The sequence below is a fragment of the Paenibacillus sp. JCM 18996 genome (assembly GCF_055392555.1).
This window is the reverse complement of record NZ_AP043884.1, coordinates 2,558,329-2,615,999: the sequence shown is the minus strand read 5'-3', so window position 1 is coordinate 2,615,999 and position 57,671 is coordinate 2,558,329. Positions and strand designations below refer to the sequence as shown.

53 protein-coding genes and 1 pseudogene (2 of these 54 only partly in view) are annotated in these 57,671 nt (G+C 45.5%); 43 read left to right on the top strand and 11 right to left on the bottom strand.

Annotated elements, in window-relative coordinates:
• Both ACZ5N7_RS12810 and ACZ5N7_RS12805 read right to left on the bottom strand, forming a co-directional pair.
• Nucleotides 1–544 carry the 5' portion of a polysaccharide deacetylase gene (locus tag ACZ5N7_RS12810; RefSeq protein ID WP_464654658.1) on the bottom strand. Its footprint begins 638 nt before the window's first position, so 544 of the gene's 1,182 nt are visible here — the first part of the coding sequence; the start codon lies at nucleotides 542–544; the stop codon falls past the left edge of the window.
• 336 nt (nucleotides 545–880) lie between these two features.
• Nucleotides 881–1,522: a thiamine diphosphokinase gene (locus ACZ5N7_RS12805; RefSeq protein WP_464654656.1), complete on the bottom strand. Its 642-nt coding sequence runs from the start codon at nucleotides 1,520–1,522 to the stop codon at nucleotides 881–883.
• Between the two features lie 181 nt (nucleotides 1,523–1,703).
• Between ACZ5N7_RS12805 and ACZ5N7_RS12800 the strand changes: the two genes are divergently transcribed.
• On the top strand, nucleotides 1,704–2,414 hold the full coding sequence (locus ACZ5N7_RS12800) for a DUF554 domain-containing protein (RefSeq protein WP_464654654.1): 711 nt from the start codon (nucleotides 1,704–1,706) through the stop codon (nucleotides 2,412–2,414).
• 6 nt (nucleotides 2,415–2,420) lie between these two features.
• Here ACZ5N7_RS12800 and ACZ5N7_RS12795 read toward each other — a convergent pair whose 3' ends face one another.
• Nucleotides 2,421–3,965 carry an ATP-binding protein gene (locus ACZ5N7_RS12795; RefSeq protein ID WP_464654652.1) on the bottom strand — a complete coding sequence of 515 codons (1,545 nt, stop codon included), beginning with the start codon at nucleotides 3,963–3,965 and terminating at the stop codon, nucleotides 2,421–2,423.
• Nucleotides 3,966–4,159: 194 nt separating this feature from the next.
• On the opposite strand from ACZ5N7_RS12795, the gene ACZ5N7_RS12790 reads away from it, so the two are divergent.
• Nucleotides 4,160–5,053, top strand: coding sequence for a glycosyltransferase family 2 protein (locus ACZ5N7_RS12790; protein WP_464654651.1), 894 nt, complete (start codon nucleotides 4,160–4,162; stop codon nucleotides 5,051–5,053).
• Here ACZ5N7_RS12790 and ACZ5N7_RS12785 read toward each other — a convergent pair.
• Together ACZ5N7_RS12785 and ACZ5N7_RS12780 are read right to left on the bottom strand one after the other, a co-directional pair.
• Nucleotides 4,962–5,210: pseudogene (locus ACZ5N7_RS12785) on the bottom strand (hypothetical protein); the annotation flags it as partial. The gene ACZ5N7_RS12790 and the pseudogene ACZ5N7_RS12785 sit on opposite strands and share 92 nt — an antisense overlap.
• A gap of 108 nt (nucleotides 5,211–5,318) precedes the next feature.
• Entirely contained in the window at nucleotides 5,319–5,897 is a 579-nt protein-coding gene (locus ACZ5N7_RS12780) for a thymidine kinase (protein WP_464654650.1), read from the bottom strand.
• Nucleotides 5,898–6,158: 261 nt separating this feature from the next.
• Here ACZ5N7_RS12780 and ACZ5N7_RS12775 point away from each other — a divergent pair, with 261 nt between their 5' ends.
• The 3 genes from ACZ5N7_RS12775 to ACZ5N7_RS12765 all read left to right on the top strand — a co-directional run bounded on the left by ACZ5N7_RS12775 (nucleotide 6,159) and on the right by ACZ5N7_RS12765 (nucleotide 12,916).
• Nucleotides 6,159–6,320, top strand: coding sequence for a GapA-binding peptide SR1P (locus ACZ5N7_RS12775; protein WP_464654649.1), 162 nt, complete (start codon nucleotides 6,159–6,161; stop codon nucleotides 6,318–6,320).
• Between the two features lie 480 nt (nucleotides 6,321–6,800).
• On the top strand, nucleotides 6,801–11,396 hold the full coding sequence (gene gltB / locus ACZ5N7_RS12770) for a glutamate synthase large subunit (RefSeq protein WP_464654648.1): 4,596 nt from the start codon (nucleotides 6,801–6,803) through the stop codon (nucleotides 11,394–11,396).
• 35 nt (nucleotides 11,397–11,431) lie between these two features.
• Nucleotides 11,432–12,916, top strand: coding sequence for a glutamate synthase subunit beta (locus ACZ5N7_RS12765; RefSeq protein WP_464654646.1), 1,485 nt, complete (start codon nucleotides 11,432–11,434; stop codon nucleotides 12,914–12,916).
• 485 nt (nucleotides 12,917–13,401) lie between these two features.
• On the opposite strand, the gene ACZ5N7_RS12760 is transcribed toward ACZ5N7_RS12765, so the two are convergent.
• On the bottom strand, nucleotides 13,402–14,154 hold the full coding sequence (locus ACZ5N7_RS12760; RefSeq protein WP_464654645.1) for an HAD family hydrolase: 753 nt from the start codon (nucleotides 14,152–14,154) through the stop codon (nucleotides 13,402–13,404).
• A gap of 205 nt (nucleotides 14,155–14,359) precedes the next feature.
• Between ACZ5N7_RS12760 and ACZ5N7_RS12755 the strand changes: the two genes are divergently transcribed.
• On the top strand, nucleotides 14,360–15,481 hold the full coding sequence (locus ACZ5N7_RS12755; protein WP_464654644.1) for a lysostaphin resistance A-like protein: 1,122 nt from the start codon (nucleotides 14,360–14,362) through the stop codon (nucleotides 15,479–15,481).
• 74 nt (nucleotides 15,482–15,555) lie between these two features.
• Nucleotides 15,556–16,986, top strand: a complete 1,431-nt coding sequence (cls, locus tag ACZ5N7_RS12750) for a cardiolipin synthase (protein ID WP_464654643.1) — start codon at nucleotides 15,556–15,558, stop codon at nucleotides 16,984–16,986.
• Between the two features lie 6 nt (nucleotides 16,987–16,992).
• Here cls and ligD read toward each other — a convergent pair whose 3' ends face one another.
• Both ligD and ku read right to left on the bottom strand, forming a co-directional pair.
• Nucleotides 16,993–17,874, bottom strand: a complete 882-nt coding sequence (gene ligD, locus ACZ5N7_RS12745) for a non-homologous end-joining DNA ligase (RefSeq protein WP_464654642.1) — start codon at nucleotides 17,872–17,874, stop codon at nucleotides 16,993–16,995.
• A 42-nt stretch (nucleotides 17,875–17,916) separates the two neighbouring features.
• Nucleotides 17,917–18,756 carry a non-homologous end joining protein Ku gene (gene ku, locus ACZ5N7_RS12740; protein WP_464654640.1) on the bottom strand — a complete coding sequence of 280 codons (840 nt, stop codon included), beginning with the start codon at nucleotides 18,754–18,756 and terminating at the stop codon, nucleotides 17,917–17,919.
• Between the two features lie 151 nt (nucleotides 18,757–18,907).
• Here ku and ACZ5N7_RS12735 point away from each other — a divergent pair, with 151 nt between their 5' ends.
• From ACZ5N7_RS12735 to ACZ5N7_RS12700, 8 genes are all read left to right on the top strand, one after another.
• The gene (locus tag ACZ5N7_RS12735; RefSeq protein ID WP_464654639.1) at nucleotides 18,908–19,096 is read left to right on the top strand and encodes a hypothetical protein; all 189 of its coding nucleotides are present in this window, start codon (nucleotides 18,908–18,910) and stop codon (nucleotides 19,094–19,096) included.
• A complete protein-coding gene (locus ACZ5N7_RS12730; protein WP_464654637.1) occupies nucleotides 19,093–19,275 on the top strand; it encodes an H-type small acid-soluble spore protein in 183 nt (60 codons plus the stop codon). Before ACZ5N7_RS12735 ends, ACZ5N7_RS12730 begins: the two co-directional genes overlap by 4 nt.
• Before the next feature lie 150 nt (nucleotides 19,276–19,425).
• Nucleotides 19,426–19,587, top strand: coding sequence for an aspartyl-phosphate phosphatase Spo0E family protein (locus ACZ5N7_RS12725; RefSeq protein WP_464654635.1), 162 nt, complete (start codon nucleotides 19,426–19,428; stop codon nucleotides 19,585–19,587).
• A 218-nt stretch (nucleotides 19,588–19,805) separates the two neighbouring features.
• Entirely contained in the window at nucleotides 19,806–20,288 is a 483-nt protein-coding gene (tsaE, locus tag ACZ5N7_RS12720) for a tRNA (adenosine(37)-N6)-threonylcarbamoyltransferase complex ATPase subunit type 1 TsaE (protein WP_464654634.1), read from the top strand.
• The gene (tsaB, locus tag ACZ5N7_RS12715) at nucleotides 20,278–21,156 is read left to right on the top strand and encodes a tRNA (adenosine(37)-N6)-threonylcarbamoyltransferase complex dimerization subunit type 1 TsaB (protein WP_464654632.1); all 879 of its coding nucleotides are present in this window, start codon (nucleotides 20,278–20,280) and stop codon (nucleotides 21,154–21,156) included. Before tsaE ends, tsaB begins: the two co-directional genes overlap by 11 nt.
• A 2-nt stretch (nucleotides 21,157–21,158) precedes the next feature.
• Nucleotides 21,159–21,674, top strand: a complete 516-nt coding sequence (gene rimI / locus ACZ5N7_RS12710; RefSeq protein WP_464654631.1) for a ribosomal protein S18-alanine N-acetyltransferase — start codon at nucleotides 21,159–21,161, stop codon at nucleotides 21,672–21,674.
• A 2-nt stretch (nucleotides 21,675–21,676) separates the two neighbouring features.
• Complete coding sequence (gene tsaD / locus ACZ5N7_RS12705) at nucleotides 21,677–22,717, top strand: tRNA (adenosine(37)-N6)-threonylcarbamoyltransferase complex transferase subunit TsaD (RefSeq protein ID WP_464654629.1); 1,041 nt, start codon at nucleotides 21,677–21,679, stop codon at nucleotides 22,715–22,717.
• Between the two features lie 602 nt (nucleotides 22,718–23,319).
• On the top strand, nucleotides 23,320–23,568 hold the full coding sequence (locus ACZ5N7_RS12700) for a hypothetical protein (RefSeq protein WP_464654628.1): 249 nt from the start codon (nucleotides 23,320–23,322) through the stop codon (nucleotides 23,566–23,568).
• 92 nt (nucleotides 23,569–23,660) lie between these two features.
• Here ACZ5N7_RS12700 and ACZ5N7_RS12695 read toward each other — a convergent pair whose 3' ends face one another.
• Nucleotides 23,661–25,598, bottom strand: a complete 1,938-nt coding sequence (locus ACZ5N7_RS12695; RefSeq protein ID WP_464654626.1) for an ABC-F family ATP-binding cassette domain-containing protein — start codon at nucleotides 25,596–25,598, stop codon at nucleotides 23,661–23,663.
• A 158-nt stretch (nucleotides 25,599–25,756) separates the two neighbouring features.
• On the opposite strand from ACZ5N7_RS12695, the gene ACZ5N7_RS12690 reads away from it, so the two are divergent.
• From ACZ5N7_RS12690 to ACZ5N7_RS12650, 9 genes are all read left to right on the top strand, one after another.
• Entirely contained in the window at nucleotides 25,757–26,377 is a 621-nt protein-coding gene (locus ACZ5N7_RS12690) for a 5-formyltetrahydrofolate cyclo-ligase (protein WP_464654625.1), read from the top strand.
• Complete coding sequence (gene moaC / locus ACZ5N7_RS12685; RefSeq protein WP_464654623.1) at nucleotides 26,374–26,859, top strand: cyclic pyranopterin monophosphate synthase MoaC; 486 nt, start codon at nucleotides 26,374–26,376, stop codon at nucleotides 26,857–26,859. Before ACZ5N7_RS12690 ends, moaC begins: the two co-directional genes overlap by 4 nt.
• Before the next feature lie 39 nt (nucleotides 26,860–26,898).
• Nucleotides 26,899–27,393, top strand: a complete 495-nt coding sequence (mog, locus tag ACZ5N7_RS12680; RefSeq protein ID WP_464654622.1) for a molybdopterin adenylyltransferase — start codon at nucleotides 26,899–26,901, stop codon at nucleotides 27,391–27,393.
• Nucleotides 27,390–28,430, top strand: coding sequence for a molybdopterin-binding protein (locus tag ACZ5N7_RS12675; RefSeq protein WP_464654620.1), 1,041 nt, complete (start codon nucleotides 27,390–27,392; stop codon nucleotides 28,428–28,430). Before mog ends, ACZ5N7_RS12675 begins: the two co-directional genes overlap by 4 nt.
• 44 nt (nucleotides 28,431–28,474) lie before the next feature.
• On the top strand, nucleotides 28,475–28,732 hold the full coding sequence (locus tag ACZ5N7_RS12670; protein WP_464654618.1) for a twin-arginine translocase TatA/TatE family subunit: 258 nt from the start codon (nucleotides 28,475–28,477) through the stop codon (nucleotides 28,730–28,732).
• Between the two features lie 102 nt (nucleotides 28,733–28,834).
• Nucleotides 28,835–29,593 carry a twin-arginine translocase subunit TatC gene (tatC, locus tag ACZ5N7_RS12665; protein WP_464659265.1) on the top strand — a complete coding sequence of 253 codons (759 nt, stop codon included), beginning with the start codon at nucleotides 28,835–28,837 and terminating at the stop codon, nucleotides 29,591–29,593.
• A 307-nt stretch (nucleotides 29,594–29,900) separates the two neighbouring features.
• On the top strand, nucleotides 29,901–30,182 hold the full coding sequence (gene groES / locus ACZ5N7_RS12660) for a co-chaperone GroES (RefSeq protein ID WP_464654617.1): 282 nt from the start codon (nucleotides 29,901–29,903) through the stop codon (nucleotides 30,180–30,182).
• Nucleotides 30,183–30,263: 81 nt separating this feature from the next.
• A complete protein-coding gene (gene groL, locus ACZ5N7_RS12655) occupies nucleotides 30,264–31,901 on the top strand; it encodes a chaperonin GroEL (protein WP_464654616.1) in 1,638 nt (545 codons plus the stop codon).
• Nucleotides 31,902–32,491: 590 nt separating this feature from the next.
• Nucleotides 32,492–32,920: a DUF4395 domain-containing protein gene (locus ACZ5N7_RS12650; RefSeq protein WP_464654614.1), complete on the top strand. Its 429-nt coding sequence runs from the start codon at nucleotides 32,492–32,494 to the stop codon at nucleotides 32,918–32,920.
• Between the two features lie 699 nt (nucleotides 32,921–33,619).
• On the opposite strand, the gene ACZ5N7_RS12645 is transcribed toward ACZ5N7_RS12650, so the two are convergent.
• A complete protein-coding gene (locus tag ACZ5N7_RS12645) occupies nucleotides 33,620–35,287 on the bottom strand; it encodes an S-layer homology domain-containing protein (protein WP_464654612.1) in 1,668 nt (555 codons plus the stop codon).
• A gap of 126 nt (nucleotides 35,288–35,413) precedes the next feature.
• Nucleotides 35,414–37,852 carry an O-antigen ligase family protein gene (locus ACZ5N7_RS12640; protein WP_464654610.1) on the bottom strand — a complete coding sequence of 813 codons (2,439 nt, stop codon included), beginning with the start codon at nucleotides 37,850–37,852 and terminating at the stop codon, nucleotides 35,414–35,416.
• Between the two features lie 231 nt (nucleotides 37,853–38,083).
• Here ACZ5N7_RS12640 and ACZ5N7_RS12635 point away from each other — a divergent pair, with 231 nt between their 5' ends.
• From ACZ5N7_RS12635 to rfbB, 19 genes are all read left to right on the top strand, one after another.
• Complete coding sequence (locus tag ACZ5N7_RS12635; protein ID WP_464654608.1) at nucleotides 38,084–38,893, top strand: ABC transporter permease; 810 nt, start codon at nucleotides 38,084–38,086, stop codon at nucleotides 38,891–38,893.
• Between the two features lie 10 nt (nucleotides 38,894–38,903).
• Entirely contained in the window at nucleotides 38,904–40,190 is a 1,287-nt protein-coding gene (locus tag ACZ5N7_RS12630) for an ABC transporter ATP-binding protein (protein WP_464654606.1), read from the top strand.
• 18 nt (nucleotides 40,191–40,208) lie between these two features.
• The gene (locus ACZ5N7_RS12625) at nucleotides 40,209–43,595 is read left to right on the top strand and encodes a glycosyltransferase (protein ID WP_464654605.1); all 3,387 of its coding nucleotides are present in this window, start codon (nucleotides 40,209–40,211) and stop codon (nucleotides 43,593–43,595) included.
• A 13-nt stretch (nucleotides 43,596–43,608) separates the two neighbouring features.
• Nucleotides 43,609–44,634 (top strand): GHMP family kinase ATP-binding protein, encoded by a 1,026-nt coding sequence (locus ACZ5N7_RS12620; protein WP_464654603.1) that lies wholly within the window; start codon nucleotides 43,609–43,611, stop codon nucleotides 44,632–44,634.
• The gene (gene gmhA2 / locus ACZ5N7_RS12615) at nucleotides 44,634–45,221 is read left to right on the top strand and encodes a D-sedoheptulose 7-phosphate isomerase (RefSeq protein ID WP_464654601.1); all 588 of its coding nucleotides are present in this window, start codon (nucleotides 44,634–44,636) and stop codon (nucleotides 45,219–45,221) included. The genes ACZ5N7_RS12620 and gmhA2 overlap by 1 nt, the downstream gene beginning before the upstream one ends.
• Before the next feature lies 1 nt (nucleotide 45,222).
• The gene (locus tag ACZ5N7_RS12610; protein WP_464654599.1) at nucleotides 45,223–45,933 is read left to right on the top strand and encodes a nucleotidyltransferase family protein; all 711 of its coding nucleotides are present in this window, start codon (nucleotides 45,223–45,225) and stop codon (nucleotides 45,931–45,933) included.
• Complete coding sequence (locus ACZ5N7_RS12605) at nucleotides 45,911–46,456, top strand: D-glycero-alpha-D-manno-heptose-1,7-bisphosphate 7-phosphatase (protein ID WP_464654597.1); 546 nt, start codon at nucleotides 45,911–45,913, stop codon at nucleotides 46,454–46,456. Before ACZ5N7_RS12610 ends, ACZ5N7_RS12605 begins: the two co-directional genes overlap by 23 nt.
• A 17-nt stretch (nucleotides 46,457–46,473) precedes the next feature.
• The gene (locus ACZ5N7_RS12600; RefSeq protein ID WP_464654595.1) at nucleotides 46,474–48,246 is read left to right on the top strand and encodes a hypothetical protein; all 1,773 of its coding nucleotides are present in this window, start codon (nucleotides 46,474–46,476) and stop codon (nucleotides 48,244–48,246) included.
• A 284-nt stretch (nucleotides 48,247–48,530) separates the two neighbouring features.
• Nucleotides 48,531–50,093: a lipopolysaccharide biosynthesis protein RfbH gene (rfbH, locus tag ACZ5N7_RS12595; protein WP_464654593.1), complete on the top strand. Its 1,563-nt coding sequence runs from the start codon at nucleotides 48,531–48,533 to the stop codon at nucleotides 50,091–50,093.
• The gene (gene rfbF / locus ACZ5N7_RS12590) at nucleotides 50,090–50,887 is read left to right on the top strand and encodes a glucose-1-phosphate cytidylyltransferase (RefSeq protein WP_464654592.1); all 798 of its coding nucleotides are present in this window, start codon (nucleotides 50,090–50,092) and stop codon (nucleotides 50,885–50,887) included. Before rfbH ends, rfbF begins: the two co-directional genes overlap by 4 nt.
• Entirely contained in the window at nucleotides 50,884–51,951 is a 1,068-nt protein-coding gene (gene rfbG / locus ACZ5N7_RS12585; protein WP_464654590.1) for a CDP-glucose 4,6-dehydratase, read from the top strand. The genes rfbF and rfbG overlap by 4 nt, the downstream gene beginning before the upstream one ends.
• Before the next feature lie 9 nt (nucleotides 51,952–51,960).
• The gene (locus ACZ5N7_RS12580) at nucleotides 51,961–52,839 is read left to right on the top strand and encodes an NAD-dependent epimerase/dehydratase family protein (RefSeq protein WP_464654589.1); all 879 of its coding nucleotides are present in this window, start codon (nucleotides 51,961–51,963) and stop codon (nucleotides 52,837–52,839) included.
• 4 nt (nucleotides 52,840–52,843) lie between these two features.
• Nucleotides 52,844–53,632, top strand: coding sequence for a transketolase (locus ACZ5N7_RS12575; RefSeq protein WP_464654588.1), 789 nt, complete (start codon nucleotides 52,844–52,846; stop codon nucleotides 53,630–53,632).
• On the top strand, nucleotides 53,629–54,522 hold the full coding sequence (locus tag ACZ5N7_RS12570; RefSeq protein ID WP_464654586.1) for a transketolase family protein: 894 nt from the start codon (nucleotides 53,629–53,631) through the stop codon (nucleotides 54,520–54,522). Before ACZ5N7_RS12575 ends, ACZ5N7_RS12570 begins: the two co-directional genes overlap by 4 nt.
• 28 nt (nucleotides 54,523–54,550) lie before the next feature.
• Nucleotides 54,551–55,531, top strand: a complete 981-nt coding sequence (locus ACZ5N7_RS12565; RefSeq protein ID WP_464654585.1) for a glycosyltransferase family 2 protein — start codon at nucleotides 54,551–54,553, stop codon at nucleotides 55,529–55,531.
• 5 nt (nucleotides 55,532–55,536) lie between these two features.
• Entirely contained in the window at nucleotides 55,537–55,914 is a 378-nt protein-coding gene (locus tag ACZ5N7_RS12560) for a GtrA family protein (RefSeq protein WP_464654584.1), read from the top strand.
• A gap of 26 nt (nucleotides 55,915–55,940) precedes the next feature.
• The gene (locus tag ACZ5N7_RS12555; protein WP_464654582.1) at nucleotides 55,941–56,684 is read left to right on the top strand and encodes a sugar phosphate nucleotidyltransferase; all 744 of its coding nucleotides are present in this window, start codon (nucleotides 55,941–55,943) and stop codon (nucleotides 56,682–56,684) included.
• A 15-nt stretch (nucleotides 56,685–56,699) separates the two neighbouring features.
• Entirely contained in the window at nucleotides 56,700–57,251 is a 552-nt protein-coding gene (rfbC, locus tag ACZ5N7_RS12550; protein ID WP_464654581.1) for a dTDP-4-dehydrorhamnose 3,5-epimerase, read from the top strand.
• Between the two features lie 6 nt (nucleotides 57,252–57,257).
• Nucleotides 57,258–57,671: the 5' end (the start) of a dTDP-glucose 4,6-dehydratase gene (rfbB, locus tag ACZ5N7_RS12545; RefSeq protein WP_464654580.1), read on the top strand. It continues 594 nt past the right edge of the window; the window shows 414 of its 1,008 coding nt (coding positions 1–414); the start codon lies at nucleotides 57,258–57,260; the stop codon falls past the right edge of the window.

Sequence of the window (57,671 nt, the reverse complement as noted above, 5' to 3'; positions counted from 1 at the left end):
CTTTGGAATCGCCGCTGTCGATATGCCAATCGTACACGATATAGCCGGCTTCCTTCATGTATCGGTAGTAATGCTGGTCGAAATGGCTGTAAGTGCCTCCCGGAGCTCTCACGAGCTGCGGCCGGATGCCGCTGATGCCGTACACAATCTGTTCCGTCCGCTGGACTTCGTTCCAGAACGTTTGAAAGCTGCTGTACAGACGGGTGTAAGCATGGTCGTAGCAGTGATTGCCGATGGCGTGGCCTTCCCGGAGCGCTCTGCGGATAAGGCCGGGTTCCTGTCCGGCTCTTTCCCCTTGGACGAAAAACGTCGCCTTCACACGTTCTCTATGCAGAATATCCAAAACTTCGGAAGTCAAAGGCGTAGGTCCGTCGTCAAACGTCAGATAAACAGTGGGGGGAGAGGGCTTGATATTTTGAGATGATAGCGCAGGATCTGCAGCTATGGTGTAGTGGGGAGACGACGCAAAAAACACTCCGCATACAATTAATGCGATCAACCAAAATTTCCTGATGAAGAGATAGTCCGATTTTCGCTGCGGCATCCGTTTTGATGTCTCCTTCCTCCATAATGGATGACCTGAATATTTTAGTTTGAACCGGAAACGTCAAAAGAACCCGAGGAAGGAATTACCTCCCGCAGGTTTTTGACGATGGTGAGCACAACCATCAGATTGAAAAGGTATAAAAGCGGTAAATCATATTGCTGGTAACTGTCGGCTTTTTCTTAGATTCGGGACTTTTGGGAAAACCATGTCGTACCGCGTCGTTTTAACCAGCATAATTGCTCAACTCCGCTCAAAACGCATTTGTCTTATTATAAAGTATTTTCATCTTCAACATAATTGCTCTATTTTTTGTGTGCCAATTCCGAAACTCTCTCAATCCACGCTTTGAATCACAAGAAGTTCGCCGCTCTTCAGCCGGATCGTCCCCTCCTCAGCCAATAGAACGTTGCTGATTCCCAGAGACTGTCCGATCGTTAAGGCAGCGTGGTGGAGGGGGTACTGAAACCCTTCCAGATCAATCCCCGTCACTTCCAAACTGAGCGGTAGCAGGGAGACATGGGTAAATCTCCCTTTTCTTACCGTCAAGCCGCGGTTGATAAGAGTCACTTGATTATGAGCGTCGATGATCGTGCAGCTAACCCCCTGCTTGAGGCCGATGCGAAGCAGATGGATGTTGGCCAAGGAATGATCTAGCCGCGTCCCCAGCGCCCCAAGCAAAACGATTTCCGAAGGCCCCTGCTCCAGCGCCCAACGAAACGCAAGCTCCGTGTCCGTCCAATCCTTGTCGACCGGGTCGTAGCTGATGAACGCTTTACTGGCGCTTCGGATCTCCTCCAATTCCTCTCCGGATACGGAATCAAAATCCCCCAAAGCGATATCCGGAGCCATGCCGTGCCGAACAAGGAATAAAGCGCCCCGATCGGCGCCCGCCAGCACATCGGCGGATCGGAGAGGCTCCAAAGCCCACGTGCCCAGCGACCCACCGGTACATATAACAATCCGTTTTTCTTTCATATTCCATTCTCCTGCCTCATTGATTCCTATTTTCCCATAATAAGACTCTGCCGGTGTTATGGCAAATCGTCGTAATAATCTGTTTATTTTATAAGTCCTGGTGGAGGTGGTATGTTTATTAGAGGGGTGGCCGGCACTCCGGTTTTTCTTTTTATACGGAAAGGTAGAGGTGTAGAATCGTATGGTATTGTGGGGCACAATTGTCAATATGGCCGCAATTATTGCAGGAAGCTTGATAGGTCTGATTCTGCCTAAGCTGAGCCAAGGCGTACGGACGACGGTGATGCAGGGAATGGGGATGGCGGTGGCTGTGCTGGGCGTGACGATGACTTTGAAGACGAATAATTTTCTGATTACCGTGGCAAGTCTTGTAGCGGGTGGAATACTGGGTGAGTGGTGGGGTGTTGATAAACGGCTGGAGCGTCTGGGCGCTTTACTCGAAAGGCTGTCATCAGGCAAAGGAAAAGGGAAGGGCAGGATTGCGGAGGGCTTTGTTACGTCTACTTTGATTTACTGTGTCGGAGCGATGGCCATTCTGGGTGCAATGGACGGCGGGATTCGGAACAATCATGATGTTTTATATACAAAAGCGATGCTGGACGGGTTTTCGTCGATCATTTTCGCTTCTGCCTTAGGCGTGGGTGTGATGTTCTCTTCCGTACCCGTCCTTGTTTATCAGGGAGCGATTGCCCTTGCGTCCACTTGGATCAGCTCACTGCTGGACCAAGCCATGCTTGATGCCATTATCGCCCAGATCACCGCGGTAGGCGGGGTGCTTATCCTGGGAATCGGCTTGAATATTCTCGAAATTAAAAAGGTAAATGCAGCCAATCTGCTTCCTTCCGTTCTCGTAGCAGCGCTTTTGGTACCGATGTTGGCCTGGTTCTCGTAATAGGGATTAGCCGGACAAAGCGGCCAAGTGATTGTGCTCCTGCGGCTTTTGCGCAAATTCCATGTCCAGCGAAGCGTCGGCCGGCAGCCGTATTACTACGGTCGTTCCCTGATTGATTTCGCTGCGGACTTCTATGCTTCCGTTGTGGTCCTCGATTATCTTCTTGGAGATCATGAAGCCGAGGCCGGTCCCGTTTTCCTTGGTCGTGAAGAACGGCTCTCCCAGCTTAGCCAGCTTGCTCTTCGGGATTCCGACTCCTTCATCGGTGAAACAAAGCGAAATGGAATGGCTGTCCGTGCGGGTGAGGTGAATAAAGACCTTGCCTCCGTCCGGCATAGCCTCAAGCGCATTTTTAAGGATATTAATAAATACCTGCTTCAGCTTGTTTTCCGCACAAAAGACAGGAACGGGATAAGGGGGAAAGCAGGCGACAAGCTCGGTGTTATTCATTCGGGCATGGGTTTCAAGCAGGCAGATGATACTTGAGAGCGTTTGCGTCACATCGAGGAGCTGGAATTCCATACGGCGGGGGTTGGCGAGCAGCAGCATTTCGTTAGTGATCGCAGAGATCCGGTCAAGCTCCGAGTCCATAATCTTAAAATATTCCCGGTGCCGCTCGTTATGCGCTTCGAGCAGCTTTACAAAGCCTTTTAGAGCGGTCACCGGATTGCGGATTTCGTGAGCCACTCCGGCGGCGAGCTGGCCGACAACCGACAGCTTGTCCGCTTGGCGCATTAAATCCTCGACTTTTTTGTCCTCCGACTTGTCCTTGATTATGGCGGCGTATCCCACTCTTTCGCAGCGTTCGTAAATAGGGCAGGCTGTAAAATGGACGGGGAAGACCGTACCGTCCTTCTTCTGGCGGAAGGTGTCGAAGCCCGCTATGCTGTGGCCGGAACCGATCTGCTTCCACAGCATTTCTCTTTCCCTGTGCAGTTTGGCCGGGATATTATCGTGCCGCTTGCCGCGCAGCTCCTCGAGCCGCCAACCGAACATCCTCTCATAAGCCTCATTGACATGAAAAATGTCCCCTTGTGCATCAATAATACAAAGCGCGTGGCTTGTGTCTTTCATGAGAAAATCCAGCAAATGGCTTTTGGCTGGCAGTTTGCTGTGTCCTTGTTCTTGCGGCTCAAAAGGTTCCTCGCTGTATACGATGTCGCATGACTTGAGGACCATATGTTTGAATTGCCCGCTGCCGTCATACACGGGCGTTCCTTCCGACCGGATCCTGATCGAGCGTCCGTCCGTAAGCTGCTGAACTTCTTCTATGTAAAAAGGGGAACCGGAGCAGACAGATTTCCTGAACCGCTTGACGAGACCCAAATCTTTCCGGCCGCAGCTGTGAAGCTCGATGAAATTCAACCCGATGCAGGAAGAGGCTTCCACGCCGATAATGTGACTATGGGAAGGGGAGGCGTAAAGTATACTTCCTTCGGAGTCCAGCACTTTGATCAATTCTTTCGATAACTCGACGATAGATTGATAGATGTATTCCTGCCCGCTGTGCGGCATGTCGATCGCAAGAAGCAGCCTGTTGCTCAAAGACATCCGTGACTCTCCCCCTCATAAGGAAAAATATTGCTGGATATAAGCCGATTTCATTGATATAGTTAATTATAATATAACTGAAAGGGCTTTCAAGAGCAAGTTTTTTTGGTAAACTTTTAGATAACCCGCCCTTTGTCAATAAGAGCGGGTGAACAAGTGGTATTAAGAATGATGTGCGTGAGGTGGAAGGAATTATGGTCAGTCCCATTCTGTCCGTCATTATCCCTACTTATCAAAGGTTCGGAATCCTCTGTGAGCTGATGGAATCGCTCCTGCTTCAGAACAAAAGCCGTGAGGAAATGGAAATTATTGTTGTTAACGATTGCGGGGAGAAGGTGGACGACGTAATCGGGCTTTATCCCGAATTGAATATTACTGTGCTGGACTTGGATACCAACCTGGGGCATGTCCATGCCAGAAATGCGGCGCTTGCCCGGGCCCGGGGTGAATATATTTTGCTATGTGACGATGACGATCTGCTTCTGCCGGGGCATGTGGACCGGATGTTGAAGCAAATTGCCGGCTTCGACCTCGTATATTCCGATGTGGAAATCGTCGATTACGCGATAACGGACGGAGCGCGGCAGCCCAAGGGCCGGATGCTGTTCGCGTATGAGCATGACCTTCAGGCGATGCGGAAATTTTCCACCTTCGTCCCTTCGGGCTGCCTCTACAGAAGGGAAATCCATGAACAGCTGGGCATCTTTGACGCGGAAATGTATCATTATTGGGATTGGGACTTTTTTCTCAGAGTGAGTGCCGGACACCGTGTAAACAGGGTACCCGTGGCCAGCGTTCTGTATTCTTTCAGCGGACAGAATCTTTCCGGCAATTTGGCGGATATGCGGCCTTATCTCTCCAGGCTGTGCGCAAAGCACGGTTTGGGGGAGCTGCCGGCCAAAAACTTCTTTCTGCTGCTGGAAGAGCCTGAGGTGAGGGAAAGGAAAGCGTCATCCGAGGTAGTCTGGGACGGAGCGCCGATCATCTCGCGCCTTGCTAAGCCGGCAGCGATGGGAGGGACACCACCGGCCGCATCGTCATTCCTTCCTCGCTCCTCAATCCTTGCCGCGGAGGCGGACAAGGATTGAGGAGCCGGCCAAAGGACATCACGACAATGGAGCCTGTCCAGGCCCAGGCCAGCGCCATATGGCCCGCATCCACCGCGGTGTAGATCGCGGTCGTTAGCGTTCGGGTGCGGCCGGGAATATTGCCGGCCACCATCAAGGTGGCCCCGAATTCCCCCACGTATTTTAGCGGACATTAAAAAGACTCATTTCGCCGGCGGGATTTCATACCCCATACTAGGATAAGGAGACCTTAGAGACCACACGCGGACCTGCCCCGACCGGACATTCACAGATGTTGGACTTGCTTCTTTTTTAACGAATAGCACTTGCGGCAGACAGGCATATAGCTTTCATTCCCGCCGATCTGGATTTGTTCCCCTTCGAACACAGGCTCACCGTCCTTGCAGCGCATATTCATGACCGCTTTCTTTTCGCAGATCCAGCATACGGACTTAATCTCCTCGATTTTATCCGCCGCCGCCATCAAATGCGCGCTGCCTTCAAAAAGATTCCCCATAAAATCCGTCCTCAGACCGTAAGCGATAACCGGTATGTTCAGAAAGTCCACGATTTCCGCAAGCTGCTCCACCTGTTTTTTGTGCAAAAACTGCACTTCGTCCACCAGCACACAGTTGGGATTCTGCTCCAGAACCATGGCGTACAGATCTGTCGAATCATTGATCATGACAGCGTCCTTCTGGATGCCGATGCGCGACGCGACTACGCCGATACCGTACCGGTCATCCAGCGAAGAGGTGAACAGCAGAACCTTTTTGCCCTGCTCCTCGTAATTGTGCGCGGTTTTCAGCACCTCTATGGACTTGCCGCTATTCATCGTTCCGTACCGAAAATATAGTTTTGCCAAAGAAAGACAGTCCCCTCTTAAAAAGTAAACCGGAATCCGGATTATTCGCACATAAGACCTTGCTTCAACTTGTCTATCATAACACGTTTCGACAGGAATTGACGAATGGATCTGATTACATTTTGTGTCATAAATCATGAATTCCGGCTGTATCATATGAGTAGAGAAAAGATTCAGATGGCGGGAGCGGATCAGGCAGCGGAGAGGGCGCGGCACCGGAAGGGCCGTATTATCCATCCCAAAGGAGTTGGTTAGGTAAAGATGGACAACAAGACTACCACAGCTTTGAATCTGGGGACGATCCTGTGCCGCTATTGCAAAAAGGTGATCGGCGAGCTCGACACGGAACGCGTGATGGTTATCTATACGGCTTGCAAGGATGAAACGTGCCGCCAGAACGGGCAGATGCACGAAGACGATTAGAAACCGTTAAACATTACTCCCAAGCGGGGTAATGTTTATTTTCTTCTATTAAATAAGGGCCTTGTGCCAGAATATAGATTTTATTGCTCTGAATTAAAAATTTTATCACAATTAGGGATAGTGAAATCGGCTCGCGTTTTATATAATAATAGGAATATAAAATTTCGGCTCCGGGCAAGCCGGGGGCTTTTGGCCTGTTCTTGTTACGGTTTATCGGGTGCGGCGACAACGCTGTGAAACCGCCATCTTGGGCGGCGTGCGGGGAATCTTTCTTTTTGATATGAAAATATTTGAAATTGATATAAACCCTAACCAATGATAAAATAACAAAAACTCCTGTTAAAAGACGGTCAAAAGACGTGAAAATTGCTGGAAATTGTTGAAAAAGGCGATGATTTTGCCGTCGGAATTTATTCATGCGAACCAATAAAGCTTCACGGCGAATTTGGAAATAGAGCAAAGAAAGAAAGGTTGCGCGAGATGAAAATTACTAACGGATTACCAAGCAAACAAGGTCTTTACGACCCGCAATTCGAGCATGACGCCTGCGGTATCGGGTTTGTTGCGCATATGAAAGGCAAGCCGTCCCATGAGATCGTTACCCAAGCGCTGACTGTGCTCTATAATCTGGATCACCGCGGAGGCCAAGGCAGCGAAGCCAACACAGGGGACGGGGCGGGAATTCTGCTGCAGATACCGCACAGTTTTTTTGCCGCCGAGGCGGATAAGCTCGGTCTGGAGCTTCCGGAAGCGGGACGCTACGGAGTAGGCATGGTGTTTCTCCCTACGGATGCGTCGCTTAGAGAGAAGTGTGAGAAGGCGCTCGAGTCGATCGTCCGGGAAGAAGGCCAGACGTTGCTCGGTTGGAGAACCGTGCCGACAAACAACTCTACGCTGGGCGATTCGGCGAGATCCGCGGAACCTTTCGTACGGCAGATTTTTATCGGGCAGAGCTCGGATATCCGCGATCAACTGGCTTTCGAACGCAAGCTGTATGTGATCCGCAAGCTGGCCGAGAAAGCGGTGCTTGAGCTGGAGGGGGCGGGGCAGTTTTACTTCGCCAGCTTATCTAGCCGCACGATCGTATACAAAGGGATGCTTACGCCCGAACAAGTGGACGGTTACTATGTGGAGCTCAAGGATCCGAGGCTTGAAACAGCGATCGCCCTGGTGCATTCGCGTTTTAGCACGAATACGTTCCCGAGCTGGGAGCGTGCCCACCCGTACCGCTATATGATCCACAACGGGGAGATCAATACGCTGCGCGGCAACGTGAACTGGATGCATGCGCGCCAGGCCATGTGCCAATCCGAACTGTTCGGCGAAGATATCGCCAAGATCATGCCGATTATGGACGCCGACGGCTCCGACTCGCAGATTTTCGACAATACGCTGGAATTCCTCATGCTGTCCGGACGCTCTCTGCCGCATGCGGTGATGATGATGATTCCGGAGCCTTGGGCCAAGCATGAAACGATGAGCGACGAGAAGAAAGCCTTCTATGAATACCACAGCTGCCTGATGGAGCCTTGGGACGGCCCTGCGGCGATTTCCTTCACGGACGGCCGCATGATCGGAGCCGTGCTCGACCGGAACGGACTTCGACCTGGACGCTATTACGTGACAAGCGACGACCTGATCGTGCTCGCTTCGGAAGCAGGCGTGCTCGATATCGCACCGGAACGCATTATCCGCAAGGAGCGTCTGCAGCCTGGGCGCATGCTTCTGGTCGACACGGAAGCCGGAAGAATTATTCCCGATGAGGAGATCAAGGGCCGGATCGTGAACGAGAAGCCATACCGCCAGTGGTTGAACCGGCATTTGGTTTCCCTGGAGGACCTCCCGGCTGCAATATCCGTTCCCGCATCGGAAGCGGAAACGCTAAACCGGCGCCAGCATGCTTTTGGCTATACGTTCGAGCATCTGCGCAAAATTATCGAGCCGATGTCCAAGACCGGCGTGGATCCGGTCGGATCCATGGGCTATGACGCGCCGCTTGCGGTATTGTCGGATAGGCCGCAGCTGCTGTACAGCTACTTCAAGCAGCTGTTCGCGCAGGTCACGAACCCGCCGATCGACTCCAACTTCGAGGAGATCATCACCGCACAAGGCACGACGATCGGAGCCGAGGGCAACCTGATTGACCCTCAGCCCGAGAGCTGCCGTCAAATTCGCATTCCGATGCCGGTGCTGACCAATGCCGAGCTTGCGAAGCTTCGCCACCTGAACCGCGAAGGGTTTAAGACCGTGACGCTGGAAATGCTATTTCCGGCGGCGGAAGGCGCCCAGGGACTGGAGAAGACGATGGAGGAGCTGTGCCGTCAAGCGGATGCCGCGATTGCGGACGGTGCGACCTTGATCATCCTTTCCGACCGCGGAGTGAACGAGAATTTGGCGCCGGTTCCCGCGCTGCTGGCCGTATCCGGCGTGCATCATCACCTGATCCGCAAGGGCACGCGCACAAAGGCCAGCCTGCTTGTGGAATCCGGGGAGCCGCGCGAGGTGCATCATTTTGCCCTGCTGCTCGGCTACGGAGCGGCTGCGATCAATCCGTATCTCGTGTTTGAAACCATCGAAGATATGGTGAAGATGAACATTCTGGCGAATACCACACCTGAGAAAGCCGCCTACAATTATGTGAAGGCCGCCACCAAGGGCGTCGTGAAGGTGCTGGCGAAGATGGGGATATCCACGATTCAAAGCTACCGTGGAGCCCAGATTTTTGAGGCGGTCGGCTTGAACCAGGCTTTTATAGATAAATATTTCAGCTGGACTTATACTCCGATCAGCGGGATCGGGCTGGAAGAAGTGGCTCATGAGTCGCTGAACCGCCACCAGCGCGCGTATACGATGCACGTGGAATTGGATCCGGTGCTGGATACCGGCGGCGAACTGCAATGGCGGCACGACGGGGAGGAACATCTTTACAACCCCGAGACGATTCACGCGCTGCAGACGGCGGTCAGGACCAACGATTACGGCAAGTACAAACGGTTTGTGAAGCTGCTCGCCAAGGATTCCCGCAAGCACGCTTCGCTGCGCGGGCTGCTGAACCTTCGTGCGGGCCGAAAGCAGGTTCCTTTGGCAGAGGTAGAGCCAGTGGAATCTATCCTCAAACGGTTCAAAACCGGTGCGATGTCGTTCGGTTCGATCTCGAAGGAAGCGCACGAAGCTTTGGCTATCGCGATGAACCGGATTGGCGGCAAAAGTAACACCGGCGAAGGCGGAGAGCATCCTGAGCGCTTCAAGCGCGACGAGAACGGCGATCTGCGCCGCAGCGCGATCAAACAGGTCGCTTCCGGGCGCTTTGGCGTGACGAGCAATTATTTGGTGAATGCCGAGGAGATCCAGATCAAGATGGCCCAGGGCGCTAAGCCGGGCGAAGGCGGACAGCTGCCGGGAACCAAGGTCTACCCTTGGGTTGCCGAAGTGCGCGGGGTTACCCCGGGCGTAGGCTTGATCTCGCCTCCTCCGCACCACGATATTTATTCGATCGAGGATTTGGCCGAGCTAATTCACGATCTGAAGAACGCCAATCCTCAGGCGAGAATTTCCGTGAAGCTGGTTTCCGAAGTGGGAGTCGGCACCATTGCCGCCGGGGTGGCGAAAGGAAAAGCGGACGTCATCCTGATCAGCGGATACGACGGGGGGACCGGCGCTTCGCCGCAAACCTCGATCCGACATGCGGGGCTTCCGTGGGAGCTTGGTTTGGCTGAGGCGCACCAGACGCTCATGCTGAACAACCTGCGCAGCCGCGTTGTCCTTGAGACGGACGGCAAGATGATGACCGGACGGGACGTCATCATTGCGGCGCTGCTTGGAGCGGAGGAGTACGGCTTCTCCACCACGCCTTTGATCACTTTGGGCTGTGTCATGATGCGCGTCTGCCATCTCGACACCTGCCCGGTCGGTGTAGCGACACAGAATCCGGAGCTTAGAAAGAACTTTACGGGTGACCCTGACCATGTGGTCAATTTCATGCGGTTTGTCGCGCAGGATGTGCGCGAACAGATGGCCGAGCTGGGCTTCCGCACGCTCGAAGAGATGATCGGCCGCACCGAGGTGCTCGAGGCCGATGAGGCTGCCGGACACTGGAAAGCGAAGGAATTGGACCTTAGTCCAATTCTGTACCAGCCGGAAGTGTCCGATGAAGTGGGCCGATACTGCACTATGAGCCAGGATCACGGGTTGGAACGCTCGCTGGACGTAAGGCGCATTCTTCCAGCCAGCCAGGCTGCCCTGGAATTCGGGGAGCACGTCCATATTACTTTGCCGATCCGCAACACGGACCGGGTTGCCGGAACGATTCTCGGCAGCGAAGTTACCCGCCGCTACGGAGCGGAAGGGCTGCCGGCCGATACGATTCGCCTGCACTTCAGGGGCTCGGCGGGCCAAAGCTTCGGCGCTTTCGTGCCGAAGGGCGTGACGCTTTCCCTCGAAGGAGACGGCAACGACTATTTGGGCAAAGGATTATCCGGCGGCAAGCTGATCGTGTTCCCTTCGGAGCAGTCGACTTTTGTGCCGGAGGAGAACATTATCATCGGTAACGTGGCCTTGTACGGCGCGACCGGCGGTGAGGCTTATATTCGCGGGATTGCGGGAGAGCGGTTCGCCGTCAGAAACTCCGGCGTGAAGGCTGTAGTAGAGGGCGTGGGCGATCACGGTTGCGAGTATATGACCGGAGGCCGGGTCGTGGTCCTGGGCAAGACGGGACGCAACTTTGCGGCCGGTATGTCCGGCGGTACCGCATATGTGCTCGACGAAGACGGCACCTTTGCGGACAACTGCAACAAGGACATGGTCCATCTGGAGCATGTGGAGGAAATCTTCGACATCAACGAGCTGAAGCTGATGATTCAGCATCACGCAACGTTCACGGACAGTACGGTAGCTCACCGGATTCTAAGCCGTTGGGATGAATATATCTGGAAGTTTGTCAAAGTAATTCCCAAGGATTTCAAGCGTATGTTCGAGTCTATCGAGCGCATGAAAAGAACGGGACTCAGTCAACAGGATGCCGTCATGGTCGCTTTTGAAGAGAATCGCAAAGACGTTGCCCGAGCCAGCGGAAACTAAACGATTCTAGCATATGAAGAATGGAGGGGAGCGCCTTGGGTAAACCAACGGGTTTTATAGAGCTTGAACGACAGGACTCCACAGAGCGCCAGCCTCTGCAGCGGATTCGGGATTGGAAAGAATTCTACAACACGCTTCCTGAGGAGAAGCTGCGCATGCAGGGAGCACGCTGCATGGACTGTGGAATACCATACTGCCATACGGGCAAACAAATCAACGGCAACGTGTCCGGGTGTCCGGTTAACAACCTGATTCCGGAATGGAACGACCTGGTTTATCGGGGGCGTTGGAGAGAGGCTTTGGACCGTCTGCACAAAACCAATAACTTTCCCGAGTTCACGGGCCGAGTATGCCCGGCTCCTTGCGAAGGCTCCTGTACGGTTGGCCTGATCGGTTCTCCGGTCACGATTAAACACATTGAACAGGCGATCGTGGATAAAGGGTTCGAGGAAGGTTGGATCGTCCCTGAGCCGCCTGCTTTGAGAACCGGCCGCAAGGTGGCCGTTGTAGGCTCCGGCCCCGCCGGCCTGGCCTGCGCCGCTCAGCTGAACAAAGCGGGACATACGGTGACCGTTTTTGAACGGGCCGACCGTGTCGGCGGCCTTCTCATGTACGGTATTCCGAATATGAAGCTGGAGAAATCCGTGGTGGAACGCCGCGTAGCGATCATGGAAGCCGAAGGCATCCGCTTCGTGACGAATACCGAAGTGGGCAAGGATGTCACCACCGACGTGCTGATGAAGGAATTCGACGCTGTCGTGCTTTGCGGCGGAGCCACCCGCCCGCGCGAGCTCAATATCGATGGGCGCGGCCTGAAGGGAGTCTATCCTGCGATGGAATTCTTGACGCAGAACACAAAGAGTCTGCTGGATTCCAATCTGGAAGACGGCCAATTTATCAGCGCCGAAGGCCTGGATGTGGTCGTCATCGGCGGCGGAGACACGGGGACGGACTGCGTCGCAACTGCCATCCGTCATAAGAGCAACAGCGTAACGCAGTTCCAGCACAGAGCGATGCCTCCGGAGCACCGCGCTGTGGATAATCCTTGGCCGGAATGGCCGAAGGTCTATAAGCTGGAATACGGGCATGAGGAAGCTGCGGCGGTTCAAGGCAGCGATCCGAGAGAGTATCTCATCTCTACTAAGAAGCTGGTCGGGGATGAGAACGGCCGTGTAAAAGAGCTCCATACCGTCCGGATCGAATGGCAGGAGGATGAAGAAGGCGGATTGGTGCCGGTCGAAATCCCGGGCAGCGAGAAAGTCTATCCGGCACAGCTGGTACTGCTTGCTATGGGCTTTGCCGGACCGGAAGGCGACCTGCTGGATCAGCTTGGAGTGGAGAAGGACATCCGTTCCAACGCCAAAGCCGCTTACGGCAAGTACAAAACCAACGTGGACAAAGTGTTCGCCGCCGGCGATATGCGGCGCGGCCAAAGCTTGGTTGTATGGGCCATTAACGAAGGACGCGAAGCGGCCCGTGAAGTGGACCGTTTCTTGACAGGCAGCTCTAACCTGCCGTAATACAAAACAGCGAATAACGGACAGCAGTAAGCTGCCATTCCGTTATTCGCCGTTTTTTGTTGCCGAGCACAAGCACTGAATAATAGCTGGAAACCTGATTTCGGAGTTAGCCCCATGGTAGTTTATGTTATCCATAGCGGATGTATAAGTCGAACTAAAGGAGGAAAAAACGGGGCTCGGCAAGTCGCGGTCATGTTGCAGGGAATATAGCTAAACAGGAAAAGCTACATCTAATCCTGCCTTCTTAGATGTACGAATCGGATTTGCTGGAATTTCTCCTTGTAATTCAGCACATTGAGCATGCGAGAGACAGTTACCACAGCATTAACGGGAGTTTTTCCAGCAAAAGAATGCTAAAGAGCGCATCCGGACAAGATTAGCAGGAGCTTTTCCAGTTTGTCTTGTCGGGTACCTTGCGCTGAAGTGCATGACTGCCATGCTGCATAGATGGTTGACAGCAATCGAATAACAAACAGGGCCTCCGCCTATCTTACGTAACCCGACACATTGGCGGTATGTGCGCGGATCGTTTCCGGCACATCTTTTAAAGCTTTTACCGTGTACAGAGTGCCTGTTCCGCCTTTATAAAGATCGACCACATTAAACGCCCATTCGTTGGACACCGGAATGAAGATTGCGTTTATTCCCGCTTCCAGCGCAGGATTAATGTCGGTACGGATGGAATTGCCGACCATCCAGGTTGATCTGCGGTCGAACCCGTTCGCTGTCAGCACATTTTCCATTGCAGCCGTAGTCTTGTGCATTACGATGAATATGCGGTCTTCGAAAATCTTTTCCAATCCTGCAGTTTTCACTTTGTTCATCTGAATGCCTTCGTCGCCGCCGGTATACAGAATTAGCTGATGACCTTCATTTTTAAGCGAATATAGCGATTCGAACAGATCCGGGTAAGGCTCGATTGTCATCGCGTAAACCGTGTGCCCGAGCTCCAGAAGCTGCCGAATTTCCTCCGAGGATACGTTCCTTCCTGTCAAGTCGCAATAATACTCATAAGTCTCCACAAAAGATTGGGGAAACCGGTCTGCGGCAAAACCGTGGATCTTCACTCCGGCCAAGTCGAGTTCAAGCTGCTTTGCCTTGAATTCATCCTTCTTGACGCGGTAGCTGTGGAACCATTCCTCCATCAAATCGGCAAATTGGTCAATGACCAGGTCAAAATATTTATTGCAATGAATTAAGGTATCGTCGAGGTCGAATAGAATCGTTTGTCTGTTCATAGGCGTAGACTCTCTCTCTTTTACAATGGTTTTTCAGAAGTTTATACCAAAAGCAGGAGCCTTTTGTCAATGGCCCCACTAGTCTTTTTAACCATTTCAGGCGGCTTTTGAAACATTTTCTTTTCCTGCGCGCCTGAATAAAGGATTTTGGCCAAAGGAGAACGAAACAAGTAGGAAACTGCCGGAGTGGAAGGGAGAGCCAGCCATGAGGACTGCCATCGTGTTCACCGGTAAGCTGATCCTTTCCTTCCTGATCGGCTTATTGTTTATGTTTATTATTATGATCCCGATATCCCTATCGGCTGCCGCACTTTTCGGCATTAAGGGAGGACTGGATGAATTATCCAGAACTTCGCTGTTCACTTTCTACATAGGCGGCATTTCACAGACACTGGCTTTTATCGCTTCGCCGCTGCTGATGTATGTACTTTTTGAACGCAAAAAACGTTGGCCCCTCGGTTGGAGTGCTCCCTGCAAAAACGCAACGGCAGCCCCCGCGCCTTCCAGCGATCCGATCGGCTTCGGCGAGCCAAGGCGCTCTCACTCACCAGCCATCACACCGTCCAGCGGACCCAACGGTTTCAACGAGGCACGCGCCGTGCGCACCTCAGCCGCTGAGCCGTCCAGCGGCAGCTACAATTCCGCCACGTCCCGGCTCACCGCTTCACGCGCCACTTCACTCAGCTTCCCCAAGTCCCGGTTTCTTCTCTGTGCTCTCGGAATTTTCACCGGTGCTGCAGCCATCTCGTTGTCATTTATGCTGATCCGGCTGGCCGGCGGGATCGCCTCGACATCTTTTCACTGGGACACCCAAGTCATGCAGTCGCAGCTGCTGTTCCTCGCCGTGTTCACGCTGGTCGCCATAAGCGAAGAAATCTTCAGCCGAGGCTATATCCAGGGATTGGCAAAATATCATTGGGGCAGCCGCGCGTCGATTCTTATATCTTCCGTCCTTTTCGCAGCGTTCCATGTGACGAATGCGGGAGCTTTGGACGCGGGGCTGCCCCTCATCAATGTCTTTCTCGCCGGGCTTGATCTCGCGGCCGGCCGGGAGAGGACAGGCTCCTTGTGGTTCGGGATCGGCTTCCATCTAACATGGAACTACGTCCAGGGCTGCGTGTTCGGTTTTCCCGTCTCCGGCCATCCCGTCCCATCGCTGCTGGCAGCGCAAACTTCAGGCCCGGCCTGGCTCCACGGAGGCGTCTTCGGCGCAGAGGGAAGCCTCGGGACCACATTGGTGCTCGTTGCATTGGCCGTCTGTTTGTTAAAATACCCCGCAGTCGAAAGCAATACTCTGTTAAATGACCCTCGCGTTGGGTTAAAATAATTACAGCGAATATTGAGGCTTTGCAGGATCCATCATAAAAGGATAAGGTCTCCAGGTCCGAAGGGGGGTACAGCATGTATTTGTTGGTCATCGGACTGCTCCTGTTTATTTTCCAAATCGCCACTATCCTGGTGATTGAATTCCGCAATCCCAACAAAACGGTAGCATGGCTAATGATTCTTTTCGTTGTTCCGTTGATCGGCTTTGTGATGTACTATTTTATGGCCAAGGAGTACACGCACAGAAGAAAAGTCAGGCGAAGGACCCGCAAAATTTACGGCGATCTGCAGGACGAAGTCATCAAAAACTCCAGCATCGTCCGCGACATTATCGAAATGGGCCACTGCGAAATCTATACCCATCCCAGGCTTTACGGCCTGTTAAGCCATATTCCCAAGGCCCCGATCACGAACAACAACGACGTGCAGGTGCTTACCAACGCGGAAAGTACATACGAAGCGATTCTCGAGGCGATGGACAGCGCCAAAAAATTTATCCATATCGAATATTATACGATTCGGGATGACGAGATTGGAAACAGATTTCTTCAAATGATGGTAAAAAAAGCGAGGCAGGGTGTCAAAATCCGGCTCATTTACGACGGCATCGGTAGCTACCAGCTGACCAGGTCGTACGTGAAAAAGCTGACGGAAGCCGGGATAGAGCATCATGTGTTTCTTGCGCCGATCATCGCTTTTTTCGACAAACGGATGAATTACCGCAATCACCGGAAAATCGTCGTCGTAGACGGGTTTTTGGGCTTTCTGGGCGGGATTAACATCGGGGACGAGTACCTGGGAAGAAGCGGCCCGTTCTCTTTCTGGAGAGACACTCATATCGCGCTGCAGGGGGATGCGGTTTATTTTCTGCAGAATTCGTTCCTCACCGACTGGTACTTTGTAAGCGGGCAAAAGCTCACCGACAGCTATTACTTCCCTCCGCATATGTGCCTGGACAAGGAGCATGTGCAGATTATCGCGAGCGGGCCGGACGACTACTGGGACGTAATCCTGGAAATGTACTTCTCGGCAATCGCCTCCGCAACGAAAAGAATTTATATAACGTCACCGTATTTCATACCGGACGAGAGCATCCTGATGGGACTGAAAACCGCGGCGATTTCGGGGGTGGACGTACGGATCATCTTTCCAAGTGTGGGGGATTCGCACCTCGTGCAGTGGGCTTCTTTGTCTTATGTAAAAGAGCTCCTGGAAGCCGGTGTCCGTTTCTTTCTGTATGAAAAAGGGTTTATCCACGCGAAGGTCATTATCATCGATAATGTGCTTGCTTCGGTGGGCACGGCAAATATGGATATGCGAAGCTTTTTCAGCAATTTCGAAATGAACGCGGTGATGTTCGACAAAGCGTCCATTGAAAGGCTTGAGGCGGATTTTATGCACGATTTGACCCACTGCTCGGAAATCAAGCTCAGGGAATTCGAGAAGCGGCCGCGGCTGCAGCGCGGTTTGGAAGTGGTGGCACGCTTGTTTTCTCCCTTATTCTGATCCTCGTCAAAGATGGCTTAGAATAGGGTCCAGATTTTGCGGTGGCACCTTATCGATCAGGTCTCCCACGCGCTGCAGCCGGTCGTGAATATTGAGCAAGGTAAATTCCCTCGGGTCGACCCTTCGCTGAACCTCTTCCCACAACAGCGGCGTGGATACCGTTGCCTGCTCCCTGGCGCGCGGAGTGTAGGGGGCGGACAGCGTTTTGCCGTACCAATGCTGTAGATAATCCACATAGATCAGAGAGCCGCGGTTTTTTTTCAGCCTCTCGATCGTGAACAGCTTCGGATGCTTCTCCACCACATATTTGCCGATAAAATGTCCGATTTTACGCAGCTGCTCGAATGTATACCCTCGCTGTATCGGGATATAGATCTGCACTCCCGTAGCTCCCGAGGTTTTAGGCACGGAAGAGATACGCAGCTTATCCAGAGCATCGCCGATAATGTCGACTGCCTGCATAATCCGCGGCTCCACCTGCACGCTGGGATCTATATCGATCAGCCACTCCGCCGGGAGCATGTCGCCCACATGGTTAAAGGATGGGTGAAACTCCAGGCAGCCCAAATTCCCGAGCCAGATCAGAGTCGGAAGGCTGTCCAGCACCACATATTCCACGGATTCCAGCTCTGAAGTCTTCACAAAAGCGGGTGTCGGATCGGGGGCATTTTTCTGGTAAAAGGATTTGCCGCTCCAGCCGTCGGGAAAACGGATAGTGGTCAGATAGCGGTTGCGGCAGTATTTAAGCAGGTATGGGGCGAGCTTGGCCAAATGCTGGAGATACATGATTTTCGTGATGCCCTGCTCGGGCCACAGCTCCTTCTCCGGATTGGTCACTGTAAGTTCATGCCCCTCGATACGGACGGTGCCTTTTGCCTCTGCAGCCATTGCCCATGAGCCTCCTCTACGATGGAATCACCAGCTTAGCTATCAGGAACCCGTCACTTTGGTTCTGGCTTTCCCTCTGCCTTTGCCGCGTTCTCCGGCGGGAGCGGCAGGCGGCGGAGTCACTGCATCCAGGCTGGCCTGCAGCGCGGACATCAGATCAATGACATTCGCCCTCTGCGGCTCCGGTGCGGTCCTGATTTCCTGCCCGGCAATTTTCTGCTGTATCGCGTCCATCAGCGCATGGCGGTAATCGTCTGAATATTTTTCCGGCTCAAAAGGGGTGGACAGATGTTCAATCAACATTTTCGCCATCGCGAGCTCCTTGTCGTTCACTTCCGCCGCCTGCGGCAGATTGGGCACCTGCTCCACCGAGCGGATTTCATCGGGATAAAAGATCGTCTCCATCGCAATACAGTTGCCGATCAGCCGGATCGCGGCCAGCGAGCTTTTGGAACGGATGGATACTTTGGCTATGCCGATTTTCCCCGTCTGCCTCATCGATTCCATCAGCAGGGAGTAAGCGCCTGCCCCGGTGTCGCCAGGAGCGAGATAATACGTTTTCTGAAAATAAACGGGATCGATGTCCGTCAAGTTGACAAAATCCAGAATTTTAATCTCTTTATTCACGCCTTCGGTCAGCTGCTCAAGCTCATCCTTTTCAAAAATGACAAATCTTCCGGATTCATACTCGTATCCTTTGGAAATCTCCTCCCAAGGCACTTCCGTATTACATGTGCGGCATTGCCGGACATAAGAGAGCGGAGTGGAACAGCGGCTGTGGATCATCCTCAAGGATATATCCTTGTCTTCCGTGGCGGAGAACATTTTGACGGGAACATGGACAAGCCCAAAGGATATGGCGCCTTTCCATACGGTATGCATAGATTCGATCCCCTTTCGAAGCCGGCAGTCGGGCTTATTATTTTCATTGTTATTCAGTATATCCAAAAAAGTGCGAATGTATGAATGACCTTGGCGGCAAAGGGGAAATGCTAATAGCGATCGCAGCAAGTGAGAATCAGGAGGATGAGGGATGGAATCTCTGAACAGCGGCGAAAGTCAGGGAGTAGAAGGACAGAACATGAGCTCCATGGATATCGACCGTATGGTCAACGAAGGTTTGGGCGGCGGACTGGTGACGATGGACAACGGGTTAATCGAGGAAACGACAATGTCTGCAACCGGAACAGAGGAAAAAAAGATAAAGGAGAAAGGCCGATGAACATCGACAGAGCGCAGGAGATTTTACAATCGGAAAGAACCATCCCGGTGGAACACCAGGGCACATCGATTTGGATCGACAGCGTGGACGCAGGTAGCAACAAGGTCAAAGTCCACTCCCTGGATAACACCGGCGACAGCCGTCTGGTGAAAGCGGAAGAATTGACAGAGGTTCGATAGGGGAAGGGCGAATACAGATCTTGCGGCCTGTTGGGGGATCCCAATAGGTTTTTTTGTTTTTGTTAAGAATTTGAAACATTGGTTTCTATTTTGAAATTAATAGTATAGAATAATATGTTATAAGATTACATGTAAAGCGAGTTGAACGCGATGCGGAGCGACCAGCAGCTAAACAGAAAACGGGAGCAATTGTTGAATAAGCTTTATTCGCTGCTTGATGAAAACAAGCAATTCAGTGACCCGATAGTGGTGGCCGTTAGTCAAGAATTGGACAAAATCATTGTTAAACTGCAAAAAGAGTACATTCACTGACGCGTATATCGGTTACTCATCCCATTTCTCTGCTGGCTTCAAATGGTGGGGGTTTTTTGTTTTTTCCGGGGCGGGATCGAAGAGTTGTGTTGATACGGAGGTTGGAGACGGCTATAATTAACAACATCTTTGGGTTGCATAGGAGTGGACAGGCCAAAGATTGGAAAAACTGTATTTAAAAAAGCAGCGATATAATTATTTTTAGCCAGGAGTACAAGATGACGGATACGGTTTATTTTCATACCCGGCAGGAGGAAGATACGGAACGTCTGGGCAGGCGGTTGTCCGCGATGTTTGCGCCAGGCACCGTAATTACTCTGGATGGGGATTTGGGTGCGGGGAAGACCCGCTTTTCCCAGGCGCTGGCCAGAGGAATGGGCGTGCAGGAAATCGTCAATTCCCCCACCTTTACCATCATTAAAGAGTATGAGGGAGCCCGGCTGCCTCTTTACCATATGGATGTATACCGGATTTCCTTGGAGGAAGCGGAAGAGCTGGGGTTGGATGAGTATTTTTACGGTCAAGGCGTTACTCTTATCGAATGGTCTTCCATTATCGAAGAGATGCTCCCCCCCGAGCGACTGGCCGTCCGGATCGAAAATCTGGGAGGTTCCGAACGCAAATTCACGCTGTCGGCGTACGGGGAACCTTACATCCGTTGGTGCAGGAAGCTGAAGGAGACGGAAGACAATGGAAGATAAACATAATTTGCACCGGGGCAAGCTCCTCGCTATCGATACGTCGACAAGCTCGATGACGGTCGCTCTGCTGGAGGGAAGCCGGGTGCTGGAAAGCGTCCGTTTGTTTGCGGAACGGGATCACTCCCGGCATTTGGTGCCTGCCATCCGCAATCTGTTCGAGGCTTACGGCTGGAAGGCGGGCGATGTGGAAGCGGTAGCGGTCGGCAGAGGGCCCGGGTCCTACACCGGAGTCAGAATCGGGGTCACCGTCGCGAAGACGCTGGCCTGGACTAACGGCAGCCGGCTGCTGGGCGTCTCCAGCCTGGAGGCCGCGGCGCTCGGCGGATGCCGGGCTCTCGCGGCGCAGAACGGCGGATCGGTCGGACGGCTGTGGGTCGTGCCTCTTGTGAATGCGCGCAGAGGGCAGGCGTTTACGGGGCTTTTTGAACGGGTAAACCAGATTAAGCCGTCTTTAAGCGTGCAGGAAAGGCCGGTTGGTTTGCCGGAAGGGGAAGAATCCTTGGCTGCAGATGATCTGGGGGAAGTTTTTACCGGATGGCGCACATTGGTTTCGGACGGTATCCGCCTCGTCGACCGTTGGGTCGAGGAGCTGTTGGATAGAGCGCAGGAAGGAGTGCGTCCGCCGGAGATGATTGCTTTTGTAGGGGAAACGGAAGGCTTTCAGGAGATAATAGAGCAGGCTGCGGAGCGCTGGGACGGCCATGTGCGGATTTTTCATCATGAGACGGATGCCCGCGATGTCGGACTGCTGGGTGTAAGGGACTGGATGCATGGGAAATTCGAGGATGTGCATGCTTTCGTGCCGAATTACGCGCAGCTTCCCGAAGCGGAAGCCAATCTGCTGGGGAAAGCTGGAGGAGGCAAATAACGATGGAAGAACGGCTTAGACAGAGCGTTAATTCCTTGGAATTCAGGTCAATGCGCCTGGAGGATATACCGCAAATTTGTGAAATTGAAAAGCAAGCCTTTACGACTCCCTGGACGGCCCAGGCATTTGAGAATGAATTGACGAACAATCATTTTGCCCGTTATATGGTTATGGAAACGGACGGAGTGATTGCCGGTTACGGCGGCATGTGGCTGGTAATGGAGGAGGCCCATGTGACCAATATCGCCCTGCGTCCCGAATACCGGGGCAGGAAGCTCGGGCAGCGGCTGCTGCAGGAACTGCAGAATACCGCCAGCTATCTCGGAGCCGCGAGGATGACGCTTGAGGTGAGGGAGTCCAACCGGATCGCTCAGAACCTGTACGAAAAAATGGGTTTTTACTCTGTAGGTGTCCGCAAGCGGTATTATACCGACAACAATGAGAATGCGCTCATTATGTGGGCCGATTTGCATAAAAAATCGGGAAGACGAGAAGACGGCATCAGGTTGGGAGATTGAACATGGAAGTGAAGAGAAGCGCGGCACCGGGAGGGCCGACGTATATTCTGGCGATAGAAACGAGCTGTGACGAAACTTCCGTTGCTATTGTGGCTGACGGCAAAATAGTCCTCTCCAACAAAGTGTCGAGTCAGATCGAGACCCACCAGAAGTTTGGCGGTGTCGTGCCTGAAGTGGCCTCCCGCAAACACGTTGAAAGCATCACCTGGATGATCGAGGAAGCGTTCGAGGAAGCCGGGGTGAAGCACACGGATCTGTCGGCGATAGCGGTAACCGTAGGCCCGGGGCTGGTTGGATCGCTGCTGGTCGGGGTTTCCGCGGCCAAGGCGCTGGCGCTGGCATGGGATTTGCCGCTGATCGGAGTCCATCATATTGCGGGGCATATTTACGCGAACCAGCTGGTCAATGAGCTGGAATATCCGCTAATCTCGCTGGTCGTTTCCGGCGGACATACGGAATTGGTCCTGCTGCCCGAGCCGGGTGTATTCCGGATTATAGGCCAGACCCGTGACGATGCCGCAGGGGAGGCGTACGACAAAGTCGGACGCGCGATGAAGCTACCCTATCCCGGAGGGCCGCAGATCGACCGGCTGGCCCATGAGGCGGAGGAAGCGACCGTGCTGCCAAGGGCATGGCTTGAGCCGGATTCTTACGATTTCAGCTTCAGCGGCTTGAAATCCGCCGTCCTTGCTGCGCTGAATCAAGCGAAGATGAAGGGCGAGGACTTGGACCCCGCGCATGTGGCGCGCGGGTTCCAGGAGTCTGTGCTCGACGTGCTCGTCGAGAAAGCGGCCCGCTCGGTCCGGGAATTCGGAGCGAAGCAGCTGCTGTTGGCGGGGGGCGTGGCCGCCAATCGGGGGCTTCGCTCCCGGCTGGCCGACCGCTGCCGGGAACTGGACGTGCCCCTGCTGGCGCCGCCGCTCAGCCTGTGCACGGACAATGCGGCGATGATAGCGGCAGCCGCCTTTTTGAAGTGGGACAAGCGCGAGTTTACGACGCTGGATGTCACGGCTCACGCTGTATATAAGCTCGAAGCTTGGTGAGAGGAAGCATATACGCAGAGATGAAGCAAGAAGGCACAGAGTGAAGAGATAGGCACAGGGTGAAGTGAATAGTTCCAAGTGAAGCGAGAAGAATGGTGTACTGCCATTCTTCTTTTTTGGTATACGATCTGTTACCTCCGCATAAACCAACGTGCTAATTGACCCCTATTCCGTAATCTTATTATGTATTCTCTCTTAAGTTCAGGTCTACTTCAAATTACGGATTTTTGAGGCGCTAACCAAACCTGCCAAGCATGTGGACAACAATTATCCACAAGTCCTGTGGAAAATGTGCATAACTAGTTCAAAAGCGGACTACATAAGCCCCTGCGTCTGAATAGGTCTCTGGATATGTTGGTCAGGTTTATTTTGTTGATAATGGGGATAACTTGTTCATATCACTCAAACTCTATGCCCGGATTGGGCTTTACTCTGTGACAAATGTGGATAACTTTGGGGATAAACTATTTGCCTCGCCCGGCGCGCGATGTGGTGTTGCACGGAGGCTGGTCAGACCCCATCCTCGAGCAACAGCTATGCTGAGCAGGAAATAAGCGCAGACTTCATCGAAATCAAACCGTTTAGAACCGTGGATTGATTGGTTGGATCTTGTTCTGATGGCCCTTGTCTTACACCTTTCAAACACTCTTTACCGCGTGGATAAACGTCTGAAACAAACGGAAGCCGTACTGCATGCTATTTCAAGACAAGTAGGCGTGCCCGAACACCCGTTGAATGAGGAATTGCGGCGGCTTGTAAAAGATGGCGAGAAAATTGAGGCAATCAAAAAAGTGCGAAAAGAGAGGGGTTTATCGCTGCTGTCCGCAAAAGAGTATATTGATTCCTTATAAACCGTTCCGCCTGACTAAAATAAAAAAACGGTCCGACACACAATATGCGAAATCGAACCGTTGCAACTATATTTTACAAATATTAACAAATTTTACCCCGCAAGCCCTTCCCACTCCTCATACAGCCCGGCGAGCTGCTCCCGCTTCGTCTCCAGCGCCGCATTCGTCTCCTGCACCTTCACAAAGTCGTTGAAAATTTCCGGCTCCGCCAAGCGCTCCTCCAGCGCGGTGATCTCCGCTTCCAGATCGGCTATTTGCTGCTCCAACTGCTCCAGCCTGCGCTGGCGGCTCCGTTCCTCGCGCTTGCTCATCTTGTCCGCCTCATAGGAGCCCGCCGCCGCCGGTTTCTCCACCGCCGCCGAGGCACTCGGCTTAGTCCCTGCTTGCACCAGACGTTCTGCTTCGATCTCGGCGAGCTCCTGCTTTTTCTCGATATAATCGTCATAGTTTCCAAGAAATTCAACGGCTTCGTCCGAAGAAAGCTCAAGCACGCGCTCTGCCATTTTGTTCAAAAAATAACGGTCATGCGAAATAAACAGCAGCGTTCCCTCAAAATCGATCAGCGCCGACTCAAGTACTTCCTTGCTGAACAGATCCAAGTGGTTCGTCGGCTCATCCAGAATGAGCACGTTGGCCTGGAGCAGCATCAGCTTCGCCAGTGAGACACGGGCTTTTTCGCCGCCGCTTAACGATCCGACCTTCTTGAACACATCCTCGCCGCTAAAAAGAAAATTGCCCAGCACTGTCCGGATTCTTACTTCCTCCATATGGGGGTAAGCGCTCCACAGCTCTTCCAGCACGGTGTTCGAGGGATTAAGGCCCTTCTGTTCCTGGTCGTAATAGCCGATCTCCACACGGGCGCCCCATTGAAACTCGCCTTCGTCAGGCACATGCTGCCCGATGAGCGTCTTCAGCAGAGACGTTTTGCCGATTCCGTTCGGACCGATCAAAGCAGTTGTCTCCCCGCGCCGGAGGTCGAAGGAAATGCCGCTGAGCAGCTTCTTTTGTTTATTATAGGATATCGACAGATTGTTCACCTTGAGCACTTCCTTGCCCGACGTCTGAGAGATCTCGAATGAAAAATGCGCCCGTCTCAAATCCCCCAGAGGCTTATCCAGCCTCTCCATCTTTTCAAGCGCCTTGCGGCGGCTCTGTGCACGCTTGGTGGTAGAGGCCCGGACGATATTCTTCTGGACAAAATCCTCCATTTTGGCGATCTGGTCCTGCTGTTTCTCGTATTGCTTCAGCTGGGCCTCGTACTCGGCTTCCTTGAGATCGATGTACCGGGAATAATTCCCCGTATAACGCTTGGAATGGGTCCGTTCGATTTCATAAATGCCTTCCACCAGAGCGTCCAGAAAGTACCGGTCATGGGAGACAACCAGGATGGCGCCGGAATATCCCCGCAGATAACCCTCAAGCCAAGTCAATGTGGCAATGTCCAAATGGTTGGTCGGCTCATCGAGAATGAGCAGGTCGGGGGCCTGCAGCAGCATTTTGGCCAGCGCGAGGCGCGTTTTCTGGCCTCCGCTCAGCGAATTGACTTTGCTATCGTAAGACATCTCCTTAAAGCCCATCCCGCTCAAGATCCCTCTGATCTTAGCTTCCATCTCATAGCCGCCGTGCTCGCGGAACCATTCGGAACGAAGGGCGTAGCGGTTCATCGTGTCCTCGTACTTCTTGGTATCTCCGGCGAGAGCCGGGTCCGCCATAGCCGTTTCCAGCGAGCGCAGTTCCTTTTCCGTTTGCAGTAAAGAGGCGAATACCCCCAGCAGCTCATCCCAAATCGACTGGTCCGACTGGAGCCCGCTGTTCTGCTTGAGGTATCCGACCTTTGTTTCCTTTGCCTTAAAAATCTCCCCGCTGTCGTAGGACAATTCCCCGGCGATAATCTGCAGCAGAGTGGACTTGCCCGCACCGTTGACGCCGACAAGCCCGATCCGCTCCCTGGGTTCGATCTGCAGCGATATATTGTTCAGCACCGTTTTGGTGCCGAAGCTTTTCGTAATTCCCGCAACTTGCAGCAGCATAATGAATTCCTCCGTTGTCGTTACTTCTTCTAGTTTACCTGATGATCCGAATATTGAACAAGCATCGGCTCCTCCTGGCGGCGGGCAAGTTACACAATTGCATCCGGTATGTTAAAATGGAAAGTAACAATCAGTTTTTTTGGCAGAAAGGGCATCACATGAACGTGGCAGAGCAGAAAAGCCGTATCCGCAGCGAGGTAGAGCTGAGGTTGTCCCAAATGACGGCGGAGGACAAACAAATGAAATCCGCCTCTATTTCCCAGGCGCTGATGCAATTTTGCTCCACCTTGTTTCCGTCACCCGAGACAACCGATTCCATCCTTCTTACCTATATGCCTTTCCGAAATGAGGTAGATGTTACCGCGTTGACGGAATGGTGCTGGAGCCGCCGGATACGGGTAGCGGTACCGAGGATCGGACCGGACAGGCAAATGACGCTGCATTTGGTCGGCTCTTACGAGGACATGGAGGAAGGCACTTGGGGAATCCGGGAACCGAAGTTTCGGGCCCCCGCTCCTGGCAGGCTTTCTATTATCAAAGCGGCGTTGGTGCCGGGAGTGGCTTTTGATCCATGGCTCGGAAGGCTGGGTTACGGAGGAGGCTACTATGACCGGCTTCTATCCGGTTGGGAAGGGGAGAGGCCTCTCTTAATGGCAGCTGCATTCGAGGTTCAGCTGATTTCGCGGGTGCCGATGGAGGACCATGATTTCAAGCTGGACAAGCTGTTCACCGAACGACGAATTCTGGTTCATTCCAGGGAAGGAGGAGGGGCATTGTGACAAAAGATTCGACATTCACGCATTTTAACGAGCAGGGCCGGGCGCGTATGGTCGATATATCCGAAAAGCGGGAGACGAAACGGACGGCAGTAGCGGTTACAAAGGTCATGATGAAGCCGGAGACTCTGCAGATGATCCTGCAGGGGCGCGTTGCCAAAGGCGACGTAATGGCGGTTGCCCAGGTGGCCGGGATTATGGCTGCTAAGAAAACCTCCGAATGGATTCCGATGTGCCATCCGCTTGCTTTGACGGGAGTGGACATCCGTTTTAACGATAACGGCAGGGATGAACTGCATATAGAAGCGGAAGCGAAGACGACCGGCCCGACCGGCGTGGAGATGGAAGCTCTTACGGCAGTATCCGCGGCGGCTTTAACCGTGTATGATATGTGTAAAGCGCTGGAAAAGGAAATGGTCATCGGCCCCACGATGCTTTTGAACAAAACCGGGGGCAAGAGCGGGGATTTCCACAGAGGAAAATAAACGGATCCGTACGAATATGAGTGGAGAGGAGAACTGCTTATGCGCTGGAAAGTTGCGATTTTAACTGCCAGTGATAAAGGCTCGAGAGGAGAAAGAGAAGACACGAGCGCACAGGTGATTCGGGAATATGTGGAAGAAGAAATCGACGGGGAGATCGTGGAGTACCGCGTCGTGCCCGACGAACAGCCGGAGATCATCGCCTCTTTGATCGAAATGACGGATTACTACCACGCGGATCTCATCCTCACCACAGGAGGGACAGGCCTTGCGGCCAGGGATGTCACCCCTGAAGCGACGCTGCAGGTGATTGACCGGCTCGTTCCGGGCATTCCGGAGGCGATGCGTATGATTTCCATGCACAAAAATCCCCGTGCAATGCTCTCCAGATCCGTCGCGGGAATCCGGAACAAGACGCTGATCATCAACCTGCCCGGCAGCCCCAAGGGAGTGCACGAATGCCTGGCGGCGATCATCGACCAGCTCCCTCACGCGCTCGCGATATTGACCGGCGACAAGGGGGAGCACAACGTATGAAGACAGACGATATGCTGATAGAAGTGAAGGTCGAGGACGCGGTAGGAATGGTGCTTGCGCATGACCTGACGCAAATTTTGCCGGGTGAGTTCAAGGGCCGCCTGTTCAATAAAGGCCACGTGATCCGTGAAGAGGACATCCCGGCGCTGCTCAATATCGGCAAGGAGCACATCTACACGCTCCGGCTGCAGCCCGGCTTTATCCACGAGGACGAAGCGGCTGACCGTCTGGCCAATGCAGTACGAGGCGAGCATGTGGAGCTGACCGGCACTCACGAGGGCAAAATTACCCTCAAATCGGCCATCCACGGCTTGGCCAAGATCGATGCCGACTTTGTCCGCGCCGTTAACTCGATAGATCAGGTGATTCTTTCCACTATCCTGAATAATACGGTGGTTTCGCCTAAGCACCCTCTGGCGGGTACGCGCGTCATTCCCCTGATCGTGGAGGAGGGGAAGGTGCGCCAGATTGAGGAGATGGCTGCGTCCAGAGCGGCTGAATACGCCGCCGGAACAGCCGCCGCTGCTCTGCCGGCGGCCGCCCCGATCACCGTCAAGCCGTTCAAGAAGCTTAAAGCCGGATTAATCACGACCGGCAGCGAAGTGTTCAAAGGACGGATTACCGACAAATTCGGTCCCGTGGTCAAGGACAAAGTGGCTGCGTTCGGCTCACAAGTGATCGAGCAGAGGTTCGCTCCGGATGAAAGCGATGCGATTATTGCCGAAATCCGTTATTTTATGGATCTTGGCGTAGACCTTCTGCTGATCACGGGCGGGATGTCCGTCGATCCGGATGACCGGACGCCGGGAGCGATCAAATCCGCGGGTGCCGATGTCGTTTCCTATGGAACACCTATGCTCCCCGGCTCGATGCTGATGATGGCTTATCTGCAGGGAGTTCCGGTGATGGGCCTTCCGGGCTGCGTCATGCACGATCCATATACGTCGTTTGATGCACTGCTGCCAAGAATTTGCGCGGGTGAGAAGATCAGCCGGCAGGATATTGTGGATATGGGCTATGGCGGTCTTTTAAGCTGATAAAAATATACGGCGTTAACTATGAAGACGAGAGAGGTATCCTCATGGGAAATATCGGTTTTACTGAAATTTTGCTGCTTCTTGTCGTGGCCCTGCTCCTCTTCGGGCCTAAGAAACTTCCAGAGCTGGGCCGTGCCCTTGGCAGGACCTTAAGAGAGTTCAAGAACGGCGCTCGCGATCTCATGGAGGAACACGAAACTCCGCAGCGCAAGGAAGTCCATCCTGACCAGCCGGAAGCGCCTAAGGCGGAGTTCAGGAAAATGGAACAGAGGCCGCAGGACAATAAACGGCTTCCGGAGTAACAGTTAACGCGGCAAACCGGCTTCGAACAGTACACGGCCTCAATGCATGTTCATGATTATTGGACAGGTGGCCTCAAGTTGATCTTAGGAACGGTGACTCACATGACAGAACAGAACGAAATGTCTCTCGTCGAGCATTTGGGAGAGCTTCGCAAAAGAATTATTTGGGTGGTCCTGGTCCTGGCACTGGGCATGGTAATCGGATTATTCTCGGCTCAGCCGCTGATCGAGCTGCTGCGGAATATTCCCCCGGCGAACGGCATGGACTGGAGCGTATTCTCCCCTTGGGACGCCATCCGTTTATACATGAATTTTTCTTTAATCATAGGCCTGATCATCGTAGTGCCCTTTGCCATGTTCCAGCTCTGGGGATTCGTTAAACCCGGGCTCCGCGTCGAAGAGCAGAAAGCCTCGCTGATTTATATCCCGGTAGCGCTTTTTCTGCTGCTCTGCGGGATGGCCTTCAGCTATGGCGTCGTATTTCCTATGGCTTTTATGTTCAGCTCCTCGATCAGCAAAAATATGGGGCTCAAAGAGGTCTACGGGGCGGCGCAGTATTTTTCCTTTTTGTTTAACATCGTTATTCCTTTATCCCTCATGTTTGAGCTGCCTGTCGTGGTGATGTTCTTAACGAAGTTAAGGATACTGAATCCCAACCGTTTATCCAAAATGAGACGCTACGCCTACATGGCGCTGGTCGTTCTGTCTACAGTCATTACTCCGCCTGATGCGGTTTCCGCGATTATTGTGACGGGTCCGTTGATTGTTTTGTACGAGGTCAGCGTGATGCTGTCGAGAATCGTGTACCGGAAACAGCTGTTGAAAGACGCGGAATGGGAAGCGCAGAACGGCGGCAATTAAAACACATCTTAGAAAAGACAGTCACTTCCTTGGAAATTACAGTCTTTTTTTGTAAAATAGGCTTGGGCTGCCCGCAAACAGCCCGGAATAGGCTTACAAGACAAACGTCACGTTGTGGGGTTATGTTATTTATTTTATGGAGACAATGTCTAGGGTGCGAAATTGGCGTTTTTAAAGTAAATGAAAAATTTAAAACAAAACCACTTGCAAATGCCGCCCAAAATTATTATCATAAGAATTGTCATTAGCACTAAAGGCATTAGAGTGCTAACAAATAACGAACCAATCTAAAGGAGGCTATTTTTCCATGATCAAACCGTTAGGAGATCGCGTAGTCATTGAAGCCATTGCAAAAGAGGAAACCACAGCAAGCGGAATCGTACTGCCTGATACGGCTAAAGAAAAGCCGCAAGAAGGTAAAGTAGTTGCCGTGGGAAGCGGAACCCTGAAAGACGGAGAGCGTCTTCCTCTGGAAGTAAAAGAAGGCGACCGCGTGCTTTTCTCTAAATACGCCGGCACAGAAGTGAAATTCGAAGGCCGCGAGCTTTTGATTATGCGTGAAAGCGACATTCTTGCAGTGCTAGCCTAATTTAGTTCGCTTACTTATCGGACAACAACAGATACTTAGGGATTACCCACCAAATATAATTTTTCGGGAGGTTCTATTATAATGGCTAAAGACATTAAGTTCAGTGAAGACGCTCGCCGTGCAATGCTTCGCGGTGTTGACGCACTTGCAAACGCAGTAAAAGTGACTCTTGGACCTAAAGGACGCAACGTGGTTCTCGAGAAGAAATTCGGCAGCCCGCTGATCACTAACGACGGCGTTACCATCGCTAAAGAAATCGAGCTGGAAGACGCATTCGAGAACATGGGCGCGCAGCTGGTCAAAGAAGTAGCTACCAAGACTAACGATGTGGCCGGCGACGGAACTACAACTGCAACCGTTCTTGCCCAAGCGATGATCCGCGAGGGATTGAAGAACGTAACTGCAGGCGCCAACCCGATGGTTATCCGCAAAGGGATCGACAAAGCGGTTAAAGCGGCTGTACAAGAGCTTGCTGCTATCGCCAAGCCGATTGAAGGCAAGCAAAGCATCGCTCAAGTAGCAGGCATCTCCGCTGCTGACGACGAAGTGGGCGGCTTGATCGCCGAAGCTATGGAAAAAGTGGGCAAAGACGGCGTAATCACTGTTGAGGAGTCCAAGGGCTTTGAAACCGAGCTTGAAGTGGTTGAAGGAATGCAGTTCGACCGCGGATACATCTCCCCTTACATGATCACCGACACCGACAAAATGGAAGCTGTCCTCGACAACCCTTACATTTTGATCACAGACAAGAAGATCACCAACATCCAGGAAATCCTGCCTGTACTCGAGAAAGTGGTACAACAAGGCAAACCGCTTGTAATCATCGCTGAAGACGTTGAAGGTGAAGCTTTGGCTACTTTGGTAGTGAACAAACTTCGCGGAACGTTCACTTGCGTAGCGGTTAAAGCTCCTGGCTTCGGCGACCGACGCAAAGCTATGCTGCAGGACATCGCTGCTCTGACAGGCGGTCAAGTGATCACTGAAGAGCTGGGTCTTGAATTGAAATCCACAACTCCTGACCAATTGGGAAGCGCGCGTCAAATCCGCGTAACCAAAGAAAACACTATTGTTGTTGACGGCTCCGGATCGCCTGCAGACATCACTGCACGTGTGAATCAAATTAAAGCGCAGCTGGAAGAAACCACTTCCGATTTCGATAAAGAAAAGCTGCAGGAGCGTTTGGCTAAATTGTCCGGCGGCGTAGCCGTAATCAAAGTCGGCGCAGCCACTGAAACCGAATTGAAAGAGCGCAAGCTTCGCATCGAAGACGCCTTGAACGCAACCCGCGCAGCGGTTGAAGAAGGTATCGTATCCGGTGGGGGAACCGCTCTGGTGAACGTATACAACGCTGTATCCGCCGTTAACGCTGCCGGCGACGAGCAGACCGGCGTCAACATCGTTCTGCGCGCTCTGGAAGAGCCTGTACGCACAATCGCAGCTAACGCTGGTCAAGAGGGCTCCGTAATCGTTGAGCGTCTTAAAAAGGAATCTGTGGGCGTAGGCTACAACGCAGCGACAGGGGAGTGGGTTGACATGTTCCAGGCAGGTATCGTTGACCCTGCGAAAGTGACCCGCAGCGCGCTTCAAAACGCAGCATCCGTAGCAGCCATGTTCCTTACAACAGAAGCTGTAATCGCGGATAAGCCTGCAAAAGACGCTCCTGCAATGCCTGACATGGGCGGCATGGGTGGAATGGGCGGTATGGGCGGCATGATGTAAGACGCCCATTGAAGCCTTTGTGCATCAAGGCTTTTAAGGCTTGAATTGCCGTAAGGGAACAAAAGGGTAACGAAGGTAACAAAAACAATTAGAGGTTTTCCATGAGTTGAGCAAACTTGTGGGAAGCCTCTTTTTTCATGGTCCCTCTGCGCGGCATGACACCCATTTAAGTGCAAAGCACCAGACAAGACGAACAGGACAAGCTGCTGATAATCTTGCCCGGATGCGCTCTGTAGGATCCTTTTGCGGGAAAAGCTCCCGTTAATTTTGTAGAAAATGTCTCCTGCATGGTCAACGTGCCGAATTACAGGGAAAAATTCCCGCTAAATCCGATATGTACATCTAAGAAAGCAGATTAGCGGGAGCATTTCCTGCTGCTCGATGCGTAACAATCCAAATTATCCGAATCGCAGCGCAAGATCATGTCGTCGCGTATATCACGGACCTGGTTGTTGATACCGACGCTCGGCATCCTACTCTGTTGTTTCGTTAGTCAGACTTAATTAAAAATTTGATGAATTATAACGATGGATTTTGAGAAGCAAATAGCGGTATAATTGTTTTATTCCGACAGGAAAAGGGTGATTTATGTGAATACCGTACCTCAATCGATTCCTCGTCCGTTAGTAAGAGCAAATCAATGGGTAATCGTTTTGTCCGTCATTCTAACCTTGATTACAGATATGTACTGGATTCTCGCGATTCCACTCATATCCGGAATTTTGGGTGTGGCCTTTGATTACAACCCCGTAATGCGGGCGGCCAAAATTTTTCTGAAGAAAAAACCTTCTGAATATGTTCCCGAGGATAAAGCACAGATGAGGTTTAATCAGCTTCTGGCGATCTTTTTCCTGTTTGCCGCTATCGTTTGTTATTTGCTGAATTGGATCATGTTGGCTTACGTTTTTTCAGCGATAGTCGGCCTGGCCGCATTTATTGCTATCCTGGGATTTTGCATCGGCTGCTTTATGCATTATCAGTGGTCACAGTATAAATACAGAAGAGGAAAGCGTGCATAATTCCGGTGAGTAGACCGACCCATATCCGTTGATGTGGGTCTCTTTGTGTATCGGGACTTCCCTCGCCAAATAAGAATATTTTACTGAGGCCATTCAAGGATCGGATCTGGTCCTCACTTCCTATAACCTTGCGGAAATCGATAGAGAAGAATTACCCTCAATAGAATGGGATTGCATTGGCTTGGATTCTATCTTTGATTTTATCAATCCCGGTTATTTGGGAAGCTTAAAAGCAGAGCGCTTCTTGGGTTTGATTATCTAAGGTCACTCTTTTGACTTGCGACATCTTTAATAAAAACTGTTTTATTCTTAACATAAATGGGTAATAAAAATAACCGTAATATAATAAAACACTAGACCTTATGTTTATGCCGGGAGGTTCAGGACATGCAGTGCATTCAAAATTTAAAACGCAGCTGGTATTTATTTCGACGGAGTTACTATTGCTTGTTACTCGAAGGATGTCTGGATACTGAATTAAGGCAGGAATTGATACGTAAAATTGAATATCACGAAATGAAACTAAGCGCCTGACTAATCAGGTGCTTTTTTGTTGCTCTATCAAATTCTTCATTTCAGCAAACTATGGATGATTTGTATACAAACGATAATAGTCCATCCAGAGCGGATACTGAACAAAATGCCGAAAAAAGAAAAAAGCCTGATCCCAAAAGGGACCAGGCTGTTAACTAATCGAGATTAGTTAATGAATCCTGCTTTGCTCAACAAACGCTTAAGCATAGTAGCGGATTGTGCACGAGTAGCTTGGTTTGCGGATTGGATTGTATCGCTAGTTACACCATCCACGATTCCGTTAGTGATGGCCACAGCAATTTCTTTTTGTGCCCATACGATTTTGTTGGAATCTTTAAACGCAGCCAGTGCGGCAGATTGTTGTGTGGAAGTAATGTCAGTGTTAACACCGGCATATTTCAATGCACGAACAACCATAGCAGCAAGTTCTTCACGAGTGATTTGAGCATTCGGACGGTATGTTCCATCTTCGTATCCGTCAACGATTCCAGCAACAGTTGCAGTAGTAACTACGCCTGCATACCATTCGGAGGAGTTAACGTCTTTGAAAGCGGAAGTTGGAGTCAGAATGTTCAATCCAAGTGCGCGAACTACCAATGCAGCGAACTCAGCGCGAGTGATGTTGCGCTCAGGTACGAATGTAGTGTTAGTTACACCGTCAACTACTAGCTTGTTAGCCAGAAGCTCGACGTCAGCTTTAGCCCAGTGAGTTGCAATGTCGTTGAAGGACTTGTTGAACTCAACCAAAGTGTACACGCTGCTGCTGTTGCGCTTGATAGTTGCTACGGATTTACCGTCTTTAGTTTCGAATGTAGCAGGTACGAAGGAGATTTTCTTCGAAGCTGCATCGTAAACTACAGCAGTAGTTTTCTTGGAATCAGCTACTTTATCAAGGTTGATAGTACGGGAAACATAAGTTCCGCTGAAGTTTACACTTACAGTGGAAGCTCCTACAGCCTCGACATTGAAGTCGATCGCGTTAGCTACAACGTTACCGCCAAGAGCAGCAGCAGCAGTAGTTACAGCAGTAGCATCAGCTACTTTAGCAACAGTTACTTTAATCTTAAGGTTTGCAACTTCGGTCTTAGCTTGTTTTGCAAGATCGTCGAATTTCAGTACGGACAATGGAAGAATGAAAGATCCGTATTGAGAAGAGACAACCAACACCGCTCCTGGTTTCTTGGCTGCTTCAAGTAGTGCGGAAGCAGGAACTGTTGCATAGTCACCGGAGATGTTCAAAGTAACAGTCAGGGCGTTGTTGAATGCATTTGTAATGTCAAATGCGCTAACATCACCGGACACTGGTACAGTGACAGAGCTGTTATTGTTTCCACCGATCCAACCGCCGCCGCCATAGCTTCCTGTGGAAGTAGTGGAGCTAGTGTTGGTAACGTCTTTAGAAGTAGAAAGGTAAGTGCTTCCTGTAACGGATGTTGGATCATACACAGTAGCTTTTACAGTAGCATAGCTGTAACCATTTGTGATATTTGTGGAGAAGTTGTAGTAATACTTGCCGTCTTTGTAGGTGCTGTATGTAGCAGTAGCAGCAGTGCTTAGTGCGGCACCGTACGGGCTATATACATCCAAGTACACTGATCCATTCACATTGTTAGTGTATACATCAGTATAAACAGTACCTGTAACTTTACCGTCACGGTAAGAAAGGGAATCAAAACCGATGACTGAAGCGGCAAAAGCCAATACAGGAGTCAGCATTGCAAAAACTAGTAGAAATGCAACAAGACCGGAAGTTTTGTTAAGTAGGGATCTCTTTAGCACGCGGCTATCTCTCCTATTCGTTGAGTGGTTGATAGATTCTTTTTTGCTGGACATTGTTTTAATTTCACCTCCTTTTCCATGTCAGACTTTTATAACAAGGCTTTGCCTTTGTTAACTGTTAGGATAGAGTAAGTCTAATTTTATCATCTTTTGCTGGAATTTGGTAGGTGTTCAAGAACTCTATCTATTATTTAAAAGAAACTGAATTTGCTGACGTTCATTAGGATCCGCTGCAAACAGCTTGTCCTGCAAAGCTTGGTCATTCTTGCCCTGCTTTTGCAAAGAAGCCAGATACCAACGGGCTATGACTCTATTTCCTTCATTATCCATTTGGTTACTTATACCCAATTGTAATACGCTTGAAGCGTTCGAAAAGTTGCTGTTCAAGAAATTAATTTGGCCTATAGAGAGCGCAATGTTAGGGGTAACGTTAAACGGTCTTCCTTGAGATTGCCCTTTAGGCAAGGTTCCTAAATAATTTATTTTATCCTGCACTTGTTGATATAGGGCTTTGGCTTCGTTCCAATGTTCATCTTGTTTTAGTTTATTGCCGTTTAATTTTTCCTTATTTCCTAATTCGGCATGAAGTACAATCAGTCGTTCATACATCGATATATCCCATGGGAAATCGTTTAATTCTTTCTTAAGCAGCTCCAGAGCTTGTTCCTTGTTATCTTTCATTAACAATAAATTGTATTCACTGTCAAATATTCCCCTATTATATGATTCGTATGGCTTAACCTGTTTTATGAGGTCAAAAGCTTCTTGGGAATATTTTTCTTCCTTCGTTTGATTGTATGCCTGACTGAGCAGCTGGATTTTCATCAGATTATAATCAGGATGATATTTACTGATATCTCTTGCCTTATCAATAGGCTGCAGTACTTCATTCAAAGGTTTCTGCTGCTGAAGCAGACCCATCCCCTCATTGAATAAAGTATTGCTTTTGGTATATTGCAGGGAAATGACAAAAATAATGATGGAAGGAACAATAAGAAGAGCAGGATAAAGCTTGGACCATAGTTGATTTGTTACCTTTTTCTCATCGGAGACTTTAATATATGATGCTGATAACAAACCTCCCAAGCATAGGAATAGCATACCGGCGATATAGCCAAAGCTCATATCAAAATCGATCGCGCTATGAGCGAGTAAAGAGATAGCTATAATATAAAATACAAAATGCTGATCACGATCCCCTTGTACCTTTTTGATACGGGCCGCAATATACTTGATAAACACCACGGCTAACAAAATTACAAATAGAAGAAAACCAATAATTCCCACTTCAATGATATACTGGAGGAAAAAATTGTGGGCTTGTCTGCTCGTGTAAGGGTTATTTTGATATTTCTCATATAAAAAACTCCAAGCTGCCCCGCCGGCTCCAAACAATGGATAGTCCTTGATGACTTTAATACCGTCTTTATAAAATGTGGCTCTCTCAAGGACACTATGCTGCTGTAAGTTAATAGTTTCGATTCTTTTCTCAATGCTGTTCGGAAGGAGTTTAATAAGCCCCGAATTTCCATATAACAAAAGAATTCCGACCGTTCCTGCTATCAATACGACAATAGGAAGAATGAACTGGGAAAACTTAATTCTACTAAATTTAGCGTTAAGACCATCAGCAAATCTTTTGGTTATAAAGTGATGAATAGCATAAATAATAATGGAGGTCGTCACTGAGGCGGTTATCATAATAGCCCACCCCTTCAAGGACTCAGAAGGCATTAAATTTTTTATTGCAGGACTTCCGATTCCTCCTATAGAGGTAATTGGATTCAATATGATCAGTGAAATGATTAGCGAAATAACCAGGTACACGAGCATCAGGATTTGCCTATACAAGCTTAAGAAAGGAAGAATAAACAGAATGATCAAAGGAAGGAGAACCAGACCTCCGCGAGATAAAGTCAAGAAGAAGGAAACTATGGTAGGAACCAAGAATAAGCTATATCCGATAATCCCAACCCAACTTTTAGATCTGACGACAAGAAAAAGCGAGCTAAACAATATGGCCATTGTAAATCCAGCGTAAGTATTGGCGTATTGAAAAACAGAAGTTAATCTTGCACCGTTGGAATCAACCATAATAGCATCCGCATAGTGTGCATTTCCAAATAGATTTAACAATCCAAAGACAATAACCAAATAACCGGATAAAACAATTCCGTTCGTAAAAATCGAGGAACCAGAGCTGCTTTTGGAAAAATTATAAGAGAGGGTAAATAGAACAGCGTATGTAAAATTCACATATAAAAGCAGTGTGGCGTAATAGTGTGATGCTGCGCCGAAAGAAGAGATAAGGTAAGAAAGTGGAATGAACCAAACCAACATGGCGTAAACATCGTGACGACTTTCTAATCTCCAATTAAAGAAAAGATATAGAGCAAAAACAAACAACATAAATGCGCCTAACATAATAAATGACAACTGCGGTTTTTCAAACGAAAAATTGTTGGCGTTAAATAAACCTTTTTCAAAGGGCATTATAAATAAAAAAACACCCACGAGAATGATGGAAAACCAATAGAGTAAAGAGTAGTTTGGATCAGCAGTACGTTTCAATGATTGAGAGTAAACATTTCCCGTGGGGTGCTTTTTTTGGGCTTTCAATTTAAAGTTCTCCTTTTTTTTCGCTAGATTTCGTCAATATTTTATCATAAAGGTATTGTAGCTTCCAATAAAATGTCTTGTAATAAAGTGACTAAATAGTGGATAAGATTTATCAAAAAAAACTTTTATCTAGTATTTAAAAGCCATTTTTGGTAAAATACTCGACGTAAAATAAAAGAAAATACAACATGATTCTACATTTTTTTAGGTTGAAGGGAGTCGCAAACGCGTATGTCTTTTTTCAGTCAGAGTAACAGATTCCTGATCGATGTGTTGAAGAGTCAAAAACTGATTTTTGAACTAGCGAAAAAAGATTTTAGAGCCCGATTCTCAGGGTCCTATTTGGGAATTGTATGGGCCTTCATACAGCCTACTATCTCCCTTTTAATATTTTGGTTTGTCTTTCAAGTCGGATTTAAATCAACGCCGGTGGATAATGTGCCCTTTATCCTATGGTTGGCAGCAGCAATGATTCCCTGGAATTTCTTTGCTGACAGCGTGCAAACGGGAACAAGCTCCATTACCGATAATAGCTACTTGGTAAAAAAAGTTGTCTTTAGAACAAGCGTTCTTCCTATAGTCAAAATATATTCAGCTTTTTTCGTTCATACCTTCTTTATACTGTTTCTTATCGTTATGTTTTCTGTTTATGGTTATTATCCTAGCTGGTTTTATTTGCAGATTGTTTATTATGAGATCATCCTGCTACTATACATACTGGGTGTAGTATGGCTTACCTCTTCCCTAGTTGTTTTCCTCAAAGATATCGGTCAGCTTATTGCAATGCTGCTCCAGTTTGGCTTCTGGTTAACTCCAATATTTTACTCCCTTAACATTGTTCCGCAAAAATACCATTTCATCCTAAAATTAAATCCTATGTACTATATTGTGGAAGGGTTCAGGAATACCTTTATTTATAAAATTTGGTTTTGGCAGGATATGAATTTAACGGTTAACTTTTTTATCTTTACTGTAATCTTTTTGATGATTGGAGCTACCTTTTTCAGAAAGCTCAGACCTCACTTTGCGGATGTATTATAAGGAGAGCGACATGAATCATACACAAACGTCTGAAACAGCAATTAAGGTTCAGAATATTACTAAAGTTTACAAGCTCTATGAGAAGCCGGTAGATAGACTGAAAGAAGCTGTACACCCTTTTGGCAAAAAGCTACATAAGAACTTTCATGCAGTAAATAAGGTCACTTTTTCAATAAAGAAAGGTGAGACAATAGGTATTATTGGCAAGAATGGTTCTGGTAAATCTACACTGCTCAAAATGATAACAGGTGTGTTAACTCCTACAGAAGGTACAATTGAAGTTAATGGAAAAATTTCTGCACTTTTGGAGTTGGGAGCAGGATTCAATCCCGACTATACCGGAATGGAAAATATTTACCTTAATGGAACCATTATGGGATACTCTAAGCAGGATATGGATGAGAAAATCGACGAAATCATTTCATTTGCTGATATAGGAGATTTTATACACCAACCTGTAAAAATGTACTCCAGTGGGATGTTTGTAAGACTTGCCTTTGCCGTTGCCATTAACATAGACCCTGAAATACTGATTATTGACGAAGCCCTTAGTGTAGGTGACATGCGTTTTCAACAAAAGTGCTTCAGGAAAATCGAAGAATTTAGAAGGACGAAGACAATATTGTTCGTTTCGCATGATTTGGGGACCATAACTAAATATTGTGACAGGGCAATCTGGATCAATGAAGGGGTTCTTATGGATGATGGTGAGACATTAGAGGTGGCTAAGAAATTTCAAGCGTTTATGATTGGGGCACAAATGACTAGGTCCGAAGATGAAGAAGCAGCTGCTGCTGCCGAAACTTGGACAGGTGAACAGATTGATGACCTTCCTACGAATCTAGATATTCAAGGCGATAACAAGGCCGCTATTATAGGCATTTCTTTATTTGATAATCATTCCGAGCAAAAAATCAATATGGTACAATCTGGGCAATACGTGAAGCTGTTAATAAAAATAAAATCTAATGATTATATACAAGACCCGATCATAGGTTTTAGTATTAAAGACAGACTTGGGAATATAGTAGCTCAATCTAACAGCTTTGTAACTGGTCAGCATATACAAGATTATATGGCGAATCAAATCCACACTGTGGGGTTTACTTTTCAAATGCCTAACTTAAACAGAGGAGAATTTACAATCTCTCCTGCTGTAGCTTCCGGTTCCCAAGAAGCTCACACACAGCATTGTTGGGTGCACGATGCAATTGTTTTTCAAGCTTACCATTCAAGTCTTCATGAGTTGAGCGGTTTTCTAACTTTAGATGAAGTCCAGTTCTATCAATTAGATTAAGGTGGGATTATAGTAAGTATGAAATTCTCAGGCGAAAGATTTATTCCGCAAGCGACCGACAAGGAAATGCAACTTGAGCATATGCAAAGGTATTATTCTGTTCTTTCTTTAATTAAAGATAAAGTCGTTTTGGATGCAGCGTCCGGAGAAGGTTACGGTTCTTATTTGTTATCCCAACATGCTGCTGAAGTGCATGGTGTCGATATTAGTAAGGAAACGATCACTCATTCAAAAATACAATATCAGCGTAGTAATCTAACCTATTCCGTTGGGTCTGTGGATCAACTAAGTTTGCCCGATCAATCGGTTGATGTCGTTGTTTCATTTGAAACCATTGAACATGTAGATGAGAGCGTCCAACAATCCTTCCTAAGAGAAATTAAAAGAGTCCTCAAACCAGATGGGGTACTAGTTATCTCCACGCCGGATAAATATATTTATTCAGAGATACCTAATTATACAAATCCATTTCATGTAAAGGAATTCTATCGAGAAGAGTTTTTTGATTTCTTAAATAGTTATTTTCACAATGTGCATTTTTACAATCAAAAATTCGAAGTTGCCTCGCTCATAACTGACAACAAAAATCAACACACTCAGAATTTACTCCCTAGCGACCAAAAAACTCAAAACGGTAAATACATTGTAGCTGTCTGTAGTGACTGGCCAATTGACATCAATATCAACTCGGTTTTATTGAACAATGAGAAATATGAGTTTATGGTGAATCGCATTGTTAATTTACAAAATGAAGTGGAGGAAAGAAACTTACATATTAAAAATTTAGATAAGCACATCGCTGAATTGGATCAGAATATTGCATTACTCCAAAGCCAGTTGAATTCAACCAAGGCATTAACGGAACATGCAAATGAAGCAATGAGTCTTTTGAAACAAAAAGAAGATAATCTTCTACAGGCTCTTAATTTAGTTCAGTCAATGAAAGAAGAGTGCGGTTCATTGCATTCTCAATTGATGGAAGCCAAGCTGCAATTAAACATGGTCACTGAAGAGTTAAAACACAAGGAAGAGATAATTAATGCAATGTCTACAATGCATAATGAACTATCGACTTCCATTGATTCTGTACATGAAAGATTTAATGATTTTTCAGAAAAAGACCAGGTTATCAAGAATCAGCTGGGTCATATTTCACAGCTTCTTGAACAGGAGCGGAGATTAAATAATATCCTTCAGTCCGGGGGCTGGAAATTATTAAACGAATATTATAAATACAGAGACCGAATACTGCCTGACAGCAGTAAAAGAAAGTTCCTTGCTAAACTCGCTTTTAAGACAATTAAAAATCCAAAAGTAATGATAAGAAGTTTAAATAAACAGAATTTGAAAAAACTCAAATATTATATGAAGACAGAAGACTCAAATTTACTTGAAAACAGATTGGATAATTTCGTTGAAAGACACATCACTGTTGAAACGAATGAGCTACAATTATTTCAAGAGATTGATACCTCTAAGAAACTTGTTTTTGAAAAACATGAGAATCCTCTCGTTAGTATAATAATTCCAGTTTATAATCAATGGCATTATACGTACGCTTGCCTTCTTTCTATTCTGGAAAATACAAGGGACATACCTTATGAAGTCATTATTGCCGACGACATGTCCACTGACGACACGCAGAATATTGTTGATGTTGTAGAAAACGTAGTGGTAATAAGAGACGAGGTTAACAGGGGTTTTCTAAGAAACTGCAATAATGCAGCACAATCTGCAAAGGGTCAATTCATCTTCTTCTTAAACAATGATACCAACGTTCAAGCCGATTGGTTGAAATACCTGCTGGATCTAATACAAAGTGACGCTTCTATCGGTATGGTGGGTTCTAAATTAGTTTATCCAGATGGAAGACAGCAAGAAGCAGGAGGCATTATTTGGAAAGATGCAAGCGGATGGAATTATGGCCGTTTAGATGAACCTGAGAAACCAGAGTATAATTACGTAAAAGAGGTGGATTATATCTCCGGAGCTGCTATTATGATTCGAACAGAGCTGTGGAATCAAATTGGCGGTTTTGATGACCGGTACGCACCGGCTTATTTTGAAGATTCTGATTTGGCGTTTGAAGTAAGAAAGCATGGATATAAAGTGCTTCTTCAGCCTAAATCGGTTATCGTCCATTTTGAAGGAATATCTCATGGGACTGATACAAATTCTGGAATAAAAAGCTATCAAGTTAAGAATAAAGAAAAGTTCAAAGAAAAGTGGAAAAATGTCCTCTTTAAAGAACATTTTGATAATGCTGAGAATGTATTTCTCGCGAGAGACCGCAGCTATAACAAAAAAACTATTCTTGTAATTGATCATTACGTTCCACATTTTGACAAGGATGCCGGCAGCAGAACGGTGTATCAGTATCTTCAGTTGTTCGTGAAAATGGGTATGAACGTTAAGTTTATCGGAGATAATTTTTTTAAACATGAACCCTATACGGCTGCTCTTGAGCAATTAGGAATTGAGGTTCTTTATGGTAATTACTATGCAAGAAACCTAGAACACTGGTTAAAATCTAACGGAAAATATATTCATTACACTTACCTGAATCGCCCGCATATATCCATTAATTATATTGATTTAATTAGAAAATATACGAACTCCAAAGTGATTTATTATGGCCATGACTTACATTTTCTCAGGGAACTGAGAGAGTATCAATTGACTGGGAATGAAGAAATTAAAAATTCTTCCGGTGATTGGGAAAAGTTAGAGATGGAACTGTTCCACAAATCGGATGTTATATATTATCCTTCTCAAGTTGAAGTGGATGAAATTAGTAAGTTGGCGCCTGAATTAACTGTGAGAGCAGTACCGGCTTATATTTATGAGGATGATGATGCAACCATCACAAAGCCTTTTCATGAAAGATCCGACATTTTATTTGTTGGTGGCTTTGGCCATAAACCCAATACAGATGCTGTTTTGTGGTTTGTACAAAAGGTATTTCCGCAAATCTTATCAGAAATACCTGACATTAAATTTTATATTGTGGGATCTAATCCCCCTGATGTAGTCAAGAATCTTATCTCTGATAACATTATCGTAACTGGTTTTGTTACAGATGAGCAATTATCTGAATACTACCGTAATACCAAATTAGTAGTTGTACCTTTGAGGTATGGCGCCGGAGTAAAAGGGAAAGTTGTGGAAGCAATGTACAATGGAGCACCTATTGTAACAACGAGAGTAGGCTCAGAGGGCTTACCAGGGATAGAAGATTATTTAATCGAGTGCGATGATAGCGATACTTTCGCTGAACTGGTCTGTACAATCTACCGCGATCATAATAGACTAATGGATCTATCGCAGAAATCAAAGTCCTACATTAAGAAGTATTTCTCAGAGGAAAGTGCTTTAAATATTCTTAGTAAAGATATAAGCTACTGAAAGGAAATTAGACATGATAATAAGATCTAAGGCACCATTAAGATTGGGATTAGCGGGTGGAGGTACGGATGTCTCCCCTTACTGTGATGATTTCGGTGGATATGTATTGAACGCCACTATCGATATGTATACTTACTGTACAATTGAAGTCACAAACGATAATACAATCTTATTCCACGCCGCTGATAGGAATGAATTTTTTGAAACCCAATCCAAGTCTTATCTTGAATTCGATGGCAGACTAGATCTTCATAAAGGAATCTATAACAGGATAGTTAAGCAGTTCAATAACAATAAACCCCTTTCGTTAAAAATAACAACATACTCCGATGCACCTGCCGGTTCTGGATTAGGATCTTCCTCAACTATGGTTGTAGCAATCTTAAAAGCCTATGTTGAATGGTTAAACCTACCTCTAGGGGAATACGATATTGCTCATCTGGCGTTTGAAATAGAGAGAGTAGATGTGGGGTTGAGTGGTGGGCGTCAGGATCAGTATGCTGCAACCTTCGGTGGAATCAACTTTATAGAGTTTTATTCTGATGATCGTGTGATAGTAAATCCCCTGCGGGTAAAAAACTGGATCATCAATGAATTAGAATCTTCTATAGTTCTCTATTACACAGGTGCATCTAGAGAATCAGCAAATATCATAAATGAGCAAGTGAAGAATGCTAGAGAGAAGGATCAAAAGTCCATCGATGCTATGCATGAACTTAAGGCAGATGCAATGGTTATGAAGGAAAGCATCTTAAAAGGAGACATCCTAAAATTCGCTAGATATTTGGGGAAATCATGGGAGGCTAAAAAGAAAATGGCTTCTTCCATCTCAAATAGTTTCATTGATTCAGTGTATGATGTGGCTATTGAAGCAGGTGCATATGCAGGTAAAGTTTCCGGAGCTGGTGGTGGCGGATTCATGATGTTTATGGTAGATCCTAACCTGAGGCTTGATCTCATACGTGCACTTAAGAAATTAAACGGGGAAGTAATGAACTTCCATTTCACTAAAAATGGAATCCAGGGGTGGAAAATTTAATGATCCAAACATTAATAAAGAATCAAATTCAAGAGTCTTATGAGACGAAAAAAAGATTGCTGGAAGATGCTGGTTTGATATCTCTAATAAGTGAAGTATCTGAAAAGGCTGTTGAAGTTTACCGTAACGGTAACAAAACGTTATTAGCAGGTAATGGAGGAAGTGCAGCAGATGCTCAGCATATAGCCGGGGAATTTGTGAGCAGGTTCTATTTTGATCGACCAGGTATTCCTTCCATCGCGTTAACGACGGATACTTCAATTATTACTGCAATTGGAAACGACTATGGATATGAACAACTTTTTGCTAGACAAGTTCAAGCTAATGGAGTCAAAGGAGATATGTTTATAGGGATCTCGACTTCCGGTAATTCAGTTAATGTCGTTAATGCATTAGAAACCTGTAAAGACAAAGGGATTATAACTGTAGGCTTAACCGGTCAATCAGGTGGGAAGATGGCAGACTTATGTGATTATTGCATTAAAGTACCTTCGGAAGAAACGCCTAGAATTCAGGAATCGCACATTCTGATAGGGCATATTATTTGTGCTGTTGTGGAAGAAGCCATATTTGGAAAGGGACTTTAATATGGAAGCTATTGTTTTAGCTGGTGGTTTTGGTACTAGATTGCAGTCAGTTGTTGCTGATTTACCAAAACCTATGGCTCCCATAGGATATAGTCCCTTTTTATCATATATTTTTCATTATTTAATTCGAAATGGTATTACAAAGGTTATTCTGTCAACAGGCTACCTGCATCATAAAATCGAAGAATATTATGGAACGCAATTTAATGGTCTGGTAATAGTGTATTCTAAAGAGGAAAGCCCGCTAGGCACTGGAGGAGCTATTAAACTTGCTTTGAGCAAAGCAATATCTGAACAAGTATTCATTATTAATGGAGATACTTTTTTTAATGTAAGTCTAAGTGAACTTGCACAGTCACATAAAAAAAACAGTGCAGAGCTGACATTGGCATTAAAGCCAATGATAAATTTTGATCGCTATGGAACTGTTAATCTTCATGGTGATAAAATAATTTCTTTTGAGGAAAAAAAGAAATGTTCCTATGGTCTAATTAATGGTGGTGTGTATTTAATCAATTCACACCTTATGGGAAAATTGCCATTACCGGAACGGTTCTCTTTTGAAACTGATTTTATGGCTAAACATATTGGACAAATTGATTTGTTTGGTTACAAATCTGATACTTACTTTATTGATATAGGAATCCCCGAGGACTATGTAAAAGCTCAAGTGGAATTAGGTGATTATTTTGAAGAAGGCTTTATTTCTTGACCGCGATGGTGTGATAAACAAAGAAAAAAACTATGTTTATAAAATTGAAGATTTTGAATTTATTGATGGTATTTTTGAAATTTGTAAATATTTCCAAAAAGAGGGTTATGTTCTTATCGTAGTAACCAATCAAGCAGGGATAGCAAGAGGTTATTACTCAGAAAATGATTTTTCTATTTTAACTAAATGGATGATAGAAAAGTTTTTGAATCAAGGGATTATTATTCATAAAGTATATAATTGTCCTTATCATCCTGATGGAATTGGACAATATAAAAAAAGTTCCTTTGATCGTAAACCTAAACCTGGGATGTTTTATAGAGCAAGAGATGAATTTGAAATAGACCTTTCCAAATCGCTTTTGATCGGGGATAAGGAATCTGACATTGAAGCAGGAATAAGTGCTGGTTTATTCAAGATGTTTCTTTTTCAAAATTTGCAAAGTAATTTAATTAAAAATACTAATGTTTATTTAATAAAAAAATTAGAAGATGCTGTTCATATATTTGAAAATACCAATTAATAATAACAGGAGATTACATGAATATATCACTTAAAAGCAAACTAAGTTGGATTGGTATTGTATTATTTACAATTTACTATCTTGTCTATCTATATGTAACAACTGTGAATATTGCTTGGCAGACTTGGTTTTTTCATTTACAGTTAGTTGATAGTTTTTTTTCTGGTACTTTAGTGTTTAAAGATTTGTTAACACGATATGGTGAACATGGTTTATTAGGTTATAACATTATTTTTATTGCTAATGCAGTTTTTTTTCATTTAAATACATTAGTTGATGTTTATATACATTTATTTTTAATTTTGCTCAGTGCCATAGCTATCTATTTAGTGTATAAGAAAAATATATCACCTAATGATTCAAGCTACAGTAGTAATTTATTGTTCTGGATCATAGCATTTACCATGTTTAGTGTTAGCCAACAGGCAGCTGGTGGAATGGATACACAGGTCAGATTAGGTATTTATTCATTTCTATTGGCAACGATTCTAATAGATAGATATTATTTTGACAAAATTAAAAATAATATAAAACTAATAGTAATCTTCATTATGCTAATCTTATCTGTCAATGTGTTCGGTACATTCTATTCATTAGCTTGGGTACCAGGTATATACATGTTAATTGGTATATTTATGTACTCTAATAAAAAATTGGATGCCAAATTTATTTCAATTGGGGCCTTGATTTTTATTTTGTGGATTATATATATCAAAATGTATTCATTATTCATTCCAGCTAGTGAAAATAGTACGGGCGTATTGCAAGGTATAATTAATATATTCTTGCACCCATTAAAATCAACTATGTTTTTATTAGCTTTTATGTGTAGCAGCTTGTTAGGAAGAACTTTATGGCAAGATTATCATTTCCCTCAAACCTTAGAGCTATTTGGTGGAGTAATTGTATTGTTTATATACATTTATTGCTTCTTCGGTTTTTTCAAAGCAGAAATGTGGAAGAGGACGTTTTTGCCAATATTGCTTATGTTTTATAGTATTGGAGTAATGATATTGGTTTTAATTGGTAGAAATCAAATGGATTGGGAAGGAGGAACAAATTATTGGTATGCAGCCCATATTAAGTTTGGAATTATAGGTTGCATATGGGTTTTACTTTATAGTCATTTTAATATAAGAAAAATTAAATGGAATTCTATTCCTTTCTTTATATTAATGATCATAATAGTATTTCAAATTATCTCCAACATTGCAGACTGGAAAAGAGCTCCTCATGTCAGAGCTTATTTTACTTCCATGATTCCTTTTGCTTTAGATCCAACTAATATGCCAATAGATAAAAATGGAATTACTCCTTTAATTAATACATTGCCTGAAACTATTCATGGTTTAGATATAATGAAGAAATATAACCTGAACATTTATTATGATTCCCAAAAGAATTTCGTCTATAAAAATGGTAATGTTCTTCTTAATGGACAAATTTCAGAGGGAGTGCTCGGCCCAGGATGGTATCAACCGGAGCAAGATTCAGTATGGATAAGCAAGAGAGCTCGTATTACATTTAGAAGTGGATCAAAAGGAGATTTGAAAGTAAAGGGTTATCTTCCTAACTTCCTATCACCCAATACAATAATTTTGAAAATTAACGACAAGATAATCTATCAAGGTGATCATAGTGGAACTTTTGAGATCCAGAAACATATTGATATGAACACAATGATTATGTTGGATATTGAACTTTCGGATTCAGTAATACCTAAAGATAAAGGTTTGAATCAAGATATGAGAGAATTGGGCGCTATTATTAATAACATTAATACTAATTAATGAATTTTCTGGAGTTGAAGATATGTTCTTAAGTATAGGGCGTAGATTTAAAAAAATTTATTATTAATCAGATTATTCTTCATAATTTTTTTTGGTTTTCTACTTATAATTCTAACCTTAATAGGTGATGATTTAATGCTTGGAATATTTTTGAAAACCATAACAAATCCGATTGTTATTAAATTTGTATCTCAACTAATTGCATTACCCATAACTACAGTTATAAGTTTTTTTGGTCATAAATATTGAAGTTTTAACAATAATAGTAGGATGTGAAATTAGCCATGACAAAAGCAGGCAATGTAGTAAAAATTAAAGATTCGATTGGTATTATTCTTGAGCAAAATGATTCAAATGTTGAAATTCTAATTTTAGAAAAAAGCATTGCAACGTGTGATAAGTCAATCAAAATTGGAACGGAAACATTTAATTATTGTGATAAAAATAAACTAATAATTAATGAATCTGAGATAACAGATTTTATAGGAGATGTAACAAAGGCTGAATTAGAAGGGATATTAAGATATACTATTTTGCAAAAGGTAGAGCAGTTTTATAATTTAGTGCATAAAAAACAAAGTTCATTTGATTCGGAGTCCACGTATGTAAACTATGGTGGAAGAGTTTTTGATGAAAAAGAGATGACGAACCTGGTTGATTCATCATTAGATTTTTGGTTGACTGCGGGAAGATTCAATAAGCAATTTGAAAAAGAATATGCTGAATTTTTAGGTGTAAGATATGCATTGCTCACTAATTCAGGATCATCCGCAAATCTACTAGCTTTCTCTGCTCTTACTTCCCCTAAACTTGGAGAAAAACGAATAAAGCCAGGGGATGAAGTTATCACCGTAGCAGCGGGTTTTCCTACAACGGTTGCCCCAATGGTTCAAAATGGAGCGGTGCCAGTATTTGTTGATGTTGATCTTGGGACATACAACATATTACCCGATCGAATTGAAGGAGCTATCACTGACAAAACCAAGGCTATTATGATAGCTCATACGATGGGGAATCCTTTCAGACTGGATGTAGTTATGCAAATTGCAGAAAAATATGATCTTTGGGTAATTGAAGATAACTGTGATGCATTGGGATCAAGATATGATGGGAAACTGACAGGAACATTTGGTCATATCGGAACTTCTAGTTTTTACCCTCCCCATCATATGACAATGGGAGAAGGAGGAGCTGTTTATACCAATGATCCTAAACTGAAAATGATAATTGAGTCTTTTAGAGACTGGGGAAGAGACTGTTGGTGCGCATCTGGTTGTGATGATACTTGTAAAAAACGTTTTGGTTGGGAACTGGGTTCACTTCCTTATGGTTATGATCATAAATATACCTACTCTCATATCGGATATAATTTACGGGTTACGGATATGCAAGCAGCAATAGGCCTAGAGCAATTGAAAAAAGTTCCGCACTTTACAAACGCAAGGATAAGTAACTTTAATCGTTTATTAGATGGACTTAGTGATCTTAATGAATACTTCATTCTTCCAAAAGCAACAGAAAACGCTAATCCTAGTTGGTTTGGATTTATACTTACAGTTCAGGATAATGCAGGATTTACAAAAAATGAAATTGTTAAATACCTTGAAGCCAATCGCATTCAAACTCGAATGTTATTTGCAGGGAATTTAACTAAGCAACCGGCTTTCCAAGGAGTAAACTATAGAATCTATGGTGATTTAACCAATACTGATAAAATATTGAATGATACGTTCTTAGTAGGTGTTTATCCCGGACTTACGAATGAAATGATTGACTACGTAATTAGCAAAATTAAGGAATTTGTATTAGCTAAAGTGAGCCATAAACAAGGGGAGGCAGTAAAATGAAAGTAGTCATTCTTGCTGGTGGATATGGTACTAGAATTAGTGAAGAATCACATTTGAGACCAAAACCAATGATAGAAATCGGTCAAAGACCTATACTGTGGCACATTATGAAAATCTACTCAAGTTATGGGTTTAATGACTTTGTTATTTGCCTCGGTTATAAAGGTTACTTTATTAAAGAATACTTTGCTCATTATTTTCTACATGAATCAGACATAACGTTTGATTTTAGAAATGATAATCAAAACATAACTCATAATCACTCTGCCGAGCCATGGAAAGTTACCTTGGTTAATACAGGGATTGATACTATGACAGGTGGTAGGGTGAAACGAGTTCAACCGTATATTGGTAACGAACCATTTATGCTAACCTACGGTGATGGGGTTTCAAACGTCAATATTAAAGAGTTAGTTCAACACCATAAATTAAGTGGTAGACTTGCAACTGTCACATCCATTCAACCTGATGGGCGCTTTGGAGCATTAGATATTAATGATCAAAGTGAAGTTCGGGGCTTCCAAGAAAAGCCGAGAGGTGACGGTTCATGGATTAATGCAGGATTCTTTGTTCTTCAACCAGAAGTTTTTGATTATATAGAGGGAGATCATACTGTTTTTGAAAAGGGTCCTCTTGAAAATCTTGCGAAGCAGGGTGAGTTATCCGCATATAAGCACTCTGGTTTCTGGCAGCCTATGGACACATTACGCGATAAAAACCATCTGGAGGTTCTATGGGCAAGCAAAAAAGCACCATGGAAAGTTTGGGATGATAATTTGGTAAAGACATTATGATAGAATTTTGGAAAAATAAGAAAGTCTTCATAACTGGACATACGGGGTTTAAGGGTTCTTGGTTATGTATGTGGTTGAATCAATTAGGGGCCAAAGTCGTGGGCTATGCCACTGAGCCTCCAACAATTCCGAGTTTGTTTGAACTTTGTGATGTAAAAAGCATGCTTATAAAATCGATAATTGCCGATATTAGAGATTTAGAAACATTGAAGGTTGAAATGGCGGCCTTTCAGCCCGAGATTGTTATTCATATGGCAGCTCAGCCTCTGGTAAGAGATTCCTACAAAATTCCTGTAGATACCTACTCTATCAATGTCATGGGTACGGTTAATCTATTTGAGGCTGTCAGAATAACTGATACCGTAAGAGCAGTGGTAAATGTTACAACTGATAAATGTTATGATAATAAAGAATGGGTATGGGGTTATAGAGAGAACGAACCCATGGGTGGTTATGATCCATATTCTAATAGCAAGGCTTGTTCAGAGCTGGTCACTTCGGCATATAGAAATTCCTATTTTAATGCACACGATTATGATAGGCATGGTGTAGCGGTTGCGTCTGCCAGAGCAGGCAATGTAATCGGCGGTGGTGATTGGGCTAAAGACAGACTGATTCCGGATTGCATAAATTCTTTGTTAGCTGGTGAACCCATTAAAATTAGAAATCCACATTCAATTAGACCTTGGCAGCATGTTCTCGAACCTTTAGGTGGTTACTTGCACATAGCCAGGAAGCTTTATGAATCGGGTCCTCAATATGCAGAGGCATGGAACTTTGGCCCTGAAGACAGTGATGCGAAACCTGTTGAATGGATCGTACAAAGAATGTGTGAGAAATGGGCTGGTAACCAAGGATATATTATTGAGGAAGGAAACCACCCTCATGAGGCTTCGTATTTAAAATTGGATTGTTCAAAGGCTAAAATGCAATTAAACTGGTCTCCACGTTGGCATTTAGATGAAACTTTGGACAATATTATTGAATGGACTAAAGCATATAAGAATGGTACTGATTTAAAGAGTATAAGCTTTAGCCAAATTCAAAACTACCAGAATAAATGAGGTCTGAATATGTTAAAAGTATTAGTAACCGGAGCAACGGGATTTGTTGGAGCCAGTCTGGTGAAGGCTTTACTTAATGGGAAAAACAAAGTATTTATAACAGCAAGAAAGAGCTCCGACTTTTGGAGAATAATTGATGTAAAGAATAAAATCGAAGAGATTTATTATACAAATTTAGAAAATAGAGCCGAGGTCTTTCAATTAATTGAAGAGTTAAGGCCAGATATTATTTATCATATTGCAACTTACGGCGGTTTTCCTAATCAGGCAGATCCAGAAAGGATTGTTAGTTCTAATCTTAATGCTACTATTAATTTATTAGATGCCGCCACTGCAAATGGAATACAGCAATTTATCAATACTGGAACTTCCTCTGAATACGGTATTAAAAACCACCCAATGAAAGAATCAGATCTATGTGAGCCGGTTAATCTTTATGGCGTCACAAAACTTGCAGCAACGAATTATTGTACTATGATTGGTAAGACTCAGAATTATAAAGTATGTACATTAAGACTGTTTTCCCCCTTTGGTGAATTGGAGGATTCGTCTCGTTTATATCCAAGTATAGTCAACTCCTTGAAAAATGATGAGAGACCAAAACTTTCGAGACCGAATTCAGTAAGGGATTTTATTGAGATTGAGAAAGTCCTTGATGTTTATTTAAATATTATAAATGTAGAATTTGTACCCGGGGATATTATTAACATAGGATCGGGAAAACAAAAAACGATTAGTGAATTTTACGATCAAGTTGCAAAAAGTTTGAATAAGAACCTTGAGCCTGTTTGGGGCGAGGCACCTCCACGTGCCAACGAACCAAAAATGTGGGAAGCAGATATAAGTAAATTAAAAGCTCTAATGAAATATACGCAACTAAGGGAGTAATTTTATGGAAAACACGAATATTAGGAAATCCATTATTCACATGGTACATTATTCCAAATCTTCTCATGTGGGAACGTGTCTATCAATTGTCGATATATTGTATACACTATACTTTAGGATTATGAATATTAATCCTTTGAATCCGGAAAAACCTGATAGGGATAAATTCTTACTAAGCAAAGGTCATGGTAGTGCTGCTTTATATGCTACATTAGCAGAGCGAGGTTTCTTCCCGAAAGAATATTTGGATAAATATTATATTGATGGTGGGATTTTACCAGGACATCTCGATATGGAGGCAGTACCTGGCGTTGAAGCTTCTGCAGGATCACTTGGTCATGGGTTGTCTATTGGCCTTGGAATGGCCATTGCAAACAGGCAAACGAATAATCCTGGGCACGTTTACGTTTTAGTAGGTGATGGGGAGTGTAATGAAGGTTCTATATGGGAAGCAATTATGTTAGCCTCCACACTAAAGTTAGAAAACCTAACAGCTATTGTTGATTATAACAAGTTGCAGAGCTTTGGTAGAACGAATGAAGTTATTTGTCAAGAGAATATAGCTGATCGTTGGAGAGCATTCGGTTGGGAAACTTATGAGGTAGACGGTCATGATCCGAAGAAACTGGCAGATGTATTTAGAATAAAACAAAAAGGACCTAAAGCTATAATTGCTCATACAATCAAAGGTAAGGGTGTATCTTACATGCAAGACAGGCTAGAGTGGCATTATAAATCACCTAATGATGATCAATATAATCAGGCTATAAAGGAATTAGGTGAATCCAAATGAGAAATACTTTTATTCATAACCTAGTAGAAGAAGCAAAAAAAGACAAGAGAATTTTTTTAATAACACCTGACATGGGATTTTCAGTATTAGAAACTTTTCGTGACCTGTTCCCCGACCGTTTTTTAAATGTCGGGATAGCAGAGCAAAATGCGGTTGGAGTGGCTGCAGGACTAGCTTTATCCGGAAAAATCGTTTATGTATATAGTATTATTCCGTTTGTAACTATGCGATGTTTTGAACAGGTAAGAGTCGATGTCGCATATATGAATACTAACATAAGACTAGTTGGGGTCGGTGCAGGACTTTCATATGGGCCCGCAGGAGCAACACATCACTCTATTGAAGATATTGCTATTATGAGAAACCTTCCTAATATGACGGTCTGTTGCCCAGGAGATCCGATTGAAGTTAGGGAAATTGTAAAGCAAAGTGTACAATACCAAGGGCCGATGTACATTAGATTGGGAAAAAACGGAGAACCTAAGATTCATTCGGAAGATACTAAAATAGAGATCGGCAAAGCGATAGAAGTTACTCAGGGTGATGACTTAACATTAATAACTACTAGTAATATGCTTGAGCAAGGGAAAATATGGGTTGATGAATGGGCAAAACAAGGAAAGAATGCAGCCCTCATTAGCATGCCAACCATTAAACCTTTTGATAAAGAGATGGTACTAAAATTAATAGAAAAGAATACACCCATTTATACACTTGAAGAGCATAATATAATTGGTGGTCTAGGCAGCGCAGTAGCTGAAGTAATCGCGGAAAGCGGATCCGGTGTTAAATTTAAGAGAATTGGTATTCCAGATACTTATACACATCATGTAGGCAGCCAAAATTATCTGAGACAAAAAATGATACTGGATAACTTATTTTTTGACTAAAAGCATAACTATGAGTAAAGAGGTTCTTATGAAAACTATTAGTATAGTAACTCCTTGTTATAATGAAGAAGCTAACGTTGAAGAGTTGTACAATCAAGTCAAGGAAATATGTGAACAATTGGATGGGTATACTTACGAACACATTTTTATTGATAATGCTTCAAAAGATAATACCGTTGCAATATTAAAGAGACTTGCCTCTCAGGATCACAATGTGAAAGTTATAGTTAATGCAAGAAATTTTGGACATATACGCTCTCCTTATCATGCATTACTTCAAGCGGAAGGAAACGCAGTCATATTAATGGTTGCTGATCTTCAAGATCCCCCTAAGATGATTCTTGACTTTGTGAAAAAGTGGGAAGAGGGCTATAAAGTTGTCCTAGGTGTAAAAAATGACAGTGAAGAATCAGCACTAATGTTTACTATCAGAAAAATGTACTATAATTTTATTAATAGAGTCTCTGAGATCGAACTAACTAAAAACAACACGGGGTTTGGTTTATATGATCAACAGGTAATAAAAATATTGAGAGATATCGATGATCCGTACCCTTACTTTAGAGGATTGATTTCAGATATAGGATTTGAAAGCTACAAAATAAGTTATGTTCAGCCTGCACGTAAAAGAGGAATTACTAAAAATAATTTTTATACCTTATATGATATTGCCATGTTGGGTATCACAAACCATTCAAAGATCCCATTAAGATTAGCAGCTATGCTCGGTTTTGCAATGTCAGCAATAAGTTTCTTAGTTGCTATTCTCTATTTGCTAGCTAAAGTTGTGTTTTGGAATTATTTTCAAGTTGGTGTTGCTCCTCTTGTTATTGGATTGTTTTTCTTTTCATCGGTTCAATTATTTTTTATTGGGATCATCGGTGAGTATATTGGCTCAATTCATACGCAAGTGTTAAAGCGTCCTTTAGTTATTGAGAAGGAAAGAATTAATTTTGGAGAGAAATCGAAAATGGATACGGATATTAGTCAAGTTTCGATGTATCGGTGATTATTATGCTAATAAATTTTTTTAAGAATCAGTTTGTCAAATTTATATTAGTAGGTATTTTGAATACCCTTTTTGGATATGGAATGTTTTCATTGCTCATTTTTGTTCACTTACATTATTCATTAGCTTCTTTGGTATCGACAATTGTAGGAGTATTATTTAACTACAAGACGACAGGAAGGCTTGTTTTTAACACTAAAAGTAACGCATTGTTATATAAATTTTTATTTGTTTATGGAATTGTGTATCTATTACAAATATCATTTTTAAAAATATTGTTAGTTTATGGTTTGAATATTTATTACTCAGGCTTTCTAATTATGATACCTATCGCTATTATTTCTTTTATATTAAATAAAAAGTTTGTTTTTAAAAACCAATAACATTAGAGTGCTAGGGAGATGTTTAAATGAAAGGTATCATTCTGGCAGGAGGAACGGGTTCACGTCTATATCCATTAACAAAAGTCACAAACAAACACTTGCTTCCCGTCGGTAGATATCCAATGATTTTTCATTCTGTAAATAAGTTGAAGGAAGCAGACATTCAAGATATTCTTGTTGTTACTGGGAAAGATCATATGGGTGATGTAGTTAACCTGCTCGGCAGTGGAAGAGAAATGGGAGTAACGTTTACATACAAAGTGCAAGATGAAGCCGGTGGAATTGCGCAAGCACTGGACTTAGCTGAACATTTTGTAGGTAATGATCAAATGGTGGTTATCTTGGGGGATAATGTATTTTCTGACTCTATTGCCCCTTTTGTTAGCAATTTTAGGAATCAGAGAAACGGTGCAAAGATTCTTATTCAAGAGGTACATGATCCATCTAGGTATGGAGTGCCAGAACTTGATGGTGATAAAATTGTTTCCATTGTAGAAAAGCCTATAAATCCAAAAAGCAGCTTTGCTGTTACTGGAATTTATATGTTTGATAGTAATGTATTCGGCATTATTAAGACACTTAAGCCATCTGATCGTGGAGAACTTGAGATCACTGATGTGAACAATGCTTATATCAATAGGAAACAATTAACATATGATGTACTGGAAGGCTGGTGGACCGATGCCGGAACGCATGCATCACTGTCCAAAGCAAACGAGCTTGCTAAAAATATAGTCTTCGGTAAAGAGTTTGGAAAATTGAAGGTTTAAGTGGGTGAAAATAAGATGAAAGTAATAGTAACAAATATTAAAGACGTATTGATTATTGAACCTGATTCTTTCCAGGATCACCGAGGTTTTTTTATGGAAAGTTACACTAAAAATAAATTCGATCAACAAGGAATAGACCAGATTTTTGTTCAAGATAACCATTCATTATCGGTGGAAGCAGGTGTATTGCGCGGACTTCACTATCAATTGAATCCTAAAGCACAAACCAAACTTGTTCGAGTTGCTAAAGGTGCTATTTATGATGTTGCCGTTGATATTCGTAAGAATTCACCAACCTATGGAATGTGGGTAGGAGTTATTCTTAGTGAATCAAACAAAAGACAGCTTTTAATTCCTAAAGGGTTTGCCCATGGATTTTGCACCCTTGTTGGAAATACAGAAGTTCTTTATAAAGTGGATGAATATTATTCCCCTGAACATGATAAAGGTATGTTGTGGAACGATCCTGATCTAGGGATTGATTGGCCAACTACTAAACCAATTCTATCGGATAAAGATTCCAAGCACCCGTTAATGCGGAATACAGAAAACAATTTTGAGAGGTAGTTAATTATGAGAGTGCTTATCACCGGCGGTGCGGGTTTTATTGGCAGTAACTTTGTTAATTACACGGTTAAAAAATACTCTGATTATCAATTTATTAATTTGGATGCTTTAACTTACGCTGGAAATTTAGAAAATCTTAAATGTGTAGAGCAAAGCCCCAATTATAAATTTATAAAAGGTGATATAGTAGATGCTGCATTAGTAGATTCTCTATTCCATGAGGGGATTGACTATGTAGTAAATTTTGCAGCTGAGTCACATGTAGATAGGAGTATCACAGACCCGGAGATATTTGTTAAAACCAATATAATGGGTACACAAGTACTTTTGGACGCTTCAAAAAAATACGGGGTGAAAAAGTACCTGCAAGTATCAACGGATGAAGTTTACGGTAGTCTAGGTGATACTGGGTATTTTACT

Bases quoted from the DNA above. Each gene is read 5' to 3' on its own strand.
- ACZ5N7_RS12625 (WP_464654605.1), top strand. From the start codon at position 40,209: ATGAAATTCTCAGGCGAAAGATTTATTCCGCAAGCGACCGACAAGGAA.
- ACZ5N7_RS12600 (WP_464654595.1), top strand. From the start codon at position 46,474: ATGAATATATCACTTAAAAGCAAACTAAGTTGGATTGGTATTGTATTA.
- ACZ5N7_RS12580 (WP_464654589.1), top strand. From the start codon at position 51,961: ATGTTAAAAGTATTAGTAACCGGAGCAACGGGATTTGTTGGAGCCAGT.
- ACZ5N7_RS12725 (WP_464654635.1), top strand. From the start codon at position 19,426: ATGCGGAGCGACCAGCAGCTAAACAGAAAACGGGAGCAATTGTTGAAT.
- ACZ5N7_RS12805 (WP_464654656.1), bottom strand. From the start codon at position 1,522: ATGAAAGAAAAACGGATTGTTATATGTACCGGTGGGTCGCTGGGCACG.
- ACZ5N7_RS12730 (WP_464654637.1), top strand. From the start codon at position 19,093: ATGAACATCGACAGAGCGCAGGAGATTTTACAATCGGAAAGAACCATC.
- ACZ5N7_RS12670 (WP_464654618.1), top strand. From the start codon at position 28,475: ATGGGAAATATCGGTTTTACTGAAATTTTGCTGCTTCTTGTCGTGGCC.
- ACZ5N7_RS12630 (WP_464654606.1), top strand. From the start codon at position 38,904: ATGAATCATACACAAACGTCTGAAACAGCAATTAAGGTTCAGAATATT.
- ACZ5N7_RS12645 (WP_464654612.1), bottom strand. From the start codon at position 35,287: ATGTCCAGCAAAAAAGAATCTATCAACCACTCAACGAATAGGAGAGAT.
- ACZ5N7_RS12775 (WP_464654649.1), top strand. From the start codon at position 6,159: ATGGACAACAAGACTACCACAGCTTTGAATCTGGGGACGATCCTGTGC.
- cls (WP_464654643.1), top strand. From the start codon at position 15,556: ATGTATTTGTTGGTCATCGGACTGCTCCTGTTTATTTTCCAAATCGCC.
- ACZ5N7_RS12695 (WP_464654626.1), bottom strand. From the start codon at position 25,598: ATGCTGCTGCAAGTTGCGGGAATTACGAAAAGCTTCGGCACCAAAACG.
- ACZ5N7_RS12790 (WP_464654651.1), top strand. From the start codon at position 4,160: ATGGTCAGTCCCATTCTGTCCGTCATTATCCCTACTTATCAAAGGTTC.
- tsaE (WP_464654634.1), top strand. From the start codon at position 19,806: ATGACGGATACGGTTTATTTTCATACCCGGCAGGAGGAAGATACGGAA.
- ACZ5N7_RS12735 (WP_464654639.1), top strand. From the start codon at position 18,908: ATGGAATCTCTGAACAGCGGCGAAAGTCAGGGAGTAGAAGGACAGAAC.
- ACZ5N7_RS12795 (WP_464654652.1), bottom strand. From the start codon at position 3,965: ATGTCTTTGAGCAACAGGCTGCTTCTTGCGATCGACATGCCGCACAGC.
- gltB (WP_464654648.1), top strand. From the start codon at position 6,801: ATGAAAATTACTAACGGATTACCAAGCAAACAAGGTCTTTACGACCCG.
- ligD (WP_464654642.1), bottom strand. From the start codon at position 17,874: ATGGCTGCAGAGGCAAAAGGCACCGTCCGTATCGAGGGGCATGAACTT.
- ACZ5N7_RS12800 (WP_464654654.1), top strand. From the start codon at position 1,704: ATGGTATTGTGGGGCACAATTGTCAATATGGCCGCAATTATTGCAGGA.
- ACZ5N7_RS12555 (WP_464654582.1), top strand. From the start codon at position 55,941: ATGAAAGGTATCATTCTGGCAGGAGGAACGGGTTCACGTCTATATCCA.
- tsaB (WP_464654632.1), top strand. From the start codon at position 20,278: ATGGAAGATAAACATAATTTGCACCGGGGCAAGCTCCTCGCTATCGAT.
- ACZ5N7_RS12690 (WP_464654625.1), top strand. From the start codon at position 25,757: ATGAACGTGGCAGAGCAGAAAAGCCGTATCCGCAGCGAGGTAGAGCTG.
- ACZ5N7_RS12570 (WP_464654586.1), top strand. From the start codon at position 53,629: ATGAGAAATACTTTTATTCATAACCTAGTAGAAGAAGCAAAAAAAGAC.
- rimI (WP_464654631.1), top strand. From the start codon at position 21,159: ATGGAAGAACGGCTTAGACAGAGCGTTAATTCCTTGGAATTCAGGTCA.
- ACZ5N7_RS12635 (WP_464654608.1), top strand. From the start codon at position 38,084: ATGTCTTTTTTCAGTCAGAGTAACAGATTCCTGATCGATGTGTTGAAG.
- rfbH (WP_464654593.1), top strand. From the start codon at position 48,531: ATGACAAAAGCAGGCAATGTAGTAAAAATTAAAGATTCGATTGGTATT.
- gmhA2 (WP_464654601.1), top strand. From the start codon at position 44,634: ATGATCCAAACATTAATAAAGAATCAAATTCAAGAGTCTTATGAGACG.
- tatC (WP_464659265.1), top strand. From the start codon at position 28,835: ATGACAGAACAGAACGAAATGTCTCTCGTCGAGCATTTGGGAGAGCTT.
- tsaD (WP_464654629.1), top strand. From the start codon at position 21,677: ATGGAAGTGAAGAGAAGCGCGGCACCGGGAGGGCCGACGTATATTCTG.
- ACZ5N7_RS12675 (WP_464654620.1), top strand. From the start codon at position 27,390: ATGAAGACAGACGATATGCTGATAGAAGTGAAGGTCGAGGACGCGGTA.
- mog (WP_464654622.1), top strand. From the start codon at position 26,899: ATGCGCTGGAAAGTTGCGATTTTAACTGCCAGTGATAAAGGCTCGAGA.
- ACZ5N7_RS12560 (WP_464654584.1), top strand. From the start codon at position 55,537: ATGCTAATAAATTTTTTTAAGAATCAGTTTGTCAAATTTATATTAGTA.
- rfbG (WP_464654590.1), top strand. From the start codon at position 50,884: ATGATAGAATTTTGGAAAAATAAGAAAGTCTTCATAACTGGACATACG.
- ACZ5N7_RS12610 (WP_464654599.1), top strand. From the start codon at position 45,223: ATGGAAGCTATTGTTTTAGCTGGTGGTTTTGGTACTAGATTGCAGTCA.
- groES (WP_464654617.1), top strand. From the start codon at position 29,901: ATGATCAAACCGTTAGGAGATCGCGTAGTCATTGAAGCCATTGCAAAA.
- ACZ5N7_RS12575 (WP_464654588.1), top strand. From the start codon at position 52,844: ATGGAAAACACGAATATTAGGAAATCCATTATTCACATGGTACATTAT.
- ku (WP_464654640.1), bottom strand. From the start codon at position 18,756: ATGCATACCGTATGGAAAGGCGCCATATCCTTTGGGCTTGTCCATGTT.
- ACZ5N7_RS12760 (WP_464654645.1), bottom strand. From the start codon at position 14,154: ATGAACAGACAAACGATTCTATTCGACCTCGACGATACCTTAATTCAT.
- rfbF (WP_464654592.1), top strand. From the start codon at position 50,090: ATGAAAGTAGTCATTCTTGCTGGTGGATATGGTACTAGAATTAGTGAA.
- rfbC (WP_464654581.1), top strand. From the start codon at position 56,700: ATGAAAGTAATAGTAACAAATATTAAAGACGTATTGATTATTGAACCT.
- ACZ5N7_RS12565 (WP_464654585.1), top strand. From the start codon at position 54,551: ATGAAAACTATTAGTATAGTAACTCCTTGTTATAATGAAGAAGCTAAC.
- groL (WP_464654616.1), top strand. From the start codon at position 30,264: ATGGCTAAAGACATTAAGTTCAGTGAAGACGCTCGCCGTGCAATGCTT.
- ACZ5N7_RS12620 (WP_464654603.1), top strand. From the start codon at position 43,609: ATGATAATAAGATCTAAGGCACCATTAAGATTGGGATTAGCGGGTGGA.
- ACZ5N7_RS12755 (WP_464654644.1), top strand. From the start codon at position 14,360: ATGAGGACTGCCATCGTGTTCACCGGTAAGCTGATCCTTTCCTTCCTG.